The sequence below is a fragment of the Hassallia byssoidea VB512170 genome, assembly GCF_000817785.2.
GTDB classification, from domain to species: Bacteria; Cyanobacteriota; Cyanobacteriia; order Cyanobacteriales; family Nostocaceae; genus Hassallia; species Hassallia carrinoi.
The window spans coordinates 1-55,163 of sequence record NZ_JTCM02000040.1 but is presented as its reverse complement, the minus strand read 5'-3'; the positions used below and the strand labels follow the sequence as shown (position 1 = coordinate 55,163).

48 protein-coding genes are annotated in these 55,163 nt (G+C 42.3%); 22 read left to right on the top strand and 26 right to left on the bottom strand.

Annotated elements, in window-relative coordinates:
* Positions 1-372 precede the first annotated feature (372 nt).
* Positions 373-897 carry a DUF937 domain-containing protein gene (locus tag PI95_RS17965; RefSeq protein WP_039747498.1) on the bottom strand — a complete coding sequence of 175 codons (525 nt, stop codon included), beginning with the start codon at positions 895-897 and terminating at the stop codon, positions 373-375.
* 154 nt (positions 898-1,051) lie between these two features.
* Here PI95_RS17965 and PI95_RS36865 point away from each other — a divergent pair, with 154 nt between their 5' ends.
* The 5 genes from PI95_RS36865 (at position 1,052) to PI95_RS17945 (ending at position 5,358) form a co-directional block, all read left to right on the top strand.
* Positions 1,052-1,186, top strand: coding sequence for a hypothetical protein (locus tag PI95_RS36865; RefSeq protein ID WP_268896789.1), 135 nt, complete (start codon positions 1,052-1,054; stop codon positions 1,184-1,186).
* A 12-nt stretch (positions 1,187-1,198) separates the two neighbouring features.
* Entirely contained in the window at positions 1,199-2,755 is a 1,557-nt protein-coding gene (locus PI95_RS17960) for a YcjF family protein (RefSeq protein ID WP_039747496.1), read from the top strand.
* A 63-nt stretch (positions 2,756-2,818) separates the two neighbouring features.
* Entirely contained in the window at positions 2,819-3,067 is a 249-nt protein-coding gene (locus tag PI95_RS17955) for a DUF1902 domain-containing protein (protein ID WP_039747495.1), read from the top strand.
* Entirely contained in the window at positions 3,064-3,261 is a 198-nt protein-coding gene (locus PI95_RS17950) for a type II toxin-antitoxin system HicA family toxin (protein WP_039747494.1), read from the top strand. Before PI95_RS17955 ends, PI95_RS17950 begins: the two co-directional genes overlap by 4 nt.
* 288 nt (positions 3,262-3,549) lie before the next feature.
* Complete coding sequence (locus tag PI95_RS17945; protein ID WP_039747624.1) at positions 3,550-5,358, top strand: serine/threonine protein kinase; 1,809 nt, start codon at positions 3,550-3,552, stop codon at positions 5,356-5,358.
* Positions 5,359-5,428: 70 nt separating this feature from the next.
* On the opposite strand, the gene PI95_RS35280 is transcribed toward PI95_RS17945, so the two are convergent.
* Entirely contained in the window at positions 5,429-5,590 is a 162-nt protein-coding gene (locus PI95_RS35280; RefSeq protein ID WP_201280502.1) for a hypothetical protein, read from the bottom strand.
* A 230-nt stretch (positions 5,591-5,820) separates the two neighbouring features.
* Positions 5,821-8,076 (bottom strand): penicillin-binding protein 1C, encoded by a 2,256-nt coding sequence (gene pbpC, locus PI95_RS17940; RefSeq protein WP_236117095.1) that lies wholly within the window; start codon positions 8,074-8,076, stop codon positions 5,821-5,823.
* A 258-nt stretch (positions 8,077-8,334) separates the two neighbouring features.
* On the opposite strand from pbpC, the gene PI95_RS17935 reads away from it, so the two are divergent.
* Entirely contained in the window at positions 8,335-14,082 is a 5,748-nt protein-coding gene (locus PI95_RS17935; RefSeq protein WP_201280501.1) for an alpha-2-macroglobulin family protein, read from the top strand.
* Between the two features lie 70 nt (positions 14,083-14,152).
* Here the strand turns inward: PI95_RS17935 and PI95_RS17930 are convergent, their stop codons facing one another.
* On the bottom strand, positions 14,153-14,746 hold the full coding sequence (locus PI95_RS17930; RefSeq protein WP_163518980.1) for a HEAT repeat domain-containing protein: 594 nt from the start codon (positions 14,744-14,746) through the stop codon (positions 14,153-14,155).
* 138 nt (positions 14,747-14,884) lie between these two features.
* A complete protein-coding gene (locus tag PI95_RS17925; RefSeq protein ID WP_236117094.1) occupies positions 14,885-15,202 on the bottom strand; it encodes a PepSY domain-containing protein in 318 nt (105 codons plus the stop codon).
* Between the two features lie 93 nt (positions 15,203-15,295).
* Between PI95_RS17925 and PI95_RS17920 the strand changes: the two genes are divergently transcribed.
* Positions 15,296-15,565 carry a BrnT family toxin gene (locus PI95_RS17920; protein ID WP_039747490.1) on the top strand — a complete coding sequence of 90 codons (270 nt, stop codon included), beginning with the start codon at positions 15,296-15,298 and terminating at the stop codon, positions 15,563-15,565.
* Positions 15,534-15,836: a BrnA antitoxin family protein gene (locus PI95_RS36020; RefSeq protein ID WP_039747489.1), complete on the top strand. Its 303-nt coding sequence runs from the start codon at positions 15,534-15,536 to the stop codon at positions 15,834-15,836. The genes PI95_RS17920 and PI95_RS36020 overlap by 32 nt, the downstream gene beginning before the upstream one ends.
* Here the strand turns inward: PI95_RS36020 and PI95_RS17910 are convergent.
* Positions 15,833-16,009 carry a hypothetical protein gene (locus PI95_RS17910; protein ID WP_163518979.1) on the bottom strand — a complete coding sequence of 59 codons (177 nt, stop codon included), beginning with the start codon at positions 16,007-16,009 and terminating at the stop codon, positions 15,833-15,835. The genes PI95_RS36020 and PI95_RS17910 overlap by 4 nt on opposite strands.
* A 130-nt stretch (positions 16,010-16,139) precedes the next feature.
* On the opposite strand from PI95_RS17910, the gene PI95_RS17905 reads away from it, so the two are divergent.
* Positions 16,140-20,210 (top strand): non-ribosomal peptide synthetase, encoded by a 4,071-nt coding sequence (locus PI95_RS17905; protein WP_052325207.1) that lies wholly within the window; start codon positions 16,140-16,142, stop codon positions 20,208-20,210.
* Positions 20,211-20,319: 109 nt separating this feature from the next.
* Here PI95_RS17905 and PI95_RS17900 read toward each other — a convergent pair whose 3' ends face one another.
* The 5 genes from PI95_RS17900 to PI95_RS17880 form a co-directional block, all read right to left on the bottom strand.
* Positions 20,320-21,015, bottom strand: coding sequence for a hypothetical protein (locus tag PI95_RS17900; RefSeq protein ID WP_163518978.1), 696 nt, complete (start codon positions 21,013-21,015; stop codon positions 20,320-20,322).
* Positions 21,012-21,854 (bottom strand): YaaW family protein, encoded by an 843-nt coding sequence (locus PI95_RS17895; RefSeq protein WP_039737353.1) that lies wholly within the window; start codon positions 21,852-21,854, stop codon positions 21,012-21,014. Before PI95_RS17895 ends, PI95_RS17900 begins: the two co-directional genes overlap by 4 nt.
* A gap of 204 nt (positions 21,855-22,058) precedes the next feature.
* Entirely contained in the window at positions 22,059-23,336 is a 1,278-nt protein-coding gene (locus PI95_RS17890; RefSeq protein WP_039737352.1) for a glycosyltransferase, read from the bottom strand.
* 127 nt (positions 23,337-23,463) lie between these two features.
* Positions 23,464-24,468 carry an NAD-dependent epimerase/dehydratase family protein gene (locus tag PI95_RS17885; protein WP_039737351.1) on the bottom strand — a complete coding sequence of 335 codons (1,005 nt, stop codon included), beginning with the start codon at positions 24,466-24,468 and terminating at the stop codon, positions 23,464-23,466.
* On the bottom strand, positions 24,465-25,586 hold the full coding sequence (locus tag PI95_RS17880; RefSeq protein ID WP_039737350.1) for an acyltransferase family protein: 1,122 nt from the start codon (positions 25,584-25,586) through the stop codon (positions 24,465-24,467). The genes PI95_RS17885 and PI95_RS17880 overlap by 4 nt, the downstream gene beginning before the upstream one ends.
* 728 nt (positions 25,587-26,314) lie before the next feature.
* Between PI95_RS17880 and PI95_RS17875 the strand changes: the two genes are divergently transcribed.
* On the top strand, positions 26,315-27,655 hold the full coding sequence (locus PI95_RS17875; protein ID WP_039737349.1) for an oligosaccharide flippase family protein: 1,341 nt from the start codon (positions 26,315-26,317) through the stop codon (positions 27,653-27,655).
* Positions 27,656-27,781: 126 nt separating this feature from the next.
* Here PI95_RS17875 and PI95_RS17870 read toward each other — a convergent pair whose 3' ends face one another.
* From PI95_RS17870 to PI95_RS17850, 5 genes are all read right to left on the bottom strand, one after another.
* Positions 27,782-28,282, bottom strand: a complete 501-nt coding sequence (locus PI95_RS17870; protein WP_039737348.1) for a DUF2085 domain-containing protein — start codon at positions 28,280-28,282, stop codon at positions 27,782-27,784.
* 41 nt (positions 28,283-28,323) lie between these two features.
* On the bottom strand, positions 28,324-30,435 hold the full coding sequence (argZ, locus tag PI95_RS17865) for a bifunctional arginine dihydrolase/ornithine cyclodeaminase (RefSeq protein WP_039737347.1): 2,112 nt from the start codon (positions 30,433-30,435) through the stop codon (positions 28,324-28,326).
* A gap of 196 nt (positions 30,436-30,631) precedes the next feature.
* Entirely contained in the window at positions 30,632-30,895 is a 264-nt protein-coding gene (locus PI95_RS37195; protein WP_336507244.1) for a PIN domain-containing protein, read from the bottom strand.
* 157 nt (positions 30,896-31,052) lie between these two features.
* Entirely contained in the window at positions 31,053-31,877 is an 825-nt protein-coding gene (locus PI95_RS17855; protein ID WP_039737346.1) for an Rpn family recombination-promoting nuclease/putative transposase, read from the bottom strand.
* Between the two features lie 198 nt (positions 31,878-32,075).
* Complete coding sequence (locus PI95_RS17850) at positions 32,076-32,486, bottom strand: GNAT family N-acetyltransferase (RefSeq protein ID WP_039737345.1); 411 nt, start codon at positions 32,484-32,486, stop codon at positions 32,076-32,078.
* Between the two features lie 264 nt (positions 32,487-32,750).
* Between PI95_RS17850 and PI95_RS17845 the strand changes: the two genes are divergently transcribed.
* Positions 32,751-32,957: a hypothetical protein gene (locus PI95_RS17845; protein WP_039737344.1), complete on the top strand. Its 207-nt coding sequence runs from the start codon at positions 32,751-32,753 to the stop codon at positions 32,955-32,957.
* On the opposite strand, the gene PI95_RS17840 is transcribed toward PI95_RS17845, so the two are convergent.
* Positions 32,942-34,180: a TetR family transcriptional regulator gene (locus PI95_RS17840; protein WP_039737343.1), complete on the bottom strand. Its 1,239-nt coding sequence runs from the start codon at positions 34,178-34,180 to the stop codon at positions 32,942-32,944. The two genes, PI95_RS17845 and PI95_RS17840, sit on opposite strands and share 16 nt — an antisense overlap.
* A gap of 309 nt (positions 34,181-34,489) precedes the next feature.
* Between PI95_RS17840 and PI95_RS17835 the strand changes: the two genes are divergently transcribed.
* Both PI95_RS17835 and PI95_RS17830 read left to right on the top strand, forming a co-directional pair.
* Positions 34,490-35,326, top strand: a complete 837-nt coding sequence (locus PI95_RS17835) for an acyl-CoA desaturase (protein WP_039738216.1) — start codon at positions 34,490-34,492, stop codon at positions 35,324-35,326.
* A gap of 231 nt (positions 35,327-35,557) precedes the next feature.
* Positions 35,558-35,974 carry a hypothetical protein gene (locus PI95_RS17830; protein ID WP_039737342.1) on the top strand — a complete coding sequence of 139 codons (417 nt, stop codon included), beginning with the start codon at positions 35,558-35,560 and terminating at the stop codon, positions 35,972-35,974.
* 119 nt (positions 35,975-36,093) lie between these two features.
* Here the strand turns inward: PI95_RS17830 and PI95_RS17825 are convergent, their stop codons facing one another.
* A complete protein-coding gene (locus tag PI95_RS17825) occupies positions 36,094-36,510 on the bottom strand; it encodes a hypothetical protein (protein ID WP_039737340.1) in 417 nt (138 codons plus the stop codon).
* A 119-nt stretch (positions 36,511-36,629) separates the two neighbouring features.
* Between PI95_RS17825 and PI95_RS17820 the strand changes: the two genes are divergently transcribed.
* Positions 36,630-38,489: a S8 family peptidase gene (locus tag PI95_RS17820; RefSeq protein ID WP_039737339.1), complete on the top strand. Its 1,860-nt coding sequence runs from the start codon at positions 36,630-36,632 to the stop codon at positions 38,487-38,489.
* Between the two features lie 216 nt (positions 38,490-38,705).
* Positions 38,706-38,933, top strand: coding sequence for a hypothetical protein (locus PI95_RS17815; protein ID WP_039737338.1), 228 nt, complete (start codon positions 38,706-38,708; stop codon positions 38,931-38,933).
* Between the two features lie 108 nt (positions 38,934-39,041).
* Here PI95_RS17815 and PI95_RS17810 read toward each other — a convergent pair whose 3' ends face one another.
* Entirely contained in the window at positions 39,042-39,359 is a 318-nt protein-coding gene (locus PI95_RS17810) for a hypothetical protein (protein ID WP_039737337.1), read from the bottom strand.
* 1,625 nt (positions 39,360-40,984) lie between these two features.
* Here PI95_RS17810 and hetF point away from each other — a divergent pair.
* Positions 40,985-43,426 (top strand): cell division protein HetF, encoded by a 2,442-nt coding sequence (gene hetF / locus PI95_RS17805; protein ID WP_039737336.1) that lies wholly within the window; start codon positions 40,985-40,987, stop codon positions 43,424-43,426.
* A gap of 192 nt (positions 43,427-43,618) precedes the next feature.
* Complete coding sequence (locus PI95_RS17800) at positions 43,619-44,224, top strand: Uma2 family endonuclease (RefSeq protein WP_039737335.1); 606 nt, start codon at positions 43,619-43,621, stop codon at positions 44,222-44,224.
* 192 nt (positions 44,225-44,416) lie between these two features.
* Here PI95_RS17800 and glnT read toward each other — a convergent pair whose 3' ends face one another.
* The 5 genes from glnT to PI95_RS17775 all read right to left on the bottom strand — a co-directional run bounded on the left by glnT (position 44,417) and on the right by PI95_RS17775 (position 48,239).
* Positions 44,417-45,727: a type III glutamate--ammonia ligase gene (gene glnT, locus PI95_RS17795; RefSeq protein WP_039737334.1), complete on the bottom strand. Its 1,311-nt coding sequence runs from the start codon at positions 45,725-45,727 to the stop codon at positions 44,417-44,419.
* An 84-nt stretch (positions 45,728-45,811) separates the two neighbouring features.
* The gene (locus tag PI95_RS17790) at positions 45,812-46,825 is read right to left on the bottom strand and encodes an alpha/beta fold hydrolase (RefSeq protein ID WP_039737333.1); all 1,014 of its coding nucleotides are present in this window, start codon (positions 46,823-46,825) and stop codon (positions 45,812-45,814) included.
* On the bottom strand, positions 46,822-47,784 hold the full coding sequence (locus tag PI95_RS17785) for a fatty acid desaturase (protein WP_039737332.1): 963 nt from the start codon (positions 47,782-47,784) through the stop codon (positions 46,822-46,824). The genes PI95_RS17790 and PI95_RS17785 overlap by 4 nt, the downstream gene beginning before the upstream one ends.
* A gap of 87 nt (positions 47,785-47,871) precedes the next feature.
* The gene (locus PI95_RS17780; RefSeq protein WP_163518977.1) at positions 47,872-48,012 is read right to left on the bottom strand and encodes a type II toxin-antitoxin system HicA family toxin; all 141 of its coding nucleotides are present in this window, start codon (positions 48,010-48,012) and stop codon (positions 47,872-47,874) included.
* The gene (locus PI95_RS17775) at positions 48,009-48,239 is read right to left on the bottom strand and encodes a type II toxin-antitoxin system HicB family antitoxin (RefSeq protein WP_039737331.1); all 231 of its coding nucleotides are present in this window, start codon (positions 48,237-48,239) and stop codon (positions 48,009-48,011) included. The genes PI95_RS17780 and PI95_RS17775 overlap by 4 nt, the downstream gene beginning before the upstream one ends.
* Before the next feature lie 110 nt (positions 48,240-48,349).
* Here PI95_RS17775 and PI95_RS17770 point away from each other — a divergent pair, with 110 nt between their 5' ends.
* Positions 48,350-49,174: an NAD-dependent epimerase/dehydratase family protein gene (locus tag PI95_RS17770; RefSeq protein ID WP_039737330.1), complete on the top strand. Its 825-nt coding sequence runs from the start codon at positions 48,350-48,352 to the stop codon at positions 49,172-49,174.
* Positions 49,175-49,254: 80 nt separating this feature from the next.
* Here PI95_RS17770 and PI95_RS17765 read toward each other — a convergent pair whose 3' ends face one another.
* Positions 49,255-50,061, bottom strand: a complete 807-nt coding sequence (locus PI95_RS17765) for a type 1 glutamine amidotransferase (protein ID WP_039737329.1) — start codon at positions 50,059-50,061, stop codon at positions 49,255-49,257.
* A gap of 391 nt (positions 50,062-50,452) precedes the next feature.
* On the opposite strand from PI95_RS17765, the gene PI95_RS17760 reads away from it, so the two are divergent.
* Positions 50,453-50,854, top strand: a complete 402-nt coding sequence (locus PI95_RS17760; RefSeq protein WP_039737328.1) for a hypothetical protein — start codon at positions 50,453-50,455, stop codon at positions 50,852-50,854.
* Positions 50,855-50,987: 133 nt separating this feature from the next.
* Here the strand turns inward: PI95_RS17760 and PI95_RS17755 are convergent, their stop codons facing one another.
* Positions 50,988-52,325, bottom strand: coding sequence for a MurT ligase domain-containing protein (locus PI95_RS17755; RefSeq protein ID WP_039737327.1), 1,338 nt, complete (start codon positions 52,323-52,325; stop codon positions 50,988-50,990).
* A gap of 296 nt (positions 52,326-52,621) precedes the next feature.
* On the opposite strand from PI95_RS17755, the gene PI95_RS17750 reads away from it, so the two are divergent.
* The 3 genes from PI95_RS17750 to fabG all read left to right on the top strand — a co-directional run bounded on the left by PI95_RS17750 (position 52,622) and on the right by fabG (position 55,057).
* Positions 52,622-53,209, top strand: coding sequence for a thylakoid membrane photosystem I accumulation factor (locus PI95_RS17750; RefSeq protein WP_039737326.1), 588 nt, complete (start codon positions 52,622-52,624; stop codon positions 53,207-53,209).
* A 356-nt stretch (positions 53,210-53,565) separates the two neighbouring features.
* Positions 53,566-54,174, top strand: a complete 609-nt coding sequence (locus tag PI95_RS17745; protein WP_039737325.1) for a hypothetical protein — start codon at positions 53,566-53,568, stop codon at positions 54,172-54,174.
* Between the two features lie 115 nt (positions 54,175-54,289).
* A complete protein-coding gene (gene fabG / locus PI95_RS17740) occupies positions 54,290-55,057 on the top strand; it encodes a 3-oxoacyl-[acyl-carrier-protein] reductase (protein WP_039737324.1) in 768 nt (255 codons plus the stop codon).
* The last annotated feature ends 106 nt before the right edge of the window (positions 55,058-55,163 follow it).

Here is a 55,163-nt window from a genome sequence, read left to right as displayed (position 1 = left end):
CGGGGAGACGCGAAGCGCGAACATCAAAAATATTCGTGGGTGGTTGCGGATCTACCTAACTTGCCTGTCCACATTTGTCGTGAGTTGTTGCAGGGGTGACAAAAAATCAGACAAAACGGAGACGCTTCCTTCATCCTTTGATAGTCGCTCTTGTGTCCTTGGATCTATTAAACAAGGCTGTCCCGTAATGTCGGCGCTTTAGCGTAGGGGAAAAGGGGAAAGGAAAAAAGCGGAAAATCTGAGCGGAGGTTTCCTCCGCTCAGACTTTTTCAAGACAGGGGAAAGGGAATGAGTTATTTAAAATTCACACAGATGTTTCAAATCACTTCTTCCCCCCTTTACCCTTTACCCTTTACCCTTTCCCCCTCTTTTTCATCTTCCCATATAGCGAGTAGCCATTTGCATCGCGTCAGCAATATCAACATCGCCATCGTTGTCAGCATCCAAGAAAGAATTCAGCACCGGATTCCCTCCCCCTTGGGGATTTCGAGTATTTGCTCCAGATTTCAACACATTCAACACTACCGGAACTAGCATCGGTAGCAATTGTTGAATCATATTTGCATTTAACCCAGTACGTTGAGCAACCATTTCAGCTACTTGTTGCTGCATCCCAGATGAGAACAGCGAAGCAACGGCTGAAGGATTGGGAGAAGTACCACCAAATTGATTTACTACAGCTTCTGCTGCTTCATTACCCTCTGTATCTCGCTTGTGTTGTAAAGCAGAACGTACTTGTCCGCCGACAATTGAGAAAACCGACTGCATGGTGTTAGAATCTGCCCCAGTGCTATTACTCAGTTGCTGCACGGTGTTGATGATATTACCTATTTGTCCGATGTTGCCTTGTTGATTGGGATTGGCAACAGCACCAATAATTTGATCAAAAAGTCCCATAAGCTTTTTTCTCCTTTTGTTTTCAGCCTACCAAATGCAAATTTTTACATGTTGAGTGCAACTAAATTTGCAAGTGTGTTGAAATTAGCTTTTAATCACCTTGATATTAAGACGCTGCATGTAGACGCTGCATCGTCTTGTCGTTAGACATCGTTTGCATAAAAACTCTTCGGTGCAAAAATCCCCACTCCCCACTCCCCACTCCCCACTCCCCACTCCCCACTCCCCACTCCCCCACCTACAACACCAAACCATTAAGATAAAAAGCATCAACTGCTTTACCCATTAATCTTTGCCATCCATGCCTTTGTCGCGCATAGTAACGTTGATTGTTGGTCTCATCCTTATTTTAGGACTAAGCCTGTGGCTGATTGATTCGCTATCACGCCTTTATTGGCAGTTGTCTTATTCGCCGCTTTTGGGCAATTTGCTGTTAATGCTGCTGGTTGTTTTGATTGGAGCATTAATTGCCGCTTTTGTCTACTATGTGTTGGTAATTCAAAAAAGTGAGAAGCGATCGCAACGCAAACGTCGTGTGACTGCGGCGGAAATTCCTGCCGTGAAATCTGAAGCGGCTTCTTCTACATTACAAGCTGTGCGGCAACAAGTATCACAAATTCAAGATGAAGTGCAAAGGCAAGCGTTACTGAGTCGATCGCGTGAGATTGAGGCAAATTTAGCACGCGGTGAAATTCAAGTAGTAGTATTTGGCACGGGAAGTGCTGGTAAAACTTCTTTGGTAAATGGGGTGATGGGACGCATGGTCGGACGTGTCGATGCGCCGATGGGAACTACTCAGGTAGGGGAAACTTATTGTTTGCGGTTGAAGGGATTAGAACGTAAAATTTTAATAACGGATACGCCGGGGATTTTAGAAGCGGGGGTAGCGGGAACCGAACGCGAACAGTTAGCGCGAGAACTGGCGACTGAAGCAGATTTGCTGTTGTTTGTGGTGGATAATGATTTACGGCGCTCTGAATATGAACCGTTGCGGACTTTGGCGGAAATTGGTAAGCGATCGCTTCTAGTTCTCAACAAAATCGATATGTACACCGAAGAAGATAAAGAAGCCATTCTCGCACGCTTGCGCCAACGTGTGCGCGGATTTATTGCCGCAAGTGATGTTGTGGCGATCGCTGCTAATCCTGAAGCTGCACAATTAGAAAATGGCGAAATTTATCAACCTGAACCAGATATTTTACCATTATTGCGGCGGATGGCGGCAATATTGCGGGCAGAAGGTGAAGATTTAGTTGCAGATAATATTTTGCTGCAATCAATGCGATTGGGAGAAGAAGCCCGGAAACTCATCGACGCTCAACGTCGCCGTCAAGCTGATAAAATAGTAGATCGCTTTCAGTGGATTGGTGCTGGTGTAGTTTCGGTAACGCCTTTACCGATGGTCGATTTGCTGGCTACAGCCGCCGTCAACGCGCAAATGGTTGTAGAAATTGGTAAAATTTACGGCTGTGAGTTGAATTTGGAGCGCGGACGAGAATTAGCGTTGTCTTTAGCGAAAACTCTTGCGAGTTTGGGTATTGTTAAAGGAGCGATTCAATTACTTTCAACCGCATTGCAACTTAATGTTGCCACATTTATTGTTGGTCGGGCAATTCAAGGGGTTACAGCGGCTTATTTAACTCGAATTGCTGGTAAGAGTTTTATTGAGTATTTCCGTCACGATCAAGATTGGGGTGATGGGGGGATGACGGAAGTAGTACAGCGACAGTTTCAAATTAACCGGCGCGATGAATTTGTTAAGGCTTTTATTCAACAAGCGATCGCACGAGTCGTCAAACCGTTGCAAGATAAAGTTGAGGCACTCGAAGAAAACGAGGAACTAAAGACTGGAGATTAACGGTTTATAAGATGGTACTCATTTTAAACTAAAACTATCCTTGTCAAATCGACACGCTTGATAATGACACAAATCACATGCAAAGTTGAAGCATTTTGGGATTGTGAAGCCGAAATCTGGGTTGCAACTAGTGAAGATGTGCCGGGATTGGTAACAGAAGCTTCTACAATTGAGGCTTTGATGCAGAAGCTAAGGGTGATGATTCCAGAACTCATCGAAATGAATGAAATTGTTCCTCCTGACTATGTGGGTGAAATCACCTTTGAGTTAACTAGTCATCGACAGGAATTGATAGAGGTGACTTCTAAATGAGTTCGTCATTTACTCCCAATTTGAAAAATATTCTTCAGGAGGGAGGCTGCTACTTTGAACGGCAAGGTAAAGGGGATCATGAAATTTGGTATAGTCCAATTACAAATCGACGATTTGTAGTAGATAGCTTTATTAAGTCGCGCCATACAGCAAATGCAGTTTTGAAGCAGGCAGGATTGCCTAAAGCTTTTTAAGCGATCGCACTAAAATACTTACTCAACCAGATACCCAAACTGGCATACTAGATATGTGAAGAATAATGTCGATATTCGACAATAGGGGCAATATTTCATACCTGACGTGCGTTTATTTTTTTTGTGATTAATTTTATAAATTTATTGTAAAGCCTTAGGTGTTAGCACTGGTAACTTCATAAAAGTTTATTGAATAAATCAGCGCTATATTGAAGAATTCGTAAGGGTTTCCGGAAAAACCGGGCGATGTCAGAAAACCTAAATAGCGACTTACTCAGCAACCAACTCATGACTCAATACATGATCGGTAAAGTACTACAAGGACGGTACCAAATCGTTCAAAACCTCGGTGCGGGCGTATTTGGACAAACATACATCGCCGTAGATATAGATCACCCTGAGAACCCAAAATGCGTAGTTAAACAGCTAAAGGTGACTGGTTCTCAACCAAGTTACTTGGATACTCTCAGGTTGCGCTTTCTTACGGAAACCGAAACCCTCAAGCAGTTGGGACATCATAACCAGATTCCCGAACTTCTTGCTTGTTTTGAAGAAGATGAAAGATTCTATCTAGTACAAGAGTTTATTGAAGGACATGCGTTGACGGCTGAATTGCCGATGGGTCAACAATGGGGGAGTCTTTGGAGTGAAAGCGAAGTTATCCAATTTCTCAATGATGTTCTGGAAATTCTCCAATTTGTTCACTCGCAAGGAGTTATCCATTGCGACATTAAACCGGAAAACTTGATCAGACGCGCTTGCGATCGCAAGTTAGTTTTGATCGACTTTGGTTCAATTCAGCCGGTTGATTTTGGTGTAGATGCAGCATTGCCGATTTATCGACTTCCCGTCACCTCTTTGGGATATATACCCCCAGAGCAATTTATTAGTCAAGCGCAGCCCAATAGTGATATTTATTCTTTGGGCATGATTGCTATCCAAGGTTTAACAGGATTAGCACCGTTACAATTAAAAATAGATCCTTATACAAATGACATTTTTTGGCGTTTGAATGATACGCCAGTTAATGATTATCTAGCTGCTGTCCTCAGCCAAATGATTCGTTACGACCACGAAAACCGCTTTGGGTCAGCGGTTGAGGTGTTGCAAGTGCTCAAGCAAATGCCTTTGAAAGAGTCGCAAGTATTAGATGCAGAATATACTGTGTCCGCAGGTGATAACTCCCAAGGACGGTTTAAGTTTATAAAATCACCCTCTCTAGTGACAGGAATGAGAGTAGGATTAGCGGCTAATTCTTTGGTGATGGGATTAGGAGTATATTCTTTAGCTAATAATTCGCCGGCATATTCAGAAACAGAAGCTTTATATAAAGCAACCGAACAATATCAAGCGGGAAATTTAGAAGGAGCGATCGCTTTAGCGCGATCGATTAAGCCAAACAGCAGCGTTTATTCAGAAGCTCAAGCTACAATTGGCGAATGGCGTCAGCAATGGCAACTCGCAGCACAACGCTATCAAGCTGTGGAAAAAGCTAATAGCGAAAATCGTTGGGTAGATGTACTTCGTACTGCTGCTCAAGTTCCGGATATTTTATATTGGCAATCGAAAACTGATAAACTAGCTAAATCTGCACGCGCTAACCTCGAAGTCCAGTCAAAAGACTTATTAGCCAAGGCTTACCAAAGAGCAGGTGAAAAAGATTTCTCCACTGCTTTAAACTACTTGCAGCAAATTCCCCAAGAAAGCTCTTCTAAAACTATAGTTCAACAAAAGTTGACTGAGTACAATCAAAAGCAGCAAATTAGAGCAGCTTACTTTGTCCAAAAAGCTTACAACAAAGCAGCAGAGGGTGACTTTGATGGTGCTGTGGAGTTTCTCCAACAAGTTCCTCAAGATACTCCGATTTACGCGCAGGCTCAAGCTAAACTAATTGAGTATACGCAAAAGCAGCGTCTGCAAGCTGACAAAACTCCTAATGATGATAGCAGGCGATCGCAACTTCCACAAGATGAAAAGGTAGCTACATCACCTATAGCCAAAGCTATGTGGACTAATTCATTCATCCACAGCAAAACCACTACTAAGCTGGACAATTTTCAGCCAGGAAATTACATGCAAGAGGTGAATATTAGATAGTGACAACACAAAAAGCTAGGTTCCATAAATTATCCAGCTTATAACCAGCAAACACCATGTTTTCCTGATACTAACTTGCGTGGTTCCAGTCACTTAAGACTTCATGTTGCTGGTTCGTTTTGCGTTGACGAACTGGTACTTTAGGAGTACCGATATCTGTCTGATGAGAAGATTGTTTCTTCTTGGCTGATTTGTTTTCTGTTTTCTTTGAGCTAGTTTGTGTGGTTGTCATTTTATTTACCTTTATGCTGCCACTGAGATTTTAGTTACTCTTACCGGAAAAATCACAGTGGCGCATCCCTTAATTTACAATTAAAGCCATAGGCTTTATTTATTTCTTCACTCTTTAGATAGTTCTTTCCTGAAAAAAAGAAAATAAATTTTCGGCTTGTCAAACCTTGATGCTGCCCAGAAACCCGACTTCTTTAAGAAGTCGGGTTTCTAATTTAAGAAGTCGGGTTTCTAATAAGAAAAGCCGCGACGTGTGGGTTTGATATTTGCTAACTGTACTTGAAAAGTTACTTTATCGCTGATTTCACCACTTTTTGCTGATAAAGTCCAGTTACCGGGACGTAATGTCCAAAACAAAGCATTCGCTGATGTATCTAACTTTTCACCATTCAACCACCACTCTACAGGCTCAGATGATATTCCCGCTAGCTTAAATTCTAATTTTTGCTTTCCTTCTTCACCTGGATATAATAAGAATAAATCGCGATTGTGAGGCGATAAAATCTTGAAATTGTTAGAAGCTAAATTGAATTGATTTTGTCTTGCTAACCATTCATCATACTCACCGGGTAAATTCAACTGAAGACGTTCATAGTTGCTTTTGTCTTCTGGGTAGAAAAATTCTTCCACAACCGAGGTGCAATTTGGTGTAGGTTTTAACCCAGAAATCGCACACATAGGTAGTTTCACCATCCCTGATGGAGGGGGGAAATTAGCTGGTTCTTGTGAGGAGTGCAAATGTAACATAATTCGATTCCACAAAGGCGCTGCGCCTGTAACTCCGGAGACTTGGCGCATCGGTTCGCCGTCGAAATTACCTACCCAGGTAGCCACTGTGTAATCGCTAGAAAAGCCGACAGTCCATGTATCGCGAAAATTAGAGGATGTGCCCGTTTTCACCGCAGTGGCAAATGGTAAATTTAGTACCGAGTCTACACCAAAAGCTGTCGCACGCGCATAGCGATCGCTCAACATATCAACAATCAATTCCCACGTCGTCGTTGTAGTGACGCGATTCATCGCGTCCAAACTACCAACTAAAGGAAACATACTAACCATTGGTATAACTTCGCCAAATCGTGCTATACTTACATAAGCTTGAGCTAATTCCCACAAACTGACTTCGCCACTACCCAAAGTCAAGCCCAACCCATAATATTCTGCCGGCTGAGTTAAGTGTGCAAACCCCAAGTCACGCAGACGATTTAGAAAAGTCTGCACGCCAACCTTTTCTAACACCCTGACTGCTGGTACATTCAGCGAATTCGCCAAAGCGACGCGCACCCGCACAGGTCCATTAAAGCTTCGCGTATAATCTGTAGGACTGTAAAGTTTTGCCCCCGGAATCGCGTAGTTTGCCGGCACATCTGCTAAAATAGTATTGGGACGAATTACAGATTTTTCTAAAGCTAACTCATATAAAAACGGCTTGAGTGTAGATCCTGGTTGACGCAACGCCTGAACTCCATCATTACGTCCGAGTTTGGCTTCGTTAAAATAATCAGGGGAACCGACATAAGCCAAAACTTCCCCGGTGTGGTTGTCAATTACTAAAGCAGCTGCGTCATGAACGTTGTTAGCAGCAAGATTGGTAAGTATTTGCTGTACTTGTGCTTCCACAAACTGCTGTAAAGGACGATTGATGGTGGTGCGGATGGGAGATGAAGATTTGTTAAGCGAAGTTGGTAGGATTTGACTTGATAGCCAAAATAAAAAGTGTGGTGCGGCAATGATTCCCGGTTGACGAGACTGAAATATAACTTTTTCGGTGTATGCTCGTTGTGCGATCGCGTTCGTAATATATCCATCCTGTATCATTCGATTAAGGACGTATTTTTGCCGCTGTTTCAAGCGTTGATAATGTTCGTAGGGATTAAAGTAAGTCGGATTATTGGGGATAGCAGCTAAGAAACTTGCTTGTGCTAGATTCAAATCGCTTGCAGGTATGGAAAAATAGATTCGAGATGCAGCTTCTACACCGTAGATATTTCCTCCCATTGGCAAACGATTGATGTATGCACTCAGGATATCATCTTTATTCATTCCGGCTGTTAATCGCCAAGATAACCAAATTTCCTGAGTTTTGCCTGATACAGTGCGGGGCAGTGAATCCAACATGCGGGCTAGTTGCATGGTGATGGTAGAAGCACCGGAAAGTATTCGTTTGGCGTGAATTGCGTCTTTGATAGCGCGGGCGATCGCTTTCAGGTCTAGTGCGCCGTGGTGATAAAACGTACCGTCTTCTGCTGCTAAGATAGCGTGGATAAATTGGGGGGAAACTTGATTTAGTGGTACGACTGCGGTATGTTCGCGATCGCGTGTGAGTAGTGTTCCTAATAATAGCTGATTGCGATCTGTAAAGGCGATCGCTTGTTTATCTTGGGCAATATCTGCGGTACGAATTGGCGTCAAGTACGGCAATAAGCGTACTGTCACGCATAATAGTAGGATTACGATAACCGTAGTGAGGGCTTTAGCCCTCATCATAATAGATTTAAGGGCTTCAGCCCTGACTACAAACTTCTTTTTACTCATCTATATTAAGATTTGTAATGTTTTTCGGACACAATTAGATTTAATTTGTTATCTATAAAATCCATATTCTTTTTGTCACAACTACTTGAGTTAACAAACCGCAGAGACACAGAGTAAACAGAGGTAAGAAAATAGAGATTTTACGTTTTTATTTAGGATTGTTATAGCACTTATACGATTGTCACGTTACCTTATTTTATTTTTTTTAACATGCTCATAAGAATAATGCAGTCCCTGCTTATCCTAACATTTGTAGTAGGAATAACAGGGTGTAATTTAATTGGTATCGCTCCAGGTAAAGAACAACTTCCAGAAGTTTCTGCACTAACTCCCCCGATTTTACCAGATTGGATTGAACAAATTAGTCCACTAGGAGACGCTAAACCTCTTCAGCAAATTCGCATTCGGTTTAAAGAAGCTTTAATTCCTCTTGAAAGTCTTGATAACCCAGAACAAGAAAGTTTGTTACAAAAATTTGAACTTACGCCAAATTTACCCGGTCATTTTCGATTTTTGACACCGCGTATGGTAGGATTTCAAGCTGAGAAAGCACTACCAAAAGCAACGCGGTTTCAAGTTACTCTCAAAGCTGGTTTAGCTGACTTACAAAAACACCGTCTTGATAAAGATTTAGCTTGGACTTTCAATACAGAACTCATCAATTTAAGTAATTTACCAGGTGGGAACCCCATAGACAAGACTGAAGAGTCGATTGATTTAAAAGAGAAATTGCAATTTACATCAAATGTAGAATTGAATCTAGCTTCAGTGGAAAAGCATTTGCAACTTATTCCGGAAGGTAAAAAGCAGGGTGTACGCTTTAAAGTTGATTTAGCGAAAGAAGAAAATGAAGAACCGCTGGAAAAGTTTGACCCTTCAACACGCAATTGGGTTTATAACCTGATTCCGCAGCAAAATCTTGAAAAAGCAACTCGCTATCGCTTGCAATTTTCTCCCGGTGTGCGTCCGGCTAATGGTAATCTATTAAGTGAGAAAGAGTTTGTCAGTAAGGTAACAACTTATTCTCCGCTGACATTTCAAGGAATTAAGTTTTACGGGCAACCTGATGCAGGTGGAACATACGGGAGATTTATTCAAGGTAGTCCACAGCTAGAATTTAATAACGTCTTAGTAGCATCGGCTATTGAAAACATTAAAATTAATCCGGCACCGCAAGACATTTCTCGGATTCTTCAAGTGAATGACCAAGATAAACTTGTCAGCATCAATCCTTATGCTTTAAAACCTGCTACTCGTTATACAATTACGATTGGTGCAAATCTCAAAGATAAGTTTGGACAGACTTTAGGTAAACCTGTTACCGTGAATTATCATACAGGAGATTTAGCCGGGGATATCTGGGTTCCTGATGGATTAAATATTTTCCCTGCGGGTAAGAATTTACAACTCAATATTAATACAGTCAACTTGCCGGAATCAAAATACAAAGCTGCTTATAAAGTACTTCAACCAACAGATTTAGTTTATTTCAACAGTGGGAATGATTTATTGCCTAAATCATCTGAATGGCAAAGCTTTAAATTAGCGACGAAGAAGAATCAATCAGTTGATGTGAGTATTCCTTTACGAGAAAAGCTGGGTACGTCTACAGGAATGCTAGCTTATGGGGTACAGGGACGCACTAATAAATATAAAGAGAATAATAAACAACTTTGGAGAGAATCTACGAGTTATGGGTTAGTTCAATTAACGAATTTGGGTGTATTTTCGCAGTGGTTTCCGGAATCGAGTTTGATTCGGGTTCATCATCTTGCTGATGGTTCACCTGTAAAAGGTGCTGCTGTAGAAATTTATGAATCAAAATTGAATGCCAAATCTCGTCCGCAACCCGTAGCTTGTGCATCGAGTAAAACTGATGAAAATGGAAACTTAAAGTTGAATCGCTCAGATTTGCAGTCATGTTATGCTACAAGTAAAAGCTTGAAAAAATCACCAGAACTATTAGTAGTAGCGCGTGAAAATCAAGATTGGGCATTTACACGCACTGATGAGTATAGTGGTGCTTATGGTTATGGTATTGATGCAGGTTGGGAAAATGATAAACCAGAATCACGGGGAGTAATTTTCTCTGATAGACAGTTGTATCAACCAAATGAAAAAGCTTATTTTACTGGCTTTGCTGATTATTTGCAAAATGGTACGATTCAGCAAGATAAAAATGCTGTTTACCAATTAACTATTATAAATCCAGATGGGCAAAAGACAGATTTAGGTACGCGAACAACGAATGAGTTTGGTACGTTTTCTCTGGAAGTCGCTATTAAGAACAATCAAAAGTTAGGTTATTATACAATTCAAGCGAAAGGGAAAAACGGACACGAAATTTCTGGAGAATTTCGCGTAGCTGAGTTTAAACCGCCAAATTTTAAAGTAGAATTAGCTTTAGATAAGCAATTTGCTTCTATTGGTGATAAGATTGCAGCGAAAACTGCAAGTAATTATCTGTTCGGTTCACCTGTGTCAGCAGGAAAGGCAAAATATTTTGTCACGAGAAACCAAACGAATTTTATTCCTAAAGGTTGGGAAGAATTCAGTTTTGGTAGACAATGGCTTTTCCCGGAAGAATCTCCGTCTTTACCAAGCGATGTTTTGCAAACTGATACCCAGGTAGATGCTAATGGTAAAAGTAGTCAAGTTGTAAATGTGGAGAAATTGCCTTATCCGATGATTTATCGGGTGGATGTTGAAGTGTCAGATGTTTCTAATTTATCTGTAGCGAATTCTCAGACTTTTACAGCTTTGCCGAGTAATCGTCTCATCGGTTTAAAAAGTAACTTTGTTGCTGAAGCTGGTAAAGCTTTTCCGATTCAAGTTATCGTTTCTGACTTTACGGGAAAAGTGCTGGAAGGTCAACGCATTAAGCTGGAATTACAAGAGATGAAATACAGCAGTTTAACTCAAGTGGTGGAAGGTAGTCAAACTGCGAAAAATCAAGTTGAATATAAGACGGTTGGAAAAGTAGAAGTTACATCCAGTAACAGTCCTCAATCTGTAAGTTTAACACCACCCGAATCGGGTTCTTACAGAATTCAAGCTAATTTTAGCGATGCGAAAGATGATTTAAGCGCTACAGATTTGCAAATTTGGGCAACTGGTGAAAATTCGGTAGCTTGGGGTGAAGGTGAAAAAGACAAGTTGGAGGTGAAACTTGATAAAAAAGAGTTTAAAGTCGGTGAAACTGCTACTGCGTTGATTCAATCTCCTTATCAAGAAGCAGAATTGTACTTTGCTGTTGTCAAAAATAAACCTATTTATCAACAGATTACCAAAGTTAAGGGCGGTGCGCCACAAATTCAATTTAAAGTTACACCAGAAATGCTACCAAATGCAGCAGTTGAAGCTGTGTTAGTACGTCAGGGTGTTCCTCTGAATAAATTGTCACCCGGAAGTTTAAATAATTTAGGAAAAATTGGCTTTGCACCTTTTAAAGTGAATTTGTCAGATAAATATTTAAAGCTGCAAGTTACCCCTTTGCAAACTTCATTAGAACCTGGTGCGTCAGAAACGGTACAATTAGAACTCAAAGACAATCAAGGAAATCCCACCAAAGGACAACTCACTGTTATGGTGGTGAATGAAGCGGTGTTACAACTTTCTGGTTATCGTCCCCCAGATTTGGTAAATACGGTTTATGCTGAACAATCAATATCTACCCGCTTTAGCGATAATCGTCAAAATGTGGTGGTAGAACAAAACGCGATCGCTAAACCGAAAGGTTGGGGTTATGGTGGTGGTTTCTCAGCCGGTGCAGCAAATACCCGCATCCGCAAAGATTTTCAAGCTTTAGCTTACTATAATAATGTACGTACAGACGCTGATGGTCAAGCACAGATAACATTTAAATTACCAGATAATTTAACTACATGGCGAGTGATGACGATCGCTACTGATGGAAATTTACGTTTTGGTAACGGTGAAACGACGTTTATCACCACAAAGCCACTACTCACTAATCCAATATTGCCACAATTTGCACGTCCAGGCGATCGCATTCTCTCCGGTTTATCCATAACTAACAACACTAACTCATCTGGTACTTTGACAATTAATGGTGCAGTTAGCGGTACAATCAACTTTGAAGGCAAAAATCCCACAGCCGCTTCTTTACAAACCCAAGCTGAATCAGCTACTTCTGCTTATCGCTTTCCCATCGTCGCTTCGAGTGTTGGTGAAAGTAAAGTCAGCTTCACCACTCAACTAAATCGCAACGCAGATGCTTTTGAAGTACCTTTAGAAATTAAACCGTTGGAAGTTACAGAAGAAGTTGTTGAAAGTGGTGTAATATCAAATCCGTTTGAAACGCAAAGGATCGCAAAGGGTAACGCAAAGGATCGCAGAGTTTTTAAGAGTCAAATTGCGAATCAAGTAAAAATTCCGCTGAATGTCGATAAAAATGTCTTTCCCGAAGCGGGAGGTTTAGAGATTCAATTAGCGAGTAATTTGATTCCGGAAATTAAAGTACCTGCAAAGCAGGTTATGAAAGATGATGATTTACCTTTTGCTGAACCAGCTGCGAGTCAATTGATAATTGCCGCTAATCTGCAAACACTTTCTGAGAAATACGGTCAGACTTTCCCAGAGTTTAATTTTACCAAACAATCAAGCCAAGCGATCGCCCAATTACAAAAACTCCAACTCGCTGACGGTGGTTTTGCAGCTTATCCAGGACAAGAAAAGTCAGATCCTTGGATTTCTCTTTATGTGGCTGAGTCTCTGGCGAAAGCAAATATCAATTCGACGATGATACCACGCCTCAAGGGATATTTGCAGAAAATCCTCGCCAACCCCGGACAATTTGAGTTTTGTAGACAGCAACCTTGCAAAAGCCAAATGCAACTTAATGCTTTAATGTCTACTGCACAATTTGGCGAAAAAAGCAATAGCTTTCTGACAGATATTTATCAACAACGCAACGACTTTGATTTAGTCACGCAAATTAAATTAACGCGATATCTATCTCAGTTTCCCGAATGGCAAGATGAATCTAAACAACTTTTACAGCAGTTACAACAATATATATATGAAACTGGTCGCACAGCAGTGATAAATTTACCCAGCAGTTGGGGGTGGATGAATTCACCGACAACCGCACAAGCGCAAGCTTTACGTTTGTTTATCGCTGCCAAAGTCAAACCAGAAGTTATCGATAAGTTATTTCAAAGTCTTTTAACACTCCGACGCAATGGGACATGGCAAACTAGTTACGACAATGCCCAAGCGCTGACAGCTTTGGTGGAATATGCGAAACTGCAACCAACACCGCCGGATTTTCTTGCGAGTGTGAAATTAGCTGGTAAGAAAATCGGCGAAAGTAAATTTCAAGGATACCGTAATTCTAGTTTACAGCTAAATGTGGCGATCGCTAACTTACCTCGCGGACATCACGATCTAACTCTGCAAAAATCAGCTTCTGGGACATTACACTATCTACTAGCTTATCGCTATCGCTTGCAAGGAAATCAACCTGGGAGATTTAACGGTTTGCGAATATCGCGAGAAATTAGCCGTGTCGGTGATGGAAAAGTCTTGCAAAAAATAGGACTTTATGCTAAAGATAAGCCGTTGACAATAGAAACAGGACAAGTGTTTGATATAGGTTTAGAAGTTATTGTAGATCATCCTATAGAGCATGTGGTGATTAACGATCCGCTACCTGCGGGATTTGAAGCTGTCGATCAAAGCTTTCAAACTGCTACATCTGCGTTAAAAGCAAAAGCCGATAATTGGCAACTTGGATTTAAAACAATTTATAGCGATCGCATTATCGCCTACGCCGACCATCTAGATCCAGGCGTTTATAGCCTGCATTATTTAGTGCGTTCCGTGACACCGGGTACATTTATTTATCCTGGTGCGAAAGTACACCTGCAATATGCACCTGAAGAATTTGGGCGATCGGCTGATTCTACATTAGTTTTGGAGGAGAAAATTAGGTAAAAATTGTAAACAAATGAGACACAGGTAAATCTATTCTGCCAAATAAGTAGTAAATTTAATCCTAAATTTACTAAAAGGGTTTACCTAACTTGCCCAACGCCTCAGCGGCACGAAGACGCACACCAGAATCATCATCTTTCAGACACCCCACAAGCCCTTGGAGTACCGTTTCTGAGGTGTTACCTAACTTGCCCAACGCCTCAGCGGCAAAATAACGCACATAATCATCATCATCTTTCAGACACCCCAAAAGCCCTTGGAGTACCGTTTCTGAGGTGTTACCTAACTTGCCTAACGCCCCAGCGGCATTACCACGCACACCAGAATCATCATCTTTCAGACACCCCAAAAGCCCTTGCAGTACCGTTTCTGAGGTGTTACCTAAGTTGCCCAACGCCTTAGCGGCACTACCACGCACATCAGAATAATCATCTTTTTCCTTTTTCTCCTGCTTTTCCTGCTGTGTCGGTGTAGTCTTTTTAACTTCAGCAGGTTGACTCGCTTGGGGTGTAGACTTGGCAGGTGTTTGAGCGTATACCAGACTATTATCCTGCTTAGTGTTCGCCTGCGCCCAATTGTGACTTGTCAAGAACAAGGGAAATGAAACTCCCAACAGGGCAACTTTCAAGAATGCTAAGAAAGGTTGATTAGCGTGCTTGGTCATGAATTAGACTCAGCGCAAAAGAGATAGTAAGAAGATTTTGTGCTAATTCTAACGTTTTTCCTGGGTAAGCAAGCGATCGCCTTCATCGTTTGAGTTTATCCCCAACAGGCGATCGCATTATCGCCTATGCCTACCAAACTATGGCGATCGCTTCACTAACATCAATCTCCTAATCACAAAGCCAGTAATAAATAGAACTAAGGGTGCAAGTCCAATGAGTACATATAGTATGCGCGTTGTCAATCCGCCAAAGGTGCCGTAATGTAAAGGAGTAAAAGAGTCTAAAACTCTCTCAGCCCGTGATGATTCTAAACGATTTTTCAGTTGTACCACTTCACCTGTATACTGGTCGAGATAAACTTGAGAGTAGAGGCAATTTTTTACCAATTCGGAACACTCCTTCTTTTGTTTGTGGTAAGCGGATGTAAATAGTAACCGCACCTGGTAAAGTAGCATCGGCTTTTTGAAGAATCTCTGGCGCGTCCCCTAGGAGGTTTGTTGGCGTAAGTAACACAAAACAAGATCGGGTATTAGTTATTAGTTAGAGTCGTGCGATTCACTTGGGATGAAAATAAACGACAATCAAATTTGGGCAAACACGGGTTTGATTTTGTGGATGCTTCGCAGGTTTTTGAGGGTGCAACATTCACGTTTGAAGATGATCGCTATGCTTATGGGGAGCAGCGCTTCATTACACTAGGACTGTTGCGCGGGCGAGTAGTGGTTATTGCCCATACAGAAATTGGGGATGAAATTCGTGTTATTTCGATGAGGGAGGGAACTAAACGTGAACAAACCATTTTCTTCCAAAGCCTCTGAAACTGATTGGGAGCGGATTGATGCAATGCAAGATAAGGACATTGATTTTTATGACATTCCAGAAGTGACTGAAGAACAGATGAAGCGGGCGGTGCTGCGGGTTGGCGGAAAACCTGTTGAACCAGGTCAACGGCGTGTCGATCTCCTTCTAGATGCTTTCATCGTCGAATACTTCGAGGCAAATGCAGGTGAGCAGGGGTATCAAGCGCTGATTAATCAGGCGTTGGCAGAGTATATTCATAACCGTGACCTTGAGAATCGGTTGCGCTAAGGATTGTTCGTGAGGAAGTAGAACGAGCTATCTCCCAACAACAGGAAACTATCACTCCCAACCCAACAACTTGAAACAAGCAACGGGTGCCGTCTGTTTTGATAATCGCTTGGTGGTATCCCAACTGCACCAATACCGCAGGCGATCGCCCAAGGCTTGTTTGATTTTTTCAATACGCTTCTCTCCACCTACTCTTATTGAATAATTTATTTTTTGGTATCCCCTAACTAATATTTGGTAATTTGATTTTATCGGTTGTTCTCTCTACCACAAATTTTTGCAGCACAACTGTGCCCTTCACTTATGAATCTCACTGCTATTGAAGAAACAGAGGTTTTTGTTTTTGCCACTTCTTTCGCTCAACAACGGCTGTGGTTTCTCGACTCTTTAGCACCACGCAATCCATTTTACAATGTGTCAACAGCACTTCGCCTCACAGGGAGGCTCAACTTCACCGCTTTAACGCAGACATTCAACGAGCTGGTACGCCGTCACGAAATTTTACGTACCACGTTTGTCATGGTGGAGGGACAACCAGTACAAGTAATAGCCCCCACCTTAATTATACCTCTTAGAGTAATAGACCTACGCAATCAATTTGAAAGCCAAGAACGCGAAATACAAGCGCGACGATTCGCAAGCGAAGAAGCTCAACGTTCTTTCAATCTCACCACCGGACTCTTGCTGCGATTGACGCTGCTACAACTCGATGAAGCAGAATACGTGCTACTACTGAACCTACATCACATTGTTGCCGATGGTTGGTCTATTGGAGTGCTGATTAAAGAACTGGGGACACTATATAAAGCCTTTTTAGAGGATAAGCGATCGCCCCTGCCGGAACTACCCATTCAGTATGCAGATTTCGCCGAATGGCAGCGGGAATGGCTGCAAGGAGATGTGCTACAAACTCAGTTAGCTTACTGGCATCATCACTTAGAGGGAATTTCAGTACTAAATCTCCCCACTGACCGATTAAGACCAGCAGTTCCAACTTACAAAGGTGCGAAACAATTTATACAACTACCGCCCTATTTAACTCAGGCGCTAGAGACACTTAGCCACCAAGAAGGCGTTACCTTGTTCATGACTCTGCTGGCAGCGTTTCAAACGTTGCTTTATCGCTACACGCAGCAAGAGGACATTGCGATCGGCTCGCCCATTGCCAATCGCAACCGCAGCGAGTTAGAAGGGTTAATTGGCTTTTTTGTCAATACTTTAGTACTGCGTACCGATTTATCAGGAAATCCAACGTTTCAAGAACTGTTGAATCGAGTGCGAAAGGTAACTTTAAGCGCTTATGCTTATCAGGATTTGCCCTTTGAAAAGCTGGTGGAAGAACTACACCAAGAACGAGATTTAAGTTGTCATCCGTTGTTTCAGGTTGTATTTAGCCTGCAAAATACTCCAATCGAAGCGCTAGAGTTACCTGGGTTAACGCTTTCGCAATTCGAGTTTGACAGCAAAACCGCAAAGCTAGATTTGGAGTTTCATCTGTGGCAAGATTTGGAAAGCCTTAAAGGACAAGTGGTGTACAGCACCGATTTATTTGATGACAGCACTATTACCCGGATGTTGGGACATTTTCAAACGCTGTTAGAAAGCATTGTTGTTAATCCAAAACAGCGTCTTTGCGACTTGTCAATTTTAACAAAAGCAGAAAGACATCAACTATTAATAGAGTTTAATCAGAATAAATTTAAAATTCCAAATCAAAAATCTAAAATTGAGCAGTGTTTTCATCAGTTATTTGAAGCAATTGTGGCGGAAAGTCCCAATGCGATCGCACTAGTTTTTGAACACCAGCAATTAACCTACCGCGAACTAAATAACCGAGCTAACCAACTTGCACATTATCTGCAACAATTAGGGGTAGTCCCAGATGTTTTAGTGGGCATTTGCGTAGAGCGATCGCTCGAAATGATAATTGGGTTGTTGGCTATCCTCAAAGCAGGTGGAGCATATCTGCCTTTAGATCCGAGCTTACCTCAATCGCGTTTTAACTTCATCCTCAAAGACGCGAAAGTTTCAGTATTGCTAACACAGAAAAAGTTACTCAAGCATTTTCAGGACTTCTCGAATCCAATTATTTGCATAGATGAAAATTGGGCAACTATTACACAACATAGCCAGGAAAACCCAACTAGTTGCGTAACATCTGATAACCTAGCTTATGTCATTTACACCTCTGGCTCAACAGGACAGCCGAAAGGAGTTTTAATCAAGCACCGAGGACTTTTTAACTTGGCATCAGCTCAAATTGAAGTTTTCAACTTGCAACCGAATAACCGCATTTTGCAATTTGCATCATTGAGTTTTGATGCCTCAATTTTTGAGATTGTTATGGCACTAACAGCAGGAGCGACTCTTTATTTAGCAAAGAAAGAATCGCTTCTACCCGGAAAAGCTTTGCTGCAACTATTGCGCGAAAAAGCTATTACTCATGTTACCCTTCCTCCTGCGGTGTTGGCAGTTCTACCTCCAGAATCACTCCCGGCATTGCAAACTATAATTTGTGCAGGAGAATTGTGTTCGCAGGATATTATAAAACGCTGGTGGAGTTCTAATCGTCGATTTTTTAACGCTTACGGTCCAACTGAAGCAACTGTTTGGTCAACCGTTGCCGAAATTAATACTCTTGATGAAAAACCCTCTATAGGTCGTCCTATTGCTAACACTCAAATTTATATATTAGATAAGTATTTACAACCTGTACCAATTGGAATTACTGGTGAATTATATATCGGTGGTGAGGGTGTAGCTGAAGGCTATCTCAATCGTCCCGAATTAACAGAAACCCGGTTTCTTCAAGAAACCGGGTTTCTCCCAACGCGACTTTACAAGAGCGGTGATTTAGCTTGTTATCGAGTAGATGGTAATATTGAATTTTTGGGTCGCATCGATAATCAAGTTAAAATTCGTGGCTTTCGCATTGAGTTATCAGAGATTGAAACGGTGCTGATGATGCATCAAAGCGTGGAAAAAGCAGTAGTAATTGCTAAAGAGAAGATGTCAGGCGATCGCTACTTGGTAGCTTATATTATTCCCACGAAGCAGCCAGCAACAACTAGTAAACTACGTGAATTCCTAAAAGAAAAATTACCAGAATACATGATACCAGCAGCCTTTGTAGTGCTGGATTCTTTGCCGCTAACGCCTAATGGCAAACTAGATCGCCTAGCACTCACAGCACTCGACACAACTAATCGTTCAATAGATAAAACCTATATCGCTCCTCGTAATCCAACCGAGTTAACATTAGCAAAAATCTGGGCTGAAGTCCTTCAAATTGAGCGTGTGGGTATTTACGATAACTTCTTCGACTTGGGAGGAAATTCGCTGTTAACTGTACGTTTGTTGGAGCAAATACACAAGCAATTTGAGCGTGAATTGCCACTATATACCATATTTTTAAATCCTACAATTGAAAGTTTCGCAAATTCTCTATCTTCAGACACAGATTCTCTGTCTTGGTCTCCCTTAGTTGCGATTCAGCCTGCTGGTTCAAATCCGCCTTTCTTTTGCGTTCATCCAATCTTTGGTGTTGTTTTTCCTTATTACGAATTAGCTCATCATTTAGGGACAAATCAACCATTTTACGGGATACAACCGATTGGTATTGACGGAGAAACTCCACTAACTCACATTGAGGAAATGGCTGCCCACTATATTGAAGCATTGCGTAAAGTACAACCAAAAGGACCTTATTATTTAGGAGGTTGGTCTTTTGGCGGTTTGGTTGCTTTTGAGATGGCTCAACAACTGCAAAAATCTGGAGATGAAGTCGCTTTACTTGCTGTGCTTGATACTTTAGCACCAATTAAGAGCAATATACCTTCTTTTGGCAATGGGTTCAAGTTTCTTTTTACTACAGTAGCGCGATATATATGGTCATTTTTCTTCGATTATTTGCGTTTAATTACTGCTCCTAGCAAAAACAAAATTAAAAGTTTAATTTTTCGTCTTCCTAATTTTCATAAATTTATTCAATCGCTCGAAACAAATTTGTTTTCACACTTTATCTTGAAAGAAGCTGCTATAGTCAACTCGATGCCTGAAGAGTCGAGGTTAAGAATTTTAAACGAGTTAACAATTCGCCCCATGCTTCGTGTTTTTTATGCTAATAACCAAGCAGTTCTCAACTACGTTCCCCAGGTTTACCCGAAGCGAATTACTCTTTTCAGAACAAGCGTTCAGTCAAGCATTGCCGAGCAAGATTTGAGTATGGGTTGGGATCGGCTAGCTGTTGAAAAAACAGAAATTCATACTATTCCTGGCAATCACCTCACCATGCTGAGAAAACCCCATATTCAGGTTCTTGCCGAACAGTTAAGAGTCTGTATTGAAAAAGCACAAAATTTATCTATCGGTTAATAAATTTGTTACTTCGAGACAATTGAAGCTATTAAATCAAGCTTTAGCAACAAAACTTTACACATAGTTTTATATCATGTCCGCGCTTATTAGTTATAAAAAAGGGCATTTATGCAAATGTCTTCAAATCCTCTTTCCCCCTGCCCCCTGCCCCCTGCCCCCTGCCCCCTGCCCCCTGCCCCCTGCCCCCTGCCCCCTGCCCCCTGCCCCCTGCCCCCTGCCCCCTGCCTCTTAACTGCTGATAGCTTTCTAACCACAACCCTAACCCCAGGATGAAAACTATCACCAGATAAGCAGCTAAGGTGTTAGCGTGCATGAAAATTGAAGCCATGCGACCTGGTGGATCTCCTTGGGGTAGGATGTTTATTTCCAAAACAATCCACAAAATTTCTAATTTAGAAGTCCAGCCGAAAAACAATTGCCCAAAGCCAATTATGACTACAGGTATGGAAGATATGACTAAATTCCAACTTAGTTGGCGCAATTGGGTGGGTGTTTGAATTAAAGCGCTAAAGCCGGCGAAAAATAAAAAGAACGGTAAGAAATTAAACAAGCCAAGGAAGGCTTCTGTTTTATTCTCAGCAAAGGCAGAGCTAATGATTAACAATACACCGAGGAGGGCAAATCCCCAATTAAGGGGACTCTGAATAATTGTGCGGTGTTGTCGCAACCAAGTTTTTAATGATGCCAAACCTAGAGTTACAGCTCCTAAAAACGGACTCAAGGGAAAGATAAATAATCCGATTTGAGCCAAGTTCCAAGGAAATTGTAAATTAGGATTGGGATGGCGAAAAGCGGTTTTCAAGCGGGTTCCCAACATTCGGTGCGGGTGAGGCGAATTTGAGCTAAGGCAAAGATGGTGGGTATGATTCTACCGTAGTTGGTGGCGATCGCTCTCCATCCTAAATCTGCAAAAAACCAACCCCACATGACTGGTCCTAACATAGCAAATACACTTCTGACTGCGGTATAACGAGCTGCACTTACAGCCATACCCCGTCGTGCCATCTGCAAAGCTACATAGTTTTGAAACTGCGTTGTTGCTATTACCCCACCTTCAACCGCTGCTTGTTGGGCTATTTGATAGGTGGCAAAGTGCATGGCAAATTGACGGGCGATTTGTTTGAGCAACAGTGGTTGTACGAACGAGGTGAGTGCGATCGCGCTACCACCTTTGAAAAGCAAGCCCAAAGGGTCACGCTGTAATGAAAGTGGTAGCGGTTGATTCGGTTGAGATTTAGCAAGCTGCTGCTGCACCTGCACTGTTAATTTTTGCTTTTCCTTTTCGGGTAATTTTTTCCACACATGCCCTAAAAGATGCAAAAACACTTCCGCTTCTAAATCAACCGTTGCTAGTTGATGACAGTAGCGAATTTTCAGATACTTACATACTTGAATCAAAGCTTCTCGGTAAGTTACCAGATTTGTGCGTCCCCTTAATACCGTCATACCATCTGCCGCCAAAAAGCGAAAACGTGCTTCGAGCGCATCTAGCCAAGCTTTGTGGTCTTTACTTTGCACTTCTATCGGTTCTGGTGTGTGAACATAATCTATGGGATTAAATTTCCGACCAAACAGAATTGCGGTTAAATCCTGCAATTCTTCTTCGGTTGCTAGCTCTAGCGCCGTCCTCAGTTCATCCAATGTCTCTTCCTCTCTTACGAACGCAGATGAAGGTCTGTACCTTATTCTACTATTAGCTTTCAGCAATCATTATTAGTTAATTTGTGCTTTGTCATTAATGACGAATAATTAATAATGATTGTTCACTACCTGTTATGTCAAACTAATAGCGAAAATACCAGGTGAGCCAGCTTCAACTCCAAAGGAAGTTATCAAAATTTATCTCTACACGTTGATAATCGGCTCTTCGCTGATTGTAACTTGTTTTTCCGAGTTATTCGTCCGAATAGATTCTACTTTTCCTTGCAGGGCAGCGGACATGACACGATGCAGCCATGCTACTTCATAGTTAATATTAAAATCTTTCTCTACCTTTGCTCGACCCGCAATGCCAAATGTTACACGTAATTGATAATTTTTCAGCAATTTTTCGAGGCTTGACGCTAAATAAAAGGCATCTCCTGGCGGAACCAAGTAGCCGCTAACACCATCTTCTACTAACTCGCTGACTCCAGCAATTTGCGTCGCTACTACGGGGACACCTGCTGCCATCGCTTCCATCAGTACTACTGGTACACCTTCGGCAAAGCTGGACATAACGAATACATCAGTTTGCTGCATATATCTGCGGACTTCAGCTTGCGACTGATAACCAACAAATTTTACATTTGCACTCAGCCCTAATTCGTGAGCTAATTGTTGCAAGTGTACTCGATCTGAACCGTCACCAACGACTGTGAGCAAAATCTCTGGATGCACTTGCTTTAAAAAACTCAGGCTTTCGAGTAATATCGGCAACCCTTTCACTACGGCTAATCTTCCTACATACAGCAAGTTTTTTCCTGATTCGTTGTGAGAAACGACATCGAATAAAGCTGGATCGATTCCACAATGAATGATGTGCATTTGCTTCCATTTTTCTGGAGGTGCAAATATCATTCCTTGACTGCGGCAGTAGTGACTTATACAAGAAACAAATAGCGATCGCTTGATTTTTTCGTCGATTCGCCAATGATACGGCTCAAAAAAGATGTATGGACCGTGCAAAGTTAAGCTAAAAGTAAAATCCCCCAATTCAGCCGCCAGCATCGCTACACTACAGCTAGAATCGGCAAAATGATTGTGCAAATGCGGAATCTGCCGTTGATTGATTTCTTTGGCAAGAATGCCGGCTTCGAGAAAGTAGAATAATTGATACAAACTTCCCCGCAATCCAGGTTGCCGTGTAGACCATGCTAACTGAATTGCGCGTAAATATCTGCTTGGTAAATTTACTAATAAACTAAGATGTGTAAGTAGCAAATTTATCATATTGACGGGCAGGATGTAGAAAGTGCGATCGCGTTCTCGCTTTTGTTCTAGTCCTACCATGTGTTCATCCCCCGTCCGACGAACGGAAAATGTGTGTACTTCTACACCCATATCCCGCAAGGCTGCTACTTCACGCTGAATAAAGGTGTCTGTTGCTCTGGGATATTCTCCAGTTAAATAGGCAATACGCATAATTTATATGGGCATGGGGAATGGGTAATGGGGAATGGGTAATGGGGAATGGGTAATGGGTAATGGGTAATGGGTAATGGGGAATAATTCTTTTTAAGCGTCCAAGCGTCCAAGCGTCCAAGCGTCTCTACATATTCAACAATTCAATATCACTGCTACTGCGTTCTAGGGCTGCATCGAGGGAATATTTTGGTTTCCAGTTCAACACTTGTTGAGCGCGAGTGTTGCTGTAGCGTAGCGGTTTAAATCGAGCATGTAATCTTGCGGGAATAAGAATACCGGGTAGCTTCACTTTGTCTGCTAGTAACTTGTTAAATAACCAACTTGTACGCGCTAGCCAACGCATCATTGTCCAATCGATCTTAATTGTGAAGGGCGATCGCTTTTGCAACTCGATCAATTTTTCAAAGTAAATACTTTGAGTCGGCAAATCGTCATCAACGATATTTAATGTTTTACCAATTGCCTCTTGACTATTTACCGCCGTTACAATCGCTTCTGCACAATTTTCTACATAAGTCAAGGGAATTTGGGCATTTTTTCCGATTTGAATCCACAGCTGTTGGCTCACTTTCACACCAAGACTAGCATTCCACAAATTATCTCGCCCGTACACTACACCCGGTCGAATAATTGTTACATTTATATTATGTTTCTCTGAAAAATCACGGACGAGATTTTCTTGAATTAATTTGGTTTGCGCGTATACATCCCGCTGCTTTGGTTCGCGCTCAATTGGTGAATCTTCACTGATGATTTCACCTGAGGCAATGTACAAATAATCAAATACAGAAAAGCTGCTAATCGCTACTAATCGCTGCACTTGCGCTGACATCATCGCCTTGAGCAAGTTCTCTGTTCCGACAACAGTACTGTTATACTGTGTCTCAAAGTTGCCTTGTTTGGTTGCTGCGAGGTGAATTACCGCACTTACATTATCCAACGCATCGATAATGTTTGATTGCCGTAAGTCAATCTGGGCTAACTCCACCTGTGGATGATTGTACCAAGACAGGCGTTTTTCATCACTGCCTGGTCTAACTACTGCCCGTACCTCAAATCCCTGTCGCAGCGCTTCAACTACCACATACTGACCTAAAAATCCGGATGCACCAGTTACTAGTAACTTCATACACGAATTGCCTCCGTGTTTTTTACAAGCTTGACCTTTTGACTTAATTTAATCGACGGTTTCTCTACTAATTGCCACATAATTGCGGCAAAGCCAATACAGATGGCGATTCCCAGTACTAAGCAGAGAATTTCGCTCCAGAGATGACGACCAAGTATTTTATATCCTAGGAAAAAGACAATTCCCAAGAGATAAACATGGGTGAGATAAAGGCTGTAAGAAATTTTACCGAGGAATTGGAGCCAGCGCCAATTTAGCCATTCCATGCGATTTGCTCGACCGGCTTCTAGTATAAGGATGGCAGTAATTGCAGAAGCGATCGCAAAATTTAATGAGTTGACGATTCCTCCGGTTAGCACTAAACCCGCATACAAGTAAAAAAAGATTGGCTTTAGCTTATCGCGCCATGACCAATAAGCAAAGACACCTAAAAGAAAAGCGTACCACAAAGGTAAAAATATTACAGGTCTGCCATTATCGGGAAATACACCTAGAGGAAAAAGAGCAGCGACAGTAGCAGCAAGAACAAACACGCCTGCTTTAGCGTAACGCCAATTACAGGAAAAATCTAGCCATTGAGCGATCGCCAACAACGCACAGAAAATTAAATAAAACTGCACTTCTAAACACAAAGTCCAGTAAACATCATCAATATTTTTGTGTCCAAAAATGCCTTGCAAATAAAATAAATGTGTCAGCAACCTCTCAAAAGATAAAGATTCACCCATCGGCGCAAAGGCTACATGCTTGACATAAGAGGAAATAAACGCAAAGCCTAAAGCGACGATAATTGCTACATAATAAGGTGGACTTAACCTAGTTAAACGTCGCAGACTAAAACGTTTAAAATAGCCAAAGTCAATTTTTGCCTCACGTAGCGAATATGCAATTACAAAGCCACTGAGGACAAAGAATATGCTGACACCAAGACTACCCCATTTGAACGCTACAACTGTAAACCAATTAGGCAATAACTTGCTTAATTCAAAAAGACGCACATCTGGATCGGTATGATAAAAGACCACCCATAATGCAGCAATTCCCCGTAGCGCATCAATGAAATAAAAATGGACTTTAGGTTTAGCAACTGAAGTTGTCGATGAGATTTTTGAGGTCATCGGTGTAGATGCAGAATGTTATGAACGCAATTACCCTGGTTTGTAATGCCAATAATACGCAAGCAGTTATTTGCTCAATCAGACTTATCGACGAAAAAGTATATCCCCCTACTCAAAAATTGGTTTGGGTTTAATTAAAAAGATACTCATTTAAGATTTAAGCACTTCTACTTGACTAAAGCTACTGCCTCACCAATTCATAAATCAGACGGCTAGATGTCTTAATTTTGCTACTTTTCTTCGTGATTTTATCGTCAATCACATATTAATCTTTATCAAAAATTTAAAAAAAGCCGATATCTACATCAGAAATTTACATACCGAAAGTGATTTTACTTTCAGCAAATATTATGATATTGTGTTGAATGTTTAAAGATAAAGTAAAAATACTCTTATGTTTCGTAGTGAGGGCTTCAGCCCTCATCTCAAAGATTTACTCTCAAGCCCTGACTACAAACTTTTCTTTATTTATGTCCATCTACTTCCTAGCTGGTGTAAATCTGAATTCATTTAAAATAAAAAACTCTTCTTTTCTATACTTAAAAGCAACTCAGCTTCATAGCAACTTGCCAAATTATAGCAATTCTCCTTTCATGGTGAATAAGAGCGCTCTGAATGTATTGTACGCAACTCTTTACCGCTAAATTTAATGACTGTGGAGATATTATGTCCTGAAAAAACTAGCTCGTTGATGATCCATTTGCTTACCCAATTTTCCTTTGGAATGTATGACATCTGTAAAAAAGCGTGCTATCCGTGGTGCAGTTTGGACAATTGCTGGTTACGGAACTAGTCAGATATTGCGGTTTGGCGGAAACCTGATTTTGACTCGGCTGTTGATACCAGAGTATTTTGGTTTGATGGCTTTAGTAAATACATTAAGAGCGGGGATTGAACTATTTTCAGACTTAGGAATTGGTCAAAGTATTGTCAACAATAAAAAAGGTGATGAATCGACTTTTCTGAATACAGCTTGGACACTACAAGCAATTCGTGGCATCGTAATTTGGTTATTTTGCTTGTTGGTTACGTTTCCAATTGCAAAGTTCTATAATGACGATCGCCTGATTTGGTTAATTCCGATTATGGCATTTTCCTCAGTCATTGACGGCTTCGCTTCCACTAGTTTACATACTCTTCAGCGTCGCATAGATTTAGGAAAGTTAACTCGGTTTGATTTGCTCGTACAAATCTTAACTCTGGCTACATTTATTATTTGGACTTGGTTAACTCGAAACATCTTAGCTCTAGCTTTAGGAGTACTAGCTGGGGCATTATATAGAACAGTCGGAAGCTTTTGGTTAATACGAGGATATTCCAACCGCTTTGCTTGGGAAGCAGATGCATTTAAAGAGCTTCTGTCTTTCGGTAGATGGATGTTTATGGCTTCAGCGGTAACGTTTTTAAACGATCAAGCCGATCGCCTGATTCTTGGTAAGCTACTATCTTTTAAAATATTAGGGGTATATACAATTGCTTATACTTTGGCATGTGTACCCAAAGAAATTATCAAACATCTTAGTTATAGAGTTATTTTTCCCACAATTTCTAACCATGTTGACTTACCGCGTTCAAGTTTGCGAGACAAAATTCTCCGGCAACGTCGATTGCTACTTGGTGGATTTGCAGTTTTCTTAGCTGCTTTAGTCACTGTTGGTGATTTAGTTATTGCCACACTTTATGACAAAAGATATAGCGAAGCAACTTGGATGATGCCGATTTTGTGCTGCGGTGTTTGGTTTTCAATGTTATTTCATACTATCAGCCCTGCTTTGTTGGCAATTGGCAAGCCTTTTTACTCAGCCCAAAGTAATCTAGCTGGTTTTGCGATGATTCTTCTGGGGCTACCTTTCGCATTTTTTCATTTTGGCATCGTCGGAGCAATTATCGTCATTGCACTCAGCGATATGCCTTTATACTTAGTTAATTTGTATGGGTTAGCAAGAGAAAAATTTTCCAGCTTCACTCAGGATATTCAAGCTACTGCCTTTTTTATCGCAGTACTTGTTTTATTTCTCTTGATTCGTAATTATTTAGGATTTGGACTACCCATTCAAGCGATTCTTTAGGGAATGGGGAATGGGGAATGGGGAATGGGGAATGGGGAATGGGGAATGGGGAATGGGGAATGGGGAATGGGGAATGGGGAATTGGTAATTGGTAACAAGATATAAAGCCCTTTTGACTTTTGACTCCTAAGACTTAGGATGGTGCAATATTGGCATAGTAAACAATCCCCACGCCAAACCGGTAATTAACCCAAACGGTGTAACCAGATAATTATGAAAACTCCACCAACCTAAAACCTGCGCTGCTAATTCCCACGGATAAGCCATCATAAACACAATAGCGATCGCCGCACCACTCCAGCCATACTGACTCAACCAGTAAAAACCCTTACCACCACTCACCCCATACAGCAACCGAGTAAACAGCAAACCCGTTACCGTACCGTAACAGCGCATACACACAGCCATAATAAACGGCGGTGCCAAATCTAACCCCATATTAGGTTGCGGACATACATGATTTCCCATGAAATAAATGATGTCCGCAATCAAACCTAACATTGGCAACCCAGACGCAGCAAGAAAAGGAGCCGCCAGCGGTCCGACAACCATCCCCACCAGCAGAAAGTCAGCAATAAAACTGACCCAACCAACCTGTAACCCTCTCTTAAAAGCTACCCCTTCCATCCCCTTCTTACCTTTGCGCCTTTGCTACGAGTGCGATTTGCTTATCCTACCACCGCTCGATAAGGACTAGTCAACTTATCCAACTGCTGCACCAACAAACTCAAAAACAACCCGACATCCGTCACCACACCAACCGATTCAATCGAACCTCTGTCACTTAACTTCGTCACCACCGCTGGATTAATATCCACACAAACCATCTTCACCCCAGCCGGAGTCATATTCCCCACGCCAATAGAGTGCAGCATTGATGATAACATCAAAATCATATCCGCACCTTTAAGCAGTTTCGCATATTCCTCCTGAGCCTGAATCAAATTCATCTGCGTATCCGGTAAAGGACCATCATCGCGAATCGAACCCGCGAGGCTGAAAGGTACACCAGCGCGGACGCACTCATACATTACACCACCCTTAAACTCTCCAGCTGACACAGCCGCAGCAATGCTACCATGACGGCGGACAGTATTAATTACCTTCAAATGGTGGCGATGTCCGCCGCGCACAGCGACACCCCGCTTCATATCCACACCGAGAGAAGTCCCCATCATATTTTGCTCCATATCGTGGACAGCGATCGCATTTCCACCCAACAGAGCTTGTACATATCCTTCTCGAATCAGTCGCGCCAAATGTTCGCCCCCGCCGGTGTGAATCACCACAGGACCCGCCGTGACAACTACTTTACCGCCCGCATCGCGAATTTTACGTAACTCCCACGCCACCTGCTCCACAACTAATTCTACGCGGCGTTCGCTGGAAACACCCGCCGACATAAAGCTGAATTCTTGAGCATTGCGTTGTTCTCGCGATTCTGGTTTGCGAATGGTGCGGATACCTTGCACATCGACTACTACGTGTTCGCCTATTTCTAAATCGCGTAAAAGTTTACACCGCGCCTGCCAACCATTAGGAGTTTCGATAAGAGCGATCGCACCATCCATCCGCTGCGAAAGCACCTTGACCCATTGACCGTTAATCCGTACTTCGGTAGGATAAATCGTACTTACATAAAAATCATCTGGTGCAACTCCTGGTTGCAACACAGGCTCAAGTTTGGCATCGCGCTCATCTTGAGGCAAATCTACCGCACCCAAATCAATTAAGTGAGATATAATTTGCTCCATCACTTCATGGGAAGGTGCTGATACCTTCACCTCAGCCGCTGAAGTACTTTGTCGCTGTTCTCCCAAGTTGAAATTTAGCACTTGGAAACTACCGCCGCTATCGATAATCATATCCAAAGCGCGGTTAATCAAGCCAGAATCGAGCAAGTGTCCTTCAAGGCGAATAATCCGACTTTCTACCGAAACATTCGCGTGAACTTCTGCGCGTACTGGTTCCGTTACCCGCAGTGTGAGACATTTTGCCGCACCACCTGCTTTGAGAAATTCTGTTAACGGTGTTTCCATCACTTGGAAACCCGCATCGTTAAGGCTTGCTTTTAAAGCTGACGAAGCCTTGTTCATAATCACGATATGGTCTACATTCACCGTATTGCAGGCAAAGTTTACCGCGTCCGCTTCTTCAATTGCAATCCGCTTTTCTGGGGCAACGCGCATTTCAATCATGCGGTTGGAGTAAGAATCAAAAGCACCTGGATAGTACAGCAAATAGCCATTCGCAAGGGGACAGAAGCAAGTATCAAGGTGATAAAAGCGCTCATCTATCAAACGTAAAGAGACTACCTCGATATCCAGCCACTTCGCTAAATATGGGTGAGAATCTAATTCTGAACGAAAACCGTATCCTGCCCATAACCAGCGTCCTTCTCGATCTAGAAGTGCGTCTCCCGCACCTTCAAAGGGCAAATCTTTCGGTAGTTCGTTGACTGTGTAGCCGTTTTCTTCAAACCATTGTTTAAAGTAAGGTTCTTCTCCCTGACGTTCTTTGTGTAAAAAGCGACTGAGAACAACGTTCTTACCCAACACTAAGCCGGCGTTGGCGGTAAATACCATATCCGGTACACCTTTGTGAGGTGCAACTAAGTCTACAATAGCGTGTTCTTTCAGGAGAAGGTGAAGTTTTTGCCACTGTTCCACAGCGCGATCGCGCGATGACTTGTGAATGTTGCCTTCCATCCAGGGGTTAATCACATAGTCCACATCATAGTGGTCAGGGGCGCACATTAAAAAACGAATCCGGGAATCCATAGGAAATATCACAAACGTTATCGATGCTACAAGCTTCGTACAGACTTTTGTCGATCTATTTCTGTCAAATTTACTACTAAATTCTTTCTTCTAGTAGTTGAAGCAATACAAAGGCTGAGTTTCTATTCTATAGTTCTAAGGGTTTCAAAGCCAGGATTCAACCAATAATGCTTTGGCTTGTTGAATTCGCTCAAAGTCACTGTCTGCCGAGACAATGGTCAGATTGTGTTGCAAAGCGAAAAGCAGCAATCCAAAGGTCGTTCTCATCGAATCCTAGTTCAGTAATTTTAGTTTTTCTTCGCTTGGTTTTCTCTTTGGGACCAAATTGTTTCATCAAAGTGGCTTTGAGTTGACCGTAAATCGTAGCTATATCCTCTGTTACTCGATAGATACGAATATCTTTGATAAACTCTGCCAAACGAACGAGATTAATTTCTCTTTGTGCAGAATTTTCCATCATATATGTAAGTTATCCTTGCACAATTACACAAGTGGCGATGTTTAATTCTCGAACTTCAATCACTTGACGAACAACATTTAGTTCGCCCAAGATGATAGCACTACAGTGATTTGTGTCAAGTAGGTACATTCAAGAGCGATCGCACTCGAAGACCGCTTTATAATTTCGATGCGGCTTGCCTAACAACTTGTTCATCCAAACCCAACGCTTGAGCTATCTGTTCAATACTCAAACCTAACGCCAATAACTGAGGTATAGTTTCAAGCTTACCTTCTTCCTTGCCTTCAAGCTTACCTTCTTCCTTGCCTTCAAGCTTACCTTCTTCTTTGCCTTCAGCAAAAACTTCTTGATAGAATCTAGTTTGCTTTAACTCATTTAATCCAAACATTTTTTCCATTTCCTCCCGGCTTAAGCGCGGCAATTTGTAGATTAATATCGTCTCTATTAATTGTATAATTTCTCGCTGTTGGGCGGCATCGATGATTTGTTGTCGAGTGTTGTTTACTATCTCTACAGCTTTTGCGATCGCAGTTGATTCTGGTTCGATGATTAATTTAACTGTCTCAATCCCGATAGATGATGCCTCAATCGCTGTTAATTCGTCAAGATAGATACGAGTCACTCGTGGTGAGTTGAGTAATTCTGCATATCTCTCCGTATCTCCAGTATCAACGCTGCGGTTAGGAAAGAGAACAACACCACGCCAATTGTTAGTTAATTCGGTTTTATCCAGATAGTTAAATATTTCTGCGAATAACCGCGAGTAAAATTTTTTATCTGGTTGAAATTGCACCTCAGCAAAATAAATGGGTAGTTCTGAAGTATTGGGTAAAAATACACCCTCAATTCTGAAAGCGAGTTGTTTGACTTCTACTGAGGAAAATTGGTAAACGTCAGCAAGTGATGCTGGTTGGTTAATCAGTTCAAAGAACGTGCTGGGTAAGCTTTGGAAGATGCGATAAAAGATGCTGTCGGTTTTCAAAGTAGTTAGTGCGTGCAGTTGATGAGTATATTTTCTAGTTTAGCGAACTGACAAATCTTTCCTTTTCTTCTTTTGTCGGAGACGCTTTACTTGCTTAAGCGAATTCTGTCACTTTCGTCGCATAAAAATCTCAAATCCGAAGTTCAGATCCCCAACTTCGCATAAGTTGTCGGTAATCTATTTTCGGCAAAAGTTAACTTAATAATCATTCACTAACCATTTTCCGATGACTTTACTTAATCCTGTAGGCTGTTCTACAAATCCCAATTTCTTGTAAAAATCAACAGAGTCATCGGTAAACAAGTAAACGTGTTGTCCTGGCAATTCTTCTGTAATAATCTCCATCATTTTTCGCGCAATACCTTGATGACGGTATTCTGAATAAGTCCAAACATCGACAATGTAAGCATTACACACTCCATCAGATAACACTCTGGCTGTACCTACAATTTTTTTATCGGCATAAGCAATGCATGTCGAAAAACTATTGGCAAAAGATGTTTTCAATTGCTCTGTACTTCGTCCGTTATGAAAGTTATCTTTGATTAATGTTGCCTTCATTGCCTCCCAATCAACATCAACTAAGTCGCGTTTGTATGTAATATTCATAGATTTTTTGGTTAATGGCTTAGACTTTATTCAGATCCCCGACAACTTATGCGAAGTCGGGGATCTTATTTTTTCACGAATTTTAAACAAACTGATATCTCATTTTTAGTATTTGTCAATATGTCAAAGGCTGTCGTTATGAACGCAGAAGCTGTCGTTACCACAACAGAAGCTTTCATCAGGAACGCAAAAGCTGTCTTGATAACAACATAAGCACAGGTTATAAATGCTTTAGTTGTTGTTACCACAACACAAGCTGTCGTTATGAATGAAGAAGTTGTCGTTACCACCACAGAAGCTGTCGTTATGAATGAAGAAGTTGTCGTTACCACCACAGAAGCTGTGGTTATGAACGGTGAAACCAAGATTACACACCTGGGTTGTTTATTTTCAATCATGCGATCGCGCTGTCATTCACTCAACAACTATCAACGCTCCAACGCTCCAAACAACAATTATCCAGGTTTTTGATCTAAACGAGTTGCTTGCTCTAAAGCGGCTTTTTCTCTGGCTCTTTTGGCGTAAGGTTGTAATTGAGTGCGATCGCATCCTGTTAAAATGCTAAGATTCTCTAAGCTCATGCCGCGCATCAACATTTCTACACGCCAAGTTTGTTGTGTTTGAATAATTGCTGGGGGTTGTCCTTCTGGTGTTAACAGTCCCTGTGTCCACATGTGCCAGTGTACGTCAATTTGTGATTCTGACATTGGCTCCCCAGATTCATGAATAAACATGGCAGATTGATTATCTTTACGACTTTTCAGCCATTTAGTTAATGGATTGTTGGTGTAAGAACCATAGCGATTACCCATTATCCACTGATTGACAGGTACTTGGCGAAATCCGCTGTTATTGGCAATTTGCAGAAAGTGTCCTTGAGTATCGTAGAATTGATGCGATCGCTGCAAGCCAACTACTTCCAGAACAGATAACCCAGCAGCAAATAACACATACGCTAATGCATAATCTTGCACTCCCAATTTTCTTGCTTGTTGGAGAATTTGATGGACTAAAGAAGCCGGCAAATCAGCTACTTCCCTAATACTAGAATCTATTACAACCAAACTTGAGGAATATTGACTTGCTTCAACTACCGGTGACATTGCTCCTTGTAAAAACAACTGCACCAGATTCTCCAGAAAATCATCTCTATCTTCCCAAAGTTCGTGAAATTCGCTAGTGAACTCAATCACCGCATATCCTAGCAACATCCCATTTAACAAACTCGCTAATTTTTCTGCCGGGAGATAGGTATTTAAGTGTCCCTGTTCAATTACAGTGGCTAAGTACTCTGCTACATAACGGTTAGCTTCCGTTAACCCCCGTCCCAAAGCACGGCGATTTTCTGCTGGGTATTGGTCGGCTTCACCTACCACAGACCTAACAAACTCTGGAACCTGTTCTAATGCGTGTAAGCTTTCACTTGCATAATCTTTCAGAGCTTGATACACATTACCAGGTGGAATTGCTCGGCTAACTAAAGACTCACCTAAATTTTTAAAGGCTGCGGATTCTTCTAAGACAGCTAAAAGTAGTCCATGCTTATTGCCAAAATGCCGGAATAGCGTCACTTCATTGACTTCTGCTTTTTCTGCAATTTGGCGGGTTGTAGTGCCGCTGACTCCCTGAGCGGTAAATAATTCAAGCGCTGCTTGAATCAGACGTTGACGAGCTGAATTGGATTGAGACCGCATAAAAGAAAAATGCAAGTGCTACTTGCAGAGAATTCGCAGAACTGTTAGCATAAAAAATGTAAGTGGTACTTGCTCAACTGTAACCGATTGCTTTATAAATATCTGAGCGGATCGGGTTTACCTTTTTCAGGCGTGTTAGCGCTCATGGTAACGCACGAAACAAGCATATGACTCTTGTGGAGTGAGGCATCTAGCCTCAATTCTTTCAGGAGTTAATTTGGAGCCTAAGATCGCTTTAGATGTGAAATTATGCCAGGTGCAACTCCCGACAAAAGCAAATCGCTTCCTCAACCATCGACAGGAATTTTTATGACTGCAAAATTTTTTGCCAGCACTTCTGAGGGCGGAAATTCTCCGGCGCTCAATTGGACGAATGTGGTATTTTTTACTACATTTCATGGCATAGCTTTACTTGCTCCCTGGTTTTTCTCGTGGTCTGCATTAGCTCTAGTGATATTTCTCCACTGGCTATTTGGGAGTATTGGTATATGTTTGGGGTATCATCGACTGTTGAGTCATCGAAGTTTCCAAGTACCGAAGTGGTTGGAGTATGCGATCGCTCTGATCGGAGCGCTAGCTTTGCAAGGAGGTCCAATTTTTTGGATTGGTGGACACCGGCAACATCATGCTCATACTGAACATGTCGATTTAGACCCGTACTCTGCTCAACGAGGATTTTGGTGGAGTCACATGCTCTGGATTTTTTATCCTCGTTCAGAGTTCTTTGATTATGAAATCTATGCAAAATATGCGCCCGACCTCGCACGACAACCATATTATCGCTGGCTAGATCGCTACTTTATACTTTTGCAAATTCCCTTCGGTATCCTGCTGTATCTTATCGGCGGCTGGTCATTTGTCATCTACGGAATTTTCTTAAGAGCAGTCTTGCTTTGGCACTCAACTTGGTTTGTCAACTCCGCCACACACGCTTGGGGCTACCGCAACTTTGAAGCAAACGACGGTGCGCGTAACCTTTGGTGGGTATCCATTGTCACTTACGGCGAAGGCTGGCACAACAACCATCACACCTTTCCCCAAATGGCAAAATCTGGTTTTTATTGGTGGGAAGTCGATGTTACATGGTGGAGCATCAAAGTATTGAAGACTCTGGGTTTAGCCAAAAAAGTTAACTTACCCTCTTAAAGTAGTAAGCGTTTCAACGCTTATAGGACTTACGCAACAATACCTTGATAACCTGATTCTAGAGTAGCGATAATTCATGAATTATCGCTACTGTTGTGATGTTTTGCGCTCATTCATAGCTTATTTGCCTACCCGCAAAACTAAACCACACATATTATTGTAGAGACGTTCGGTGTGGAACGTCTCTACGACGGTTGCTGTCTTCTTACAGTCCTGCAAACAGCGTAAAAGATGAATTCTCCAAAATTTCGTCAAAAAATTTTGCTAGCCATCATCACAGTCAATATTATTTCTACCTGGCTACATTACATAGACAATGCGTTATTTCTAAATCAGTATTCTGGTTTTGAGTGGTTCACACCAGCTGGAGTAATTGGTACTGTGATTGTCATGACTCCATTGGGGTTATTAGGATATTGGTTATACACCAAAGGAATGTTTCGGTTAACATACCTGACACTCGGCTTGTACTCCATAACTAGTATCTCTAGTCCGGGACACTATTTGTTGCCAATAATTGCTCCCATGTCTTTAAAAATGCATAGTCTGATTTGGCTGGATGGAGTTGCTGGGCTGACATTAATAAGTTTCTTGGTATGGTCTAGTGTCATATTGCAAGAGTGGCGTATTATACCCACTGCAAATTGAGTATGATGCAAGTGTTAATTGCATCTGGTAAACTTCGTTGGTGTTGCTTAAAGCTGGTGGATGCACTTTTTGAACTTTTAATTCCGCGCCTCCCGTAGAGACGTTCCGTCGGAACGTCTCTACGATAATCGTTGCAATTCCTGTTGAAGATGCTTACCCCACTGTGCAGCTAAAGGAACTTCTGTAAAGGGAACCCGCACCGAGTTCTCAGGGGAAAAAACAAACTCCAACTCAATAGACCGACCTTTTTCTGGTGGCGCTTCTGTATCTACTTCTTTGTCATCTACCAAAAGGCGGATTTTTTGAACATCTAGCAAAGAAAAAGTTTCCAGCTTAATTAAACCTTTTGGCGTGGGTTTTCCCCAAGTCAAACAAACGCCTTTTTGACCCAACACCGAGTAAATATCATACTTGGCTCGGTCAAATTGCTCTGCCCAAATCCGATAAGCCTCAACTTTTTGATACTCCCTTGAGCCTTGCCAAGCCAACCAGAAAAATATGAATAATAAAGGCAACCATAAAAGACCGCGTTCCATCGTTGAAAAAGTCCTAAGTCTTGAGTGAAATATATGTAACTAAAGTGCAAAATACATCAACTAAAGGGCACAGATAAGTTATCGTTGAGCAAACTGGGATTCATCGGTGATGAGTTAATATGCGAAGGCTTATATTATTGTGCTTGTTTGTCATCGGGCTGAGTGCTGCGGTATTTGGTTTCCTGAATTTTCACTCGATGGCAGCCAAAGGTGATTTTGAGACGATTGTGCTGGATTTTCGCGAAGATATTCCCGTTGCTGAGGTGGAGAAAAATCTGCAAGCGATCGCCCTTCAATACAACGTTACACCCAAACTCGATAATAAATTTTCCGAAAAGGATCGCGTGTATGTTATCAAAGGCGATCGGCAACAGCTGAAAGCTTTAAGAAAATCTTCATTTGCCAAAGTTACAGAATTCATTGAGCCGAATTACATCTACAAAATTCCCAATCCCGGTCAAGCTGCTAGGTTGGCAGAATTTTTGCTACCCCAAGACGATAACGATGTAAAAGTTTCGCCTAGTCTTACTGGTCCCAACGATGAATATTACAGCAAACAGTGGAACCTACACAACATCAACGTTGAAGGTGCATGGCTGCAAACCAAAGGTAGCGGCATCACGGTTGCAGTAATTGACACTGGTATTACTCGCGTGCGTGACTTGAAAGAGACAAAATTTGTCCCAGGTTACGACTTTGTGAATGACACAGAAGAAGCCACAGACGATAACGGACACGGCACCCACGTTGCTGGTACTATCGCCCAAGCGACTAATAATAAATATGGTGTCGCTGGAATTGCTTACGAAGCCAAGTTAATGCCTTTAAAGGTACTGAGTGCATACGGTGGTGGAACCGTTGCGGATATTGCCGAAGCAATTAAATTTGCCGCTGATAAAGGCGCAAATGTAATTAATATGAGCTTGGGTGGTGGTGGTGAAAGTCAGTTGATGAAAGACGCGATTGATTATGCCCACAGAAAAGGCGTAGTCATCATTGCCGCAGCCGGAAACGAAGGTAGTAATGGTGCTTCTTATCCAGCTCGTTATCCTCATGTTATCGGCGTTTCTGCCTTGGGCGCAGACGGCGAAAAAGCGCCTTATTCTAACTTTGGTGCTGGCGTAGATATTTCCGCCCCAGGTGGTAGTGATGCTGGTAAGATTTTGCAAGAAACCATCGACCCCGATAACAATGGCGTTGGGGTGTTTATGGGCTTCCAGGGTACAAGCATGGCTGCCCCTCACGTTGCTGGTGTGGCAGCATTAATTGAAGCTTCTGGAATTAAAGAACCAGATCAAGTTTTGGCTGTGCTTCAGGAGTCGGCAAGAACTATTAAAGAAGATGCTTTGAACTACTACGGCGCCGGACAACTGAATGCTGATGCAGCAGTTAAACGTGCAGTGCAAGGGAAAATCACTTTCCAAGATTTCTTTGCGTGGTTGCGGAATAACGGCTATCTTAACCCCGGCTTTTGGATTGATGGCGGTGCGATCGCGCTATTGCCTAAAATTTTAATGGTAGTCGGTTCTTACTTGCTAGCTTGGTTTTTACGGGTTTACTTTCCCTTTACTTGGAGTTGGTCTTTAGCTAGTGGCTTAGTCGCCGGCAGTTCTGGCTTATTCTTCCTGAAAGGAATTTATATCTTTGACCTTCCCCAATGGCCCTTCCGCGTCTTGGGCAGTTCAATTCCCGAACTCGGCAACGCGCTTCAGGGAACAGATGCTTTTAATCCCCTATTTGCCAGCGTCTTGATTCCGATTATTTTAATGGCGCTACTGCTAGGAAATCCTACCTGGAAATGGTTTGCAGTCGGTTCCACCCTAGGTATAGCCGCATGTTTAGGAGTCAGCGCATTTTTCGACCCAGCAGTTTGGGGCTTAGGAAGCACTATTTGGTCGCGTCTTTTCCTCATCATCAACGCCCTACTCTGTTACGGACTTGCTAAGTTAGCCCTGAAAAATCAGGAACAAGCAGTGTAGGAGATTAGAAGACAAGGGGACAAGGGGACAAGGGGAGCCAGCGCCGTGCGGAGGTTCCCTCCGTTGAGGCGCCTGGCGTGGACAAGGGGACAAGGGGGACAAGGAGGACAAGGGAAACTCCTAACTCCTAACTCCTAACTCCTAACTCCCCCACTCCCCCACTCCCCCACTCCCCCATTCCCCATTCCCCACTCCCCATTTAGGACTTAGAATCATATGAGCATTACAGTTACAGGTACTATCCAACACCGTGATATTGGCACAGGCGCTTGGGCGCTAGTTACAGACGATGGCGTTACCTACGAAATCCTTAGGGGTGCTGACAAAAACTTACTTAAAGCCGGACAAAAAGCAAAAGTCACAGGAAAGGTGCGCGAAGATGTCATGACCATTGCCATGATTGGTCAGGTTTTAGAAGTAAAATCTTTTGAAGTGACGAAATAGATTTAATATCATATCCGGCAGATGACAAATATTGTAGAGACGTTCTGGTGGAACGTCTCTATTAATTTTGATGGGTTTAGTATCTAGATATAAGCGTTGAAACGCTTACTACTTTTCTTCAGAATTCAAAACTGCTTGCAGACGACTTCTAAATTCACCTTTGGGATGACCACCTTTAACCTCGCCCAAAATCTGAAATTCTCCTTCTGGTGAATCACAGACAATGTAGGTGGGCCATCCCATTTCTGATTTATCGGGATATTGATTTAGCAAAATCTTGCGATACTTGCGGTAAGTAGCTGTGTCTTGCATTTTTACATCTATAAATTGCAAACCTAGTTCTTCTGCCACCTTTTGGTCATAAAAAGACATCTTGTGGCAGATGCCGCAGTCTTCTGAAGAGAATTTAATTACAGCTAATTGCATGGACTTGCTTAAGATTTTGGCATACCTAAGGGAATTTTAGCATGTAGCAAATCCATAAAAAACCCCCTAGCAGGTATAAACCAACTAGGGGAGTGAGTTATCAGGGTGCATCTACCAATTACTTGTTCTCAAGTTATACACAGTCCTCCGGATAAAATTGTGTATAAAGTTGTTATTTGTCATAAAAAACCCCCAGTGGTGTAAGCCAACTAGGGGGTGAGTTATCAGGGTGCATCTACCAATTACTTGTTCCTAGAGAAACCAGTATGCTCCGGAAAAAATTGAGGAAACTGTTGAGGAATGTTTTCCTCCTCCACTCAGTGTATTGCTAAAGATACAAAAATCCCCCAGTGGTATAAACCAACTAGGGGAGTGAGTTATCAGGGTGCATCTACCAATTAATTGTTCAAAGAGAAACCAGTACACTCCGGATAAAATTGAGGAACTTTTAAAAAAAGCACGTAGTAAGCGATTCATCGCTTCAAACAAGCGATGAATCGCTTACTACGAGTAGAGACGTTTCACCGCAACGTCTTTACGTTTTTCCTTGTAAAATTTGCGTTGTTGGCTGTTCTATTGATTAAAGAAGTGAAAAATCTGTGCGCGTAAAGTATTACTAAGAAATATTTCTATCGCCACTAAGTTGACAACTTGAAAATAATGTTAATTAAGATACCAAAGAAAAAATCCCCCAGCGGGTGGCAACCAACCAGGGGGGTGAGTTATCAGGGTGCATCTACCAATTAACTGTTCTTAGAGAAAGCAGTATGTTCCGGATAAAATTAAGAACATCAACTCAGTTTGTGCTGCTACCAAGTATCTAGTATCAACATCGGTTTTAACAAATGTGTCAAAAAGACAAAAATCCCCCAGTAAGCGTAAGCCAACTAGGGGAGTGAGTTATCAGGGTGCATCTACCAATTAGTTGTTCTATAGCTAACTAACATCATCCGGATAGTATATGTCTAAGATGTGATTATTTTTATAAAATAAGAAAAACCACTATTGGCTTACGCCAACTAGGGAATTGAGTTATCAGGGTGCATCTACTAATTAAATGTTCTAAAATTAACTATAAGCATCAGAATAATTTTACTGGTATGAAAATATATTTTTGTTTGATTAAACACAAAAATTCCCCAGTGGTGTAAGCCAACTAGGGAAGTGAGTTATTAGGGTGCATCTACCAATTATTTGTTCTCGGTTTAACAATCATGCTCCGGATAAATTCAGAAAATCGGAGATGAAAAGTATGTGTAAAACAAAACTTTATTTGGTGGTAGTTCCGGGTATACTTAGTAAATAAGATAAATTTAGACGCCATTATCACAGCTAAATTTAGTCTGTTAAAAATTGTTGCGCTCATGGTTAGGCATAAAAAACCCCCGACTTGGGTGTAAAGCCAACCGGGGGAATTGAAGATCAAGGTGCATCTACCAATAAAGTGTTCTGGGCGGAATGATTGCAATCCGGATAAAGTTGTAAACAGGGGAGCAGGTGCAAAACAACTTAAATCAGAAACATTGAGTGTCAAGATGCATCTAAGGTATCAGAAGAAGCGAAACAAAAGAGCGTGAAAATGAACAGCGTTTCAAACCAGATTTAGGAGGCAAACAGGAGAAGTTGTGACCCAGGAATTTCATATTTCCGTAACCCCAGTAGGGCAAAATGACTACTTGGTGCGGACGGAACAAGTCGCGCCTGGGGTGCCATTGGCAGAAGAATTAGTAACTTGGCCTGTAGCTGATTGGTTGACGGCTGCGGGGCATTTGATGAATGATCCGTTGAAGTCGGTGTTGCAAGGAGATGCGATCGCTCTTAATGTCAACTTGGTGGCTTTGGGTCAACAATTTTATAACGCACTGTTTCAAGGCACTCTCAGAGATAGTTGGATTACGGCGCAGGGTATTGCCCAGCATCAGCAAGAGGTATTGCGCCTGCGGTTAGGACTAAAAGATATCAGATTAGCGCGTTTGCCTTGGGAAGTGATGCACGCAGGCGATCGCCCTTTGGCAACAGGACCTTATATTGCTTTTTCTCGGTTTCAAACCGGAATTCATCTGCCATCTCGCCTGCTATCAACAAATATACCAACACCTTTAGAAGAAGGTGGTATCAAAGTATTAATGGCGATCGCTTCTCCTACAGATTTAGTTCGTCTGGATTTACTCAAACTAGAAGCAGTCAAACTGCAAGCTGAACTTCACCGTCAGTCACCACGCTTTTCGGAAACTGGCAATTATCTCCCAGAAATCGAACTTACCCTATTAGAGCAACCAGGGCGCGAAGAATTAACGCAAGCTTTAGAACAAGGACGATATCACGTTCTTCACTACTCCGGTCATAGTAACTTAGGACCCAACGGCGGCGAAATTTATCTTGTAAATAACAGAACTGGTTTAACAGAAACTCTCAGCGGCGACGATTTGGCAGGCTTGCTAGTTAACAATAACATTCAAATGGCAGTGTTTAACTCGTGTTTGGGGGCATACACTGCTACCTCCGATCCGGCTGCTGATACGGGGGAACGCAACTTAGCAGAAAGCTTGGTGAAACGCGGTATCAGAAGCGTTTTGGCAATGTCAGAACGCATTCCCGATGAAGTAGCGCTGACACTGACACAATTATTTTACCGCAACTTGAGTCAGGGATATCCTGTAGATTTGTGCGTCAGTCGAGTGCGCCAAGGCTTAATTTCTGCTTATGGTTCTCTTCAGATGTACTGGGCATTACCAATTTTATATCTCGATCCGAAATTTAACGGTAATTTAACACCGGAAATTACTTTAGGCGAAAATGTCGAGTCCTTTGGTGAGTACAATTCTCGGTTGATGGGAACTTCAATCTACTCTGGTAGTGCTGTTGATATGTCCATGCCTTTACCAATGGAGGATATGATACCTTCTGGCTTGGACTGGCTAGGTGAAGATACTTGGGGCGATTTGGTTGATGAAATTGAGTATGATGACTCAAGCTATGAAGAAGATTCGGCGATCGTTTCTGATTTGTTTCGGCAAATTGATAATCAAAACGCAGCAAACGAGCAACCTTATGTCACTGCCGAATTGATACCAAAGCCTCAAGAAGATAATATCTTGGGAAGACCGATTCCTGGAGATATGAGTCTAAATAGCGAAACTCCGATGTGGGGAGATTGGGATAATGCAAATAACCCGCCTTCTTCAGCTCGCCAAAAAGTGGAAACACCAGCTACACGTCGGGCAACACGCCGATTGTGGGCGATTGCTGGCGTTGCGGGAGTTGGTGCGATCGCACTAGCGATCGGTTTAAGTTCGTTGTGGCAACGACAATTTCCCAACTTTTCCGAGCTACCAGAAATTCCAAACCAGTCTCAACCAATTCCAAATAATACCCCAGAAATCGACTTAAAGACATCTCCCACAGGAATCGTCACCGCTACCGCTACTCAGAAATTAGTTCAGGGTGACTTGCAAGGTGGGCTACAAGCTGTCGAAGAACTACTCAGCCCAGCGCGGAATGCACTTTTGGCTGCACAAGCTGCCCTCGATTTGATTCCGTCATCGCAAGCTAACGATCCGGCAGTTAATTTTCTTAAAGGACGAGTAGCGTGGCAAGCTATGCAAACTGGTGACAAAAAATACAGCGTTGATGATGCCCGCCGTTATTGGGAAACTGCTGTGAAAGCCAAACCAGACTCGCTTTTGTATACAAACGCTTTAGGATTTGCTTACTACGCAGAAGGCAATATGAATAAAGCTAATGATTCTTGGTTCAAAGCCTTGAATTTGGCTCTCAAACAGCAAAATCCCTCTGGTTATACGCCAACAGCAGCAACTCCGCGGGTAGCGACACCGGAGGCTTTGACTTCCTATGCCGGATTAGCTTTAGGTTTGTATAAATCTGCACATAATCAGCCAGAGAATAAGCGATCGCAATATATGACTGAAGCCGTCAAGCTGCGACAATTGGTGGTAAAAGATGACCCGGTAAATTTTTTACCAAATAAATTAGGTAATAATTGGCTGTGGACAGAGAAGGCTATCCAAGATTGGCGATCGCTTTTACAAGTTAAAGGTGAAGGGTAATATTAAGTTTGAGTTACGAGTTGTAGAGACGTTCCACCGGAACGTCTGTACGAGCAAGCGCGGTAGAGACGTTCCACACTCCCACGTCTGTACGAGAGTTTCCCTATCTCCTAGTCCCCAATCCTAAGCCTTCTATTTTCAAGTTAGGATTTTAAGCAAGCCAGAATTAAACGCTTTTGGGGCTTATATATCATGCAAGTTACTGAAAAGCAATACTATTCGCCAGAGGAATATTTAGCACGAGAAGACGCTGCTGACTACAAAAGCGAATACATCGATGGTGAAATTATTCCTATGGCAGGTGGATCTACCAATCATAATCAAATAGCACTGAACTTCAGTACTGAGCTAAATTCTGCTTTCAAAACCCAGGACTACGAAGTTTTTATGAGTGATGTGCGTCTGTGGATACCTTCTAGACGCATCTACACTTATCCTAATGTGATGATAGTCGCGGGAGAACTAGAGTATTTTAATAACCGTACAGATACGATTACAAATCCGAGAGTAATTATAGAGGTGCTGTCAGATTCAACTCAGGGGTATGACAAAAAAGGAAAGTTTGAGTTTTACCGCACGATACCTTCTTTTGAAGAATATTTGTTGATTGACCAAACTAAAATTTATGTAGAACAGTTTTCTAAGACAGCGAATAAGCGTTGGTCATTTCGTGAATATGACGTTGAAGATGAAGCGATCGCTTTAGCATCTGTACAATTTGAAATTTCTCTTATCCATGTGTACAACAAGGTGAAGTTTGCAGCGGTAGCATCGGGTGAATCAGCCGACGCAACGTAGTTTTTTCAGATAAGCTGAGATTTTGTAGAGTGCGATCGCCTAATTCTAGAAGCTTAACCATTAATTGCGAGAATTAAGACGATCCGCTAGAAAAGTTTATTGGTGCATTTAGCACCCAATTGTTCCAATACCTGAAGCGCTTGTTGTGGGCTTTTCAAGAGCGCTGCTTTGTTCTTACATAAGCGTTAGTTGCTAGCAATCTAAAGTATTTTCCAATTCCCAAGGGGTGATGCAACTACTGTAGTTATTCCACTCCTGATGTTTCAATTTTAAATAAGCTGCCACAAAGCGCTCTCCCAAAGCTTGGGGTAGAACTGTGTTTGCTTTTAAGCTGCGTAAAGCATCCAATAAATTTGACGGTAACTGTTTTACGCGATCGCTTGGAAGTGGATCTGTATAGCTGTTGTTGTCATAACGGGGTCCTGGATCGCGCTTGTTAGCAATTCCATCGAGTCCCGCAGCGATGAGTGCTGCTGGTAGTAGGTAGGGATTAGCCGCACCATCAGCGAGACGAAACTCGAAGCGGTCAACATCAGGAATGCGGATTGCGTGAGTGCGGTTATTGCCGCTATAAGTAATAGTACTGGGTGCCCAAGTTGCCCCTGAAGTTGTAACGGGAGCGTTGATTCGTTTGTAGGAATTGACAGTGGGATTTGAAAAAGCACACAGTGCCTCGGCAGAATGCAACACGCCCGCAATGAACTGGTAAGCTAGAGGTGAAAGTCCTAATTCTCCCTGCTCGTCGCGGAAGAGATTTGTGCTAAGAGCTGTGTCCCAGACAGAGAGGTGAGTGTGGCAGCCATTACCAGTCAAATGAGGAAAAGGTTTGGGCATAAAGGTAGCACGCAACCCATGCTTTTCGGCGATCGCTTTCACCATATATTTGAAGAAAGCATGACGATCTGCGGTGACGAGGGCATCTGCGTACATCCAATTCATCTCAAACTGACCGTTTGCGTCCTCATGGTCGTTTTGGTAAGCGCCCCAATCGAGTGTTAACATACCATTACAGATTTCCCGAATTAGCTCATAGCCGCGCATCAAGGCTTGTTGATCGTAGCAGGGTTTAGAAGAGCGATCGCGCAGGTCCCAAATACTATTCCCATCTGGTGAAAGCAGAAAATACTCACACTCCACTCCCGTGCGGATGCTATAACCCAGTTTTTTGGCTTGGTTGAGAACGCGCTTGAGTACGAGCCTGGGAGCCTGCTCCACAGGTTGACTGTTCATAGTATAGAGATCCGCAGGCATCCAAGCAACATCCGGCTGCCAGGGTAATTGAAACAAACTAGCAGAATCGGGTATTGCTAAGATATCCGGATCGGCTGGGGTCATATCTAGCCAAGTTGCAAATCCGGCAAATCCTGCACCATTGGCTGCCATAGCATCAATGCTTTCGGCAGGCACAAGTTTTGACCGCTGCACCCCGAACAAATCGGTGAACGAAATTAGAAAATAACGGATACCCTTGGAGCGGGCAATTTCAGAAAGTCGGTTGGTCATAATTGTACACAATAACCAACTAGATAGTATATAATAACCAGGGATTCTCATCCCATCCAATTCAAACCTACACAATCCTTAGTTTCAATCTTCCAGTAATTCTCGAATCGCAGTGCGGATGAAAACTTCATCTTCCGGATTTTCGTAGGGGTTCCCTGCTTTGTGTCCCCAGATTGAAGGAATCGGCAGATACTTTGCCTTAGGAATCAAAGCAGCCTCGGCAGCACAATCTTCTGGCGGAAAATATAAATCTGTGGTAGCAGGCATTACCAAGGTCTTCGCGGAAATTGCAGCTAGAGCGCCTCTATAATCATCTTGATAAATAGAGTTATCGCTAATATCACAGTGCAGCCAGGTATCAATCATTGCCAGCAAATTGTGCGGGTCTCGCTTTTTGTAGTTGGATTCCCATCCGCGCAGCAAGTAGTCTGACAAGGATGTATAACCGAGTTGGTAGTAAATGCCCTCGCGGTAAAACGCTTGGGAAGCAGCCCAACTCGCATAAATCCGCGCAAAAGCTTTCAATCCACGCTCTGGGACAGCTTCAAAGAAGAAGCCATTCCAAGCGGGGTCTGCTGTCAGTGCTGTTCGCAGACTTAGGAGAAAAATACGATTGTGATCAGTGGTACGAGCCGTGCCGCACAGCGCGGCAATCCTCGCGACGCGATCGCTCCTCAATGCCCCCCAGTGATACGCCTGCTGTGCGCCCATTGACCAGCCATAAATCAGCGCTAAACGTTCAATTCCAAATACTTCCCGCAACAGTTGTTCTTGAGCGCGAACATTATCTACATGACTAAACCAAAAGCCTTGTTCGCTTAGTTCACAGTCTTTGCAGTTGCTGGGCGAACTTGACAGTCCATTACCAAACATATTGGGAATGATAATGAACCAGCGACTGGGGTCAAGAATACTATCGGGACGAATTAGCCAGTCAATATCGTAATGTTGCGCTCCGTAAGAAGTTGGGTAGAGGATGGCATTGCTGCGATCGCTCGCAAGTTCGCCGTAGGTTTGGTACACTAGTTGCGCTTCTCTTAGAACCGCGCCACACTGTAGCTGAAAGTTCTCTAACCTTAGACAACCAAGAGTCGTCATGGCTCTAATTGTCCCAATTTACCTATAATATCGCGGTTGACTTTGATGTATCCCGGATCGACGTGGGTAAAGTGTGAACTCAACTGTTGATGGGCTTTAGGCAGTGCGTGGAAAGGGAGTGACGGGTATAAATGATGCTCGGCATGAAATGGCATATTCCACATGAGCAAGCGCACAGGTAGAAGTGTCAGCGTTGTGCGTGTATTTGTGGTAAGATTATTGTCTAAAGTACAACCTGTATGCTCTGCCAGTAAAATGAAGCGCAGAATTGGCTGACCAACCATCAGCGGCAGTAGCCAATAAAGGAAAAACCAAGGTTGACCGCATATTAGAGAAACTGCGATCGCTCCTGCATAAACACCTAAGTGCAAACGAGTTGAGCGAATAACTTGCGATCGCGCCGATAAAGGAATAAACGGACAATCGTCAAGTAAACCGAATGCAACCCGAAAATGTCCGTTAATATGAGCATACCACCAAGGCAAGCCACTTATCACCAGTAGGTATTCAGCCCAATTTTTCGGCGTTATTTCGGTTAGTTCTGGGTCTTTACCCGGAATGCGGCTATAAAGATGATGCCACTTGTGAAAGTAACGAAAATAAGTACTGTTGTAATACGAAAGCAGTCCGGCAAACCAACCGACAATATCATTCAAGCGATTGTTGGCAAAAGCTGTTCTGTGAACGGCTTCATGCATTGGTGCAAACATTGCAGCAATACTAAACCCATAGATGAAAAGTGCTGGTATTGCCACCCACCAATTACCAAAATTCGAGGCATATAAATAGCCACTGCATCCAGTAATTGCCAGATGCACACCAAGTTGTACCATGCCTAAATAGTTAGACCGTTCGTTCAAAACATTTATTTCTTGCCTAGAGAGAATTCGATGTTGGCTTTGTTTAGTAGCGTCGGTAGGTGTTAGTGGTTTAGGCTGGGTAGCTTCATCACAAGGCATGGTTTAAACTCCACATCGCAAAGAAGTGCATTTTCTCCTATTATTAAACAAATGAATCGCCCTATTGTTCTGTAACACGGTTTAATCTCAGCTACAAGTGCAATGGTCGTTGTACTGTTCTTCACGAACTAAAATGATGTGACTCCCACGCTGACGATCTACAACAAAGCCGATTTTTTTCAGTGCTTTGACACACTCTGCACCTGAAATAACAGGCAATTTACTCATACCAGTACGATCTCAACTGTATCGTCGGGTACGGGTTCACCTCGATCTTGAAGAACTTCAATGTAAAGAGTAATCGCTTCACAGATGTTTGCCACAGCCTCTTGACGAGTTTTTCCCTGGCTAATGCAACCGGGTAAACTCGGCACTTCGACAACAAAATAGCCGTCTTCGCCAGGGTACAGCAGTACTTTGCGCTTTGGTTTGGCTTGAGGCTTTGCCACAGTCATTACTTGATTACTTAGTTACTTTATCTGGATGCTAACACTTTAGTCGAATGAGTTATCAGCAGCGATCGCCCTTGATTAGGATAATAAGTTATCCCTAGAAATTCTAACTCATGAAAGTGTTAGTCACCGGAAATCAAGGCATGATTGGTTCAGTTATAGAAGCCACCTTAAAAAGTGAAGGATTTGAGGTGATTGGCTTTGACTTAGCAAATGGTGACGATATCCGCAACTTAGATTCAGTGCGCGATGCAGCAAGTGGATGTGATTTCATTGTGCATCTTGCAGCTTTGCTGGGTTACAGCGATGAGACTGCTGAAGATATCATGGACACTAATCTTCTTGGTACTTGGCACGTACTTTTGGCAGCAGCCGAGGCAAAAGTTAAGCGTATCATCTTCTTTAGCAGCGTTGACGTTTTAGGCATTTTTAAGGGTGAGAGAACCCCAGACTATCTCCCACTTGACGATAACCACCCCTGTTATCCGAAGACTACTTACGGCATTTCAAAATATCTTGCTGAAGAAATGTGCCGATTATTTACCAATAGTACTGGTATATCAACGATCTGCCTTAGACCGCCAGGTGTATTCAACGAAGACGTTTACAAGTATATTCGATCGCGTCGTCAAGCTGAACCAGAATTTGAGTGGAAGCCGTTTTGGGAGTACGGGGCATTTATCGATGTCCGCGACTTGGCAAACGCTACAATATGTGCGCTAAAATGTCCCAATCCTGGACATGTTGCACTGTTACTGTGCGCTGATGACATTTCATCGGCACAGAAAACAAGCCGGGAATTAGCAAGTTCTCTATTACCTGGCGTTAGTTGGCGAGGAGGTTTAGAATTTGATCGTGCCCCTTATAAAGCACTTATCGATACTACTCAAGCACAACAAATTCTTGGCTGGATACCACGTTACCATTGGCGTGCTTAGGAAAGTTAGGAATTAAACGCACCAGAGACGCAAAGGTTATCGCAGAGGGACGCAGAGAAATACTCCTGTGCGTATTTCATTTAGTGTTGTAGTGCGTTCGTTTGTGGATTGACTTTCAACCGCTTAAACATTGCTTCTCGCGCTTGCATTGCCAAAGTATCATCTAAAGGCTTCAAAGAAATCGGTTGTTGATATTTTAGCCGCAACGCTGTTTGAATTAACCAATCTGCGACAAAGGGATTTTTTGGTAACAAGGGACCGTGGGAATAAGTGGCGATCGCATTTTGATAAAATGCTCCTTCTGTCCCATCTTCACCATTATTACCCAAACCGTACACTACTTTTCCCAAAGCTTCCACCTTACCCAGCTTAGTGCGTCCGCCGTGATTTTCAAAGCCAACTAAATAGGCTTTACCACCCGTCATCTCTTCCAAATCCCGCGCCAAACGATTTGCTGTAACTTCTATCACCAAGTTCCCAATACAGCGCTTAGTATTTTCACCAGGATGTACCGAAACTAAATCAAGTATTCTCAAACCTTCAATCCGCTGTCCCAAACCTGGTTCATAATAATGTCCCAACAATTGCGGTGAACCACAAGTAAACACTCCCGGAGTACCATTTTCGATTTTCTCGCGCATTGCGCCCGCTTTCGCACCTTGCAAATCGCGCATGACAATTTCTTGCTGACGGTCTTGTGCGCCACCACCAACAATCAAATCTACAGACTTTATATCATCTGCGGTAGCGTTCTGATCCAGGGGTAAGACCCTCACATTATATCCCCGCCATTGGGCGCGGCGTTGTATGGTGATAACGTTACCGCGATCGCCATAAGTACTCATCAACGTCGGATATAACCAACCTATTGTTAATTCAAAACTCATAAATCCTCTCTTAACTAATAATTCATAACTTTCTTTTTCTAACTATGGTCGGCTAATCCGGTGCATATAAGCGAGATGGTGAAGTAATTTCGGTTTGGGTAAGCATATCGTGAATTTGTCCTCAATGGTGTATTTGCTACTAAAAAAATTGCCATCATCAGGTAAATCGGTTGGTGTAAATTTTATTTTGATTGAACTGTTGCCGAATAAATTCACATTTAAAATACTTACTTTTTAATTTATTTTTGTATTTGAAGTCACAGTTTTTCTAGTTTGACAACGTGTCGTTTTTAAATTTGAAAATATATAACATTATTGGTAGAATTATGGGCATTAAGCCGTAAGATTACAGGGTGCATTCGGTTGATTTAAACACCGTCAAAATTACCATATGGATTGTAAAACGGCTACTTTGGTCTACCAAACTGAGAACCATCTCGAAAAAATTAGGGAAATATTTCCCGAAGCTTGGAAATTTTTAGAGGAAGTATCTTTTGCGTATGTTCAAGGCACATATGACAAGTTTGACTCCGATATTAGAAATTTGGTAGGTGAAAAACCTTTCAAATTTAGAATGGTTCACCGCGATGATAGAGACCAACTCACAAAAGACCTTTCCGACTTATTAGGAGATATTACATCGCGTTTACTACTAGAAAAGCATTTTTCGCAAGTAGTTGGTCAGCAAGTATTTTTCAGCACAATTTGTTGTAACAGTCACTTGACAACCGACCACGAATTAACTTTGGAAGAAGTTCTACCTTTACAACGTGCAGCTGTGAAGTTGCAATAATTGGGTAATGGGGAATTGGTAATAGGGAATTGGTAATAGGGAATTGGTAATTGCTAATAGAAAACTGGGAATGAGAAAAGTTATTACCCATTACCCATTACCCATTACCCATTACCCATTACCCATTACCAAATTATCTAATCTTCCTACCCGTCAATGCTTCTCGCACATCTAGCATGGCTGTATAAGTAGGTAAGATATGTAAAGTTTCGTTAAGTGGCGTGCGTTCTAAAGCAGTATTGATAGCTTGACGCAAATTTTCTTGCACAATCAGATTAAAATTGCTTTGGGGAGAAGATTCGCTGTAGCGAAGACGCAACGCCATATCATAAGCGCGATCGCCACTAACTACCAAAGTACCTCCACGTTCTACCAATTTCTCTGTATCGACATCCCAAATCCAAGAAACATCTTCGCCATCTTGAATTTTATCATTCAACACCAGCAAAGTTGTTGTATCACTGCTTTGAGTTACTACTCTAATAGTTTCATTTGTGCCTACAGGATTTTTTGATAACAGAATTCTGACATTTTTGCCATTAATTTTTAATTCTTCGGCACGACCAAAAGCAGCTTGAAAATTAGGAATTGCATCGCGGATAATTACTTCATCAACACCTAATTCTTTAGCCGCAGTAGCAGCAGCTAGAGTATTATATTTGTTATACAACCCGACGAGAATTTGCTGCCATTCGCTGCTATCAAGCGTCGGTTGACTTCTACTAAAGCCGCAACTAGGACAGGAATATTCACCCATATGGGATAAATAAACTCCTTTGTAGTTTAAAGCATGTCCGCATTTGGGACAATAAATAGAATCAACAGCATGGGGAATTGCTTCGAGATAGTTTTCTGGTTCATTCAAACCGAAGAATGAGACTTTTTGCTGAGATAATTGCTGACCAAGATAACAGATGGTTGGATCGTCAGCGTTAGCGACGACGATAGTTTGAGAAGGTAAAGTAGCGATCGCTTTCGTCCAACGCTTACTAATAGTATCAACTTCCCCATATCTGTCAAGTTGGTCGCGGAACAAATTTAAACAAAGAATCAGCTTTGGTTGAATTGGTGCCAAAACAAGAGGCACAATATTCTCATCCACTTCTAAAATGGCGTAATCAACATCCAGCTTACCTAGCAAGTTGGAGTTTTCCATCAACGCCGTCATCAAGCCATTTTCCAGGTTTGCACCTGTAGAATTATGCGCTACGCGGTAGCCTTGACGTTGCAGTATCTCACATAAAAGTAGCGATGTTGTAGTTTTCCCGTTAGTACCAGCAATTAAAATTACACCGTTTTTAACTTGCTGACTCAATAACTGCAATAATTGAGGTTCAATGCGACGAGCAATTGAGCCTGGTAATACACTAGCAGCACCCAGACGAAGCGATCGCACTCCAAAAGTTACACTTTTCGCTACCGACACCGCAAAGCCTAGTCTCAGTCTATCTATAAATTTAATTTTTCCCACATCTGTATCCTAATTTTCTCGCGGTTACTAGCTTATAGCCACAAGGGGACAAGGGGGCAGGGGGCAGGGGGCAGGGGGAGTTTGTCTCCTCGTCTCCCTTGTCTCCTTGTCTCCTTTGTCTCCTTGTCTCCTTGTCTCCCCATCTCCCCCCCCCTCCCCCTCTCCCCTCATCCCCCCTCCAAGCGTTATCTTAAAACTTGGTACTTCGGCGTAATTATATATCCGGCTTAATTCGCTTTATTCAGTACAAACTCACGCAGTAGCCGAACAAAATTGAGGTTAAAAGGTTTCTTTTGATGACTGGTATAAAGTTAAATTTTTCACCCAAAATTATTTTTTCCTGGTGGCATTTTTTCTCTAAATGCCTGTTGCTGATAGCTTGCCTGTTCATCATTGGGATTCAGTCAGCATTTGCAAGTATCAATAATGATACGTATGATGGCAATATTTTTGTAGTCTATGCTGGCAATGGTTCACTGGTTCCTCCAAAACAGACCCTCGCACAAACTTTAGCAGAACATAAACCCGCAGTATTAGCGTTTTATGTGGAGGACAGCAGCGATTGCAAGCAATATGCCCTTATAGTTTCACGAATACAAGAATTCTATGGTCGCGCCGCAGAGATTATACCTGTAAGTGTGGATTCTATCTTACCCAAAGAAACTTATGCTACCACAGAACCAGGTTATTACTACTCTGGGGCTGTTCCCCAAATCGTGGTGTTTAATCAGTCGGGTAATGTAGTTTTGAATAAAAACGGTCAAGTGCGGTATGAAGAAATAGACGATAGGTTGCGCGAAGTGTTTGATTTATTACCTCGTGATAAATCAGTAGAATTAAAACGGCGTTCCTTCAACGAGTTAAATAGTGAAATAACTGAATAACTTATGGGGCAGACTTAATTCGTCTGTCCTAATTTTTTTGTGAAATCAGATACGACATAGTAGTTGAAATCAGGGGATAATATCTAAATATTCCTTCTGGAATAATGAGGCAATAAGCACAAAATCAATAACTAGGGACTGGGGATTGGGGAATGGGTAATGGGTAATGGGCTTTTTTAATTTGGGTCAAAGGTTAAAGGGTAAAGGGAAAAGGAAGAAAAGAAGTTTTTCTTACCCTTTCCCCTTTCCCCTTCCTCCTGCCCAATTCCCAATTCCCAATTCCCAATTCTCAATTACCAATTCCCAATTCCCAATTTTCAATTCCCAATTACCAATGACTAATAGAGTGTGTTCTTATGTCAAAGGTTTATACTACCGAGGAACTAATCCAAATTTTACGTTCTGAACGCCAAGCCTGTCTCAAGGGTGAGCGTTTAAAGTTAGAGGTCACTGTCTCTGGCAATCCTTTAATTGACCAGTTTATCAAAAGTGATGGGCTACAAAAATTCACGGCATATGAAGATTTTAAAGCCGCCATTCACGACTATCAAAAAAAATATGAAGTTTCCGGAATTGTCTGGCGCAAGGTAACTATTAAAACTAAAATTTTGCGATATCCAGAAGTAGATTCTCAATTAATTGCTTTACCCGGCGATGTGGAAATATTAAAAAATGCTAAAAGTTCTCTTTTGAATTTTTGGGATGAAGTAACAGATGAAATGGATTTATACTTGAGTTTTAATAATAGCAAACAATACCAAAACATTCTCAAAGCTGATGTAGAGAGAATTGCTCAAAGAACAGAATGGGCAAGTTTATGTGTGTTTGAAAATTCTAACTTTTTGGAAATAATTTTGCAGTTGGGATGGGGTAAACCAGAAGAAGCCAGTTATAAACGAGGAAGACCCCATTCTGGTAGTGAGTACATTCACGCAGTCAATCCGGGTAATCGTCCGATTGGTTAACTTGTAGTAAGCACTTAAGTGCTTACTACGAATTTAAATTACATTTGCTGTCAGTCCCAGGCACGAATCGCCATAAGATAATTAGCGCGGAGATTCAAAAAATGAGGACTATTTTATGGAAATTTTGCCAGAAAATTTGCGTTCTTTGCGGGGACAGGTGGCAATTGTAACAGGTGCTTCACGGGGAATTGGACGAGCGATCGCACTCGAATTAGCAACACAAGGAGCTTATATAATTGTCAATTATGCCAGTTCTAGTCGCGCTGCTGAGGCGCTAGTAGAAGAAATTACAACAGCGGGAGGTCAAGCTTTAGCACTACAAGCTGATGTTTCCCAAGCTGAACAAGTAGACGCACTATTTAATAGCGTCATGGAAAAATGCGATCGCATTGATATCTTAGTCAACAACGCAGGTATCACCCGCGACACATTACTTTTGCGAATGAAGCCGGAAGACTGGCAAGCTGTAATAGACCTAAACTTAACGGGTGTATTTTTATGTACACGCGCCGCCAGTAAAATCATGCTCAAGAAACGTTCCGGGCGCATCATCAACATTACCTCTGTTGCCGGACAAATGGGCAACCCCGGACAAGCAAACTATAGCGCCGCTAAAGCAGGCGTTATCGGCTTTACGAAAACCGTCGCCAAAGAACTTGCATCTCGCGGCATCACCGTCAACGCCGTCGCACCAGGTTTCATCGCCACCGACATGACCAGCAAACTCAGCAATACTGAAGAAATTCTTAAATTTATTCCTCTAAATCGCTACGGTCAACCCGAAGAAGTCGCCGGTATGGTGCGCTTCCTCGCCGCCGATCCCGCTGCTGCTTACATCACCGGGCAAGTTTTCAACGTCGATGGCGGAATGGTTATGGCGTGATTGAAGAAGAGGGGGCAGGGGAGCCAGTGCGGTCTTGGGGTTTCCCCAAGTGGAGCATCTGGCGTGGCAGGGGAGCCAGTGCGGTCTTGGGGTTTCCCCAAGTGGA

What these genes read in the sequence shown, in the direction of transcription:
- PI95_RS17770 (WP_039737330.1), top strand. Translation starts at nt 48,350, where the DNA reads ATGAAAGTGTTAGTCACCGGAAATCAAGGCATGATTGGTTCAGTTATA.
- PI95_RS17830 (WP_039737342.1), top strand. Translation starts at nt 35,558, where the DNA reads ATGAATTCTCCAAAATTTCGTCAAAAAATTTTGCTAGCCATCATCACA.
- PI95_RS17785 (WP_039737332.1), bottom strand. Translation starts at nt 47,784, where the DNA reads ATGCCTTGTGATGAAGCTACCCAGCCTAAACCACTAACACCTACCGAC.
- PI95_RS17775 (WP_039737331.1), bottom strand. Translation starts at nt 48,239, where the DNA reads ATGACTGTGGCAAAGCCTCAAGCCAAACCAAAGCGCAAAGTACTGCTG.
- PI95_RS17885 (WP_039737351.1), bottom strand. Translation starts at nt 24,468, where the DNA reads ATGAAGTTACTAGTAACTGGTGCATCCGGATTTTTAGGTCAGTATGTG.
- PI95_RS17870 (WP_039737348.1), bottom strand. Translation starts at nt 28,282, where the DNA reads ATGGAAGGGGTAGCTTTTAAGAGAGGGTTACAGGTTGGTTGGGTCAGT.
- PI95_RS37195 (WP_336507244.1), bottom strand. Translation starts at nt 30,895, where the DNA reads ATGATGGAAAATTCTGCACAAAGAGAAATTAATCTCGTTCGTTTGGCA.
- PI95_RS17955 (WP_039747495.1), top strand. Translation starts at nt 2,819, where the DNA reads ATGACACAAATCACATGCAAAGTTGAAGCATTTTGGGATTGTGAAGCC.
- PI95_RS17935 (WP_201280501.1), top strand. Translation starts at nt 8,335, where the DNA reads ATGCTCATAAGAATAATGCAGTCCCTGCTTATCCTAACATTTGTAGTA.
- PI95_RS17820 (WP_039737339.1), top strand. Translation starts at nt 36,630, where the DNA reads ATGCGAAGGCTTATATTATTGTGCTTGTTTGTCATCGGGCTGAGTGCT.
- PI95_RS17930 (WP_163518980.1), bottom strand. Translation starts at nt 14,746, where the DNA reads ATGACCAAGCACGCTAATCAACCTTTCTTAGCATTCTTGAAAGTTGCC.
- PI95_RS17960 (WP_039747496.1), top strand. Translation starts at nt 1,199, where the DNA reads ATGCCTTTGTCGCGCATAGTAACGTTGATTGTTGGTCTCATCCTTATT.
- PI95_RS17840 (WP_039737343.1), bottom strand. Translation starts at nt 34,180, where the DNA reads ATGCGGTCTCAATCCAATTCAGCTCGTCAACGTCTGATTCAAGCAGCG.
- PI95_RS17850 (WP_039737345.1), bottom strand. Translation starts at nt 32,486, where the DNA reads ATGAATATTACATACAAACGCGACTTAGTTGATGTTGATTGGGAGGCA.
- PI95_RS17845 (WP_039737344.1), top strand. Translation starts at nt 32,751, where the DNA reads ATGAATGAAGAAGTTGTCGTTACCACCACAGAAGCTGTCGTTATGAAT.
- PI95_RS17815 (WP_039737338.1), top strand. Translation starts at nt 38,706, where the DNA reads ATGAGCATTACAGTTACAGGTACTATCCAACACCGTGATATTGGCACA.
- PI95_RS17790 (WP_039737333.1), bottom strand. Translation starts at nt 46,825, where the DNA reads ATGACGACTCTTGGTTGTCTAAGGTTAGAGAACTTTCAGCTACAGTGT.
- PI95_RS17880 (WP_039737350.1), bottom strand. Translation starts at nt 25,586, where the DNA reads ATGACCTCAAAAATCTCATCGACAACTTCAGTTGCTAAACCTAAAGTC.
- PI95_RS17745 (WP_039737325.1), top strand. Translation starts at nt 53,566, where the DNA reads ATGTCAAAGGTTTATACTACCGAGGAACTAATCCAAATTTTACGTTCT.
- fabG (WP_039737324.1), top strand. Translation starts at nt 54,290, where the DNA reads ATGGAAATTTTGCCAGAAAATTTGCGTTCTTTGCGGGGACAGGTGGCA.
- PI95_RS17890 (WP_039737352.1), bottom strand. Translation starts at nt 23,336, where the DNA reads ATGCGTATTGCCTATTTAACTGGAGAATATCCCAGAGCAACAGACACC.
- glnT (WP_039737334.1), bottom strand. Translation starts at nt 45,727, where the DNA reads ATGACCAACCGACTTTCTGAAATTGCCCGCTCCAAGGGTATCCGTTAT.
- PI95_RS17800 (WP_039737335.1), top strand. Translation starts at nt 43,619, where the DNA reads ATGCAAGTTACTGAAAAGCAATACTATTCGCCAGAGGAATATTTAGCA.
- PI95_RS17750 (WP_039737326.1), top strand. Translation starts at nt 52,622, where the DNA reads ATGACTGGTATAAAGTTAAATTTTTCACCCAAAATTATTTTTTCCTGG.
- PI95_RS17780 (WP_163518977.1), bottom strand. Translation starts at nt 48,012, where the DNA reads ATGAGTAAATTGCCTGTTATTTCAGGTGCAGAGTGTGTCAAAGCACTG.
- PI95_RS17825 (WP_039737340.1), bottom strand. Translation starts at nt 36,510, where the DNA reads ATGGAACGCGGTCTTTTATGGTTGCCTTTATTATTCATATTTTTCTGG.
- PI95_RS17905 (WP_052325207.1), top strand. Translation starts at nt 16,140, where the DNA reads ATGAATCTCACTGCTATTGAAGAAACAGAGGTTTTTGTTTTTGCCACT.
- PI95_RS17945 (WP_039747624.1), top strand. Translation starts at nt 3,550, where the DNA reads ATGACTCAATACATGATCGGTAAAGTACTACAAGGACGGTACCAAATC.
- PI95_RS17810 (WP_039737337.1), bottom strand. Translation starts at nt 39,359, where the DNA reads ATGCAATTAGCTGTAATTAAATTCTCTTCAGAAGACTGCGGCATCTGC.
- PI95_RS17950 (WP_039747494.1), top strand. Translation starts at nt 3,064, where the DNA reads ATGAGTTCGTCATTTACTCCCAATTTGAAAAATATTCTTCAGGAGGGA.
- PI95_RS17765 (WP_039737329.1), bottom strand. Translation starts at nt 50,061, where the DNA reads ATGAGTTTTGAATTAACAATAGGTTGGTTATATCCGACGTTGATGAGT.
- argZ (WP_039737347.1), bottom strand. Translation starts at nt 30,435, where the DNA reads ATGGATTCCCGGATTCGTTTTTTAATGTGCGCCCCTGACCACTATGAT.
- PI95_RS35280 (WP_201280502.1), bottom strand. Translation starts at nt 5,590, where the DNA reads ATGACAACCACACAAACTAGCTCAAAGAAAACAGAAAACAAATCAGCC.
- PI95_RS17925 (WP_236117094.1), bottom strand. Translation starts at nt 15,202, where the DNA reads ATGCTACTTTACCAGGTGCGGTTACTATTTACATCCGCTTACCACAAA.
- PI95_RS17760 (WP_039737328.1), top strand. Translation starts at nt 50,453, where the DNA reads ATGGATTGTAAAACGGCTACTTTGGTCTACCAAACTGAGAACCATCTC.
- PI95_RS17875 (WP_039737349.1), top strand. Translation starts at nt 26,315, where the DNA reads ATGACATCTGTAAAAAAGCGTGCTATCCGTGGTGCAGTTTGGACAATT.
- PI95_RS17965 (WP_039747498.1), bottom strand. Translation starts at nt 897, where the DNA reads ATGGGACTTTTTGATCAAATTATTGGTGCTGTTGCCAATCCCAATCAA.
- PI95_RS17835 (WP_039738216.1), top strand. Translation starts at nt 34,490, where the DNA reads ATGACTGCAAAATTTTTTGCCAGCACTTCTGAGGGCGGAAATTCTCCG.
- pbpC (WP_236117095.1), bottom strand. Translation starts at nt 8,076, where the DNA reads ATGATGAGGGCTAAAGCCCTCACTACGGTTATCGTAATCCTACTATTA.